The sequence below is a fragment of the Sphingobacterium sp. UBA6645 genome (genome assembly GCF_002455685.1).
In the GTDB taxonomy this organism is placed as follows: domain Bacteria; phylum Bacteroidota; class Bacteroidia; order Sphingobacteriales; family Sphingobacteriaceae; genus Sphingobacterium; species Sphingobacterium hotanense.
On sequence record NZ_DKLH01000048.1, the window covers coordinates 1 to 57,250 of the forward strand.

The following is a 57,250-nucleotide window of genomic DNA, read 5'->3' on the forward strand; positions in this document are numbered from 1 at the left end:
AGAATTCAGCTTGATCCGAAAAAATGGTTGTGGGCAAATCCTAACATAGCAAAAAAGCTCCAATCTTTCGATTGAAGCTTTTTGTGCGGAGAGTGAGGGATTCGAACCCCCGAACCTGTGACAGTTAACGGTTTTCAAGACCGCCGCATTCGACCACTCTGCCAACTCTCCGCGACAAAAGTACAAATTCTGATCTGTTCTCCAAATAAAAAGTGAAAATAATATCCTCAAAAATGCCCTTAGAGTGCTAATAACACTGATATTTAAGCGGTTATTGTTAAAAAAATATTTTAACCTTAATCTCATCAATTCTATAATATACTTTGAAAGATCATTTTTAATAATAATTGCACTGAAGGAGTCTTAAAGGCATTTTTTGAACATTTGGGGCATGGATCGTAAATTATGTTGTTGGAAAGCAATCACTTATTACCTCTTGTATAAAATTTATGTGAAAAATTTTGCTTTTTACCCTCAAATAGCTACTTTTGCTTCACAAAATAAAAGCGCCAATAGCTCAGCTGGATAGAGCAACGGTTTTCTAAACCGTAGGTCTTAGGTTCGAACCCTAATTGGCGTACTTCTTATTTAAAGCCTTTCAAATCATTGAAAGGCTTTTTTTATTAAAGCGCATATTAATAGTTCTTTAATCCTTCGGAATTTTTGATGTCCATTAATAATCCGAGTTAAACCTCAAGCAACTGTATTCACATTATAAAAAAACGCGCCTCTATCGGCTTGTTGAATCCATTCTAACTGAACATCCAACACACTTAATGAAATTTCAAAGTTCTTCATGTCCTCGCTACTTACGCCTTCTAGGAATGCCTGTTTTATCTTTTCATTCCAATTCGAAAAGCTTGTTGAATTCTGTAGAAGGTGAGTATTATAGATTTCTAACAGATACTTTTCGTATAAATGCAGTAACTCTTTGCTGTCATTCGATTTTCGGAATTCAACTAATATTTGGACAACTTCACGAACACTTGGATACAAGGTTTTATTGACGTATTGAAATAGATGGGCTTTTTGTGATTGATCGATCGGTCTTTGATCTAGAAACTCGATAAAGATCCAAAGTCTATCCGAGTAGCAGGAAATTAGTTTGTTGAGATCGGATAAATTGGTGAGAAAGTCTTCCTTAGTTTTTGCAAACACAAGATAGCGACGGTAGTCATTGAGATCAACTTTCGTCTCGACTAAATCTAAGGGGCGAATATTATTAACTATATCCATGGTTCGTTCAAGTTCCAACTGATATTTCCAATCTCTATCCTTCCTTTTGTGGACAATGGTGAAGCCAACCAGTTTAAATGCGGTTAATAGGGCCATGCCTAACATGAGGATGTGCAAGAAGATTCCCAATAGTTGAAAACCATTGGGATTGAACGAATAAAATAAGGACGTTAGCGTCAGTATTATAGAAACAAGGATCACACAAATCAACAGGGATTTGGAATAATAGGGTATAAGGTTGACATTCATGATATTGAGAGGTTTAAGTTTTTGTCTAAATTAATATGTTAATATTAATAGAAAAATAATTTAGTTTTAAGGAGTGGTTATATTTCTTAAGAACATGCGAGGGTTGGCTCATCTAAATATTAGGTAAAGATAAATTTGTTAGGCGAAACATAATCAACGATTCTATATGGCAGTTGTTCTTTAATTATGAAGATTCCAAAATTCAGAAAGCGGCAATACTGGTATTTCAGGTGGTTTTTCCTCTATCCATTCCTTATTTATATCCTGGGGCGAATAATCATGCTAATATTTCTGCTCATGGATTCTCCTGAGTAAAAACATTTTTTCAAAAAAAAAACTAACTGTTCAACTTTTATGATGGAGGACAAAAATTTTATCGGCACGCTGATATGGATCATCATCATCGTTTTAGGGATTGTACTTGTATATATCGTTTATAATCTCTTTTGGGCGACTGTAGAGGAGGTAGAGGAGGGTATTAGTTTAATTGGATAAACCAAAATGCCATGAAAACAAACACAAGATTAAGGTCTACGATTATTTGGTTAACCATCGTAATCCTACTTATCATTGCTTTATATTATGCGTGGTATTACTTCTACTCTGGAATCCCCGAATCTCAACGCTTTCCAGAATAGTTTCGGCACGTTATAAACTATCCAAATATTTTAGGTCTTCATCTTTAATAGAGGGAAGAATAAATTCCTGCTGGACGCCAGATTCTTTAGCTTCCTTATCCCATTTTAAAAGGACTGCATTGGTTTCATCTAAGTTCTTTTTATAGAGCTTAAAATTGCCTCATAGTAATTGGAATTACATTATTACTAAATATACTCTATTTCTTTTCTTAAAAGAAAGATTAGCAGGATTAAAAAAAATCTAACTGTAATGAAAACAAATTGCTACTTTTAAGTCTATTGTGATGCTTAAACTGTAATGATCCATTTAAGCTTCAAAATCCATTTAATTATTAACCCATTTCGATGAAAAAAATCTTGCAAGACAAGAGTTTCAGATTATCTGCTTTACTGACGAGCATCTTTATTGGAACTGGAATCGTCTTTCTTTTCCTTGGACTAACAGATTATAGCTATGTTCTGTTTGTATTGCTTCCCATCGTATTGGGAATTGCGATAGGCTCCATGAAATTTAGGAAATACGCCTTGATTAGTGCTATTGTCACGACTATTTTGTTGTTGATTTTAATTTATATCCCCGGCTTGTCTGGAGTTATTTGTATCGTGATGGCTATGGCACTTGTCGCTCCGCTTATTGCATTAGGCTATGTGATTATGCGATTAATTAAGCGATATAGCCAAATAAAGGATACGAATAAACTATCTGTACTTTTAGTTCCTTTAATTCCCTTTCTAGTTGCAGCACCGGTCGAGCATTTTTTCAAAGTCAACAAAGAAGAGATTATTGAGGTCAGCTCCAGTCGAATATACGACTATACACCAGAGCAAGTTTTCGAAGCCATCAAATCGGTCGATACCCTAGATGCGCCGAAGCCCTTTTTGTTAAAGCTGGATCTTCCGATTCCTATCAAATGTATACTGGAAAAAGAAGAAGTTGGAGCAAAGCGAATATGCTATTTTAAAGGAGGACGTTTAAGTAACGCTGACTTTGGGGGCGGAACGATAACCGAGCGTGTAACCGCTTATGAGCCAGGTAAGCTTTTGAAAATGGATGTTATTGATTATACGCTTGTCGGACGAAATTGGTTGGGATTCAGGGAAGCAATCTATTACTTCGAAGCAGTCGAAGGGGGAAAATGTAAAATGACCCGCGTTACTACCTATACATCGATTCTTTCGCCACGCTTTTACTGGGAACCGATGGAACGATTGGGCGTAGAGCAAGAACATGAATATGTATTGACTAACCTTCAACTTGATTTAGAGAGAAAATTTAAGCTGTAATAGCTATTTGCGTTATCACTCTGAATTTTATCTGAATGCGGTGTAATATCCGCATTTCTTATTTACGCTGTCTTAATCTATCTCGCGGCACAATGTTCCATTTTTTTAAGTTTCAATTGGGGATCCGTGAGCTCTTTATCCAAACTTGCTCGGCATACTTCCCTTTCAAAGCCCTTTCAGACCCAATGCATAACCCTATCAAAGCCCTTTCGGAGCGGGTTTGATAGGGTTGCACATTGGGTTTGGTTAGGATGTCAGTTATCGCAGCTGTCTTTTTGGAAGCTTTTGTCTTTGTATACTAGGATTTCCTTATTTTTACCTGACACACCTAATACATGAAATTTATGCATCCAGTTTTAAGGAATATTCTAGCCATTGTGCTTGGTTTGGTCGCGGGTAGCTTGGTTAATGGGGGAATTATTCAGATAAGTTCTTCCGTAATCGCTCCACCAGAAGGGGTGGATGTGATGACGGCGGAAGGATTAAAGGCTGGTTTACATTTGTTCGAGCCTAAACATTTTTTAATGCCATTTTTGGCGCATGCCCTAGGAACATTGTTTGGAGCTTTTGTCGCTGCTAAGATCTGTGCAGGACCAAAATTGCTTTATGCGATGATTATTGGTTTTTTCTTCCTTTTTGGCGGTATTTCGATGATCTTTATGGTTCCATCGCCTCTGTGGTTTAGCATTGTTGATTTAACACTTGCTTACCTTCCGATGGCTTTTCTGGGTGCACGATTAGCGAAATAGCCGTTCCTGTCGATTAATGTGAATAGCAATTTTGAAGTTATTTATTGAAGAAATAATATTTCCATAATCGATTGTTGATATTATTTTTCTATTTTCAGGAAATTATTTTTAACAAGGGTCGATGGTTTTAGTTTGTTTCATTTAACATCTTTGCTTTTTTATATGCGGATGTTTTTCCTTTCAGCACTAATAGTGCTCTTATCTACTTCCTGTGCAAGTATTTTCAACGGTCCTTACAAAAAAGTTCAGGTTCATACCACCCAGGCTGCTACCGTTTATTATAATGAAGGTTCAGTAAAAACGGTCGATAATATTGCTTCATTTGAGGTTAAGCGTAAAAAAGATACGATGCAGTTTTCGGTCTTGCAGGACACGAGCATGCGCACATACGCTGTCAATAAAAAGCATTCCTTTGCTTTTTGGAGCAATATCCCCTTGAAGTTTGGGGTTGGCATGTTGGTGGATTTTACGAATCCTAAGCCCTTCACCTATCCATCGCATATTTATTTAGATTCCAGCAATACGAACAAAGGATATTATACCTTTGAAAAAAAACTGCCGAAGGGTAGATGGGAATTTCAAGTGGACATGCCGTTCGTGAATTTATTTCATCGCGAGGATCCCTACGGATACCGAGAATTGCAAGAAGGATTTTTTGGTGTCGGCCTAGGCATCAATCACTTCTACCGAAATAATACTTACCTTAATTTCTCGGCCCATTCTTTTTTACTATCCAATTATCCGCTGCCGCCTCCGTTTATTGTTTTCGAACAAAAAACAAATAAGGAATTCAGCTATCAACTGACGCTGTCCAATAACCATAGAATTCAAAAGTTTAATCTAGGCTATGGCTTAGCTTATGTTTTCAATCGTAAAGGTTATACGGTTCGTCTTCCGGACCCAATGGAGCCGCAAACGCTTAATCTGCTAGCCTCTACGAGACCTCTCCCGAAAGAGGATGTGACGAAGATGGCAAAGAGTATCGAGCCGGGTATATTTGAACAGCATTGGAGGAATATCCAGTCTTTTGGTCTGTGGTTTCCGATATCCTACGAATTAACAAAGGGAATTAGTGCCTCGTTTCAGTATAGACCGACTTTTTATAGAGATAAGAGTAAGATGGAGTCTAAGTTTGAGAATTTATATTCTTTTGGATTGATTTATAGAATGAAGCTTTAGGCGATTTCCATTCTTATTTTCCACGAATAATTAATAAATTGAAATGCTCATTAGGAATTAATCTATTGCGCATTTTTTTTCGTTCTCATGAGTTTAGAAATCGACAAACTTCGTTACCCCATCGGGAAATTTATTCGGCCGACACAAATTGATCAACAAACCCTAACACTTTGGATCGAAAGCATTCGAAAGTTTCCGGAACGATTACGTAATGAAATCGCTACACTCTCGAAAAAGGATTTTAATAAAACCGATAGACCAAATGGCTGGACGATTACTCAATTGATCAATCATTGTGCAGATAGCCATATCAATAGTTTTGTTCGATTTAAACTGGCTTTAACTGAAGACACCCCCACAATTAAAACCTATCAGGAAGATCGATGGGCAGCTTTGGCAGATTCTAAGGATTTTCCTGTCGAAAGCTCATTAAAGATAATGGATGGCATTCACGAACGCTGGTCGCATCTTTTGGCAAGCTTGAGCAATGAAGATCTTAATCGATGTTTCAAGCATCCGGAGACAGGTGAATTGATCGATCTCCGCACGAATATTGGGATTTATGCATGGCACTGTAATCATCATCTTGCACACATCATTAACGCGAAGTCGGGCAAATACTAGATGCTTCCGACGCTGAGCATTTTGCTTTTCATTAGTGCTAAAGGCATATATTGCCTATCTTTGTTGTTTATTTATAGGAAATGAGTGAACAAAAGACGAATATTGGTGTAATTGGTAGTGGAAGTTGGGCGACCGCCATGATCAAGATGCTAACGGACAACCCTAAAGATAAGCAAGTAAACTGGTGGGTCCGCAAGCAAGAAGACATCAATTATATAAAATCCTATCAACATAATCCTTCCTATTTAAGCGCAGTTGAAATTAAGCTACCTGAAAGCAGATTATTTATCGACGCCAAAAAAGTGATTCAAGAATCTGATATCATCATCCTAAACACACCTGCAGCATATCTGGAAGATGCTTTGGCCGATGTTACGGTAGAAGATATGCAGGGTAAGATCATTGTATCGGCAATTAAAGGAATCATTCCTTCTTTAAAAGAGATTGTAGGCGAATATCTTGTATATCGTTATTCGGTTTCGGCAGACGATATTATTGTCGTCGGTGGGCCTTGCCATGCGGAGGAGGTTTCATTAGAGAAACTTTCTTATTTAACCTTTGCATCGAAGAATACAGCAAATGCGGCATTTGTTGCGCAGTATTTTCAAACGCATTATATCAAGACCGTTATTTCGAATGACGCTACTGGTGTAGAATATGGTGCAGTCTTAAAGAATATTTACGCCTTAGCGGGTGGTATTTGCCATGGGTTGGGATATGGCGATAATTTCCAGGCGGTATTGATTTCCAACGCTATCCGCGAGATGGAGTATTTTGTAGATGCGATAGAGCCGCAAGATCGTGAGATCAATAATTCGGGCTATCTAGGCGACCTTTTGGTGACAGCCTATTCACAATTTAGCCGTAACCGGACCTTCGGGACGATGATCGGCAAGGGCTATAGTGTCAAGTCTGCGCAACTGGAAATGAATATGGTTGCCGAAGGGTATTTTGCTTCAGATTGCATTCAGGATATTATCAACAGACACCATTTGCAAATGCCTATTTGTAATACGGTGTACGATATCTTATATAAGAATAAGTCAGCAATTTTAGCCGTTAGAGAGTTAGCAGATAAATTATCATAGATGATTACAAAAGAGCAGATTGCTGAAAAATATAAAGAAATACAGCACGAGATTACGCAGGCTTTAGAAAAGTTGGACGGGGTTTCGGTTTTTGTAGAAGAGAATTGGGAACGTGATGGCGGCGGCGGCGGTCGCACGCGTGTGATCCAACATGGTGATATTTTGGAAAAAGGAGGAGTCAATTTCTCCGCAGTACATGGCGAATTGCCTGCACAGATCAAGAAGGCCTTTGGGGTCGAAGAAGATCAGTTTTTTGCGACAGGCGTTTCTATTGTTATCCATCCGAATAATCCATGGGTTCCTATCATCCATATGAATATCCGCTACTTTGAGCTCAATGATCAAATTCGTTGGTTCGGCGGAGGTATCGATTTGACACCACACTATGTTGTCGAAGAAGATGCGCAATATTTTCATGAGCAATTAAAATCCGTATGCGATAAATACAGTCCAAATTTTTATCCGGAGTTTAAAACTTGGGCTGACAATTATTTCTATATCAAGCATCGTGAAGAAACGAGGGGAGTGGGCGGTATCTTTTATGATAAGCTGACTTCGGAGAAAGCAGGAATTTCTGAGGAAGATATATTTGCTTTTTCATGTGATTTGGGGCGCTTATTTCCGAACGTCTACACTGAAATCGTCAATAGACATCGCCATCAGGAATATACAGATCGTGAAAAGAACTGGCAGTTACTGCGTCGCGGTCGTTACGTAGAGTTCAATCTGGTTTATGATGCGGGTACGAAGTTTGGTTTAGAAACGAATGGACGGATCGAGTCCATCTTAATGAGTTTGCCGGAGCAAGCCAACTGGTTTTATAATTTCAAAACTGAGGCTGGTTCCTTGGAGGAAAAAACACTTTCTCTATTGAAGAAAGACATTTCCTGGGTAAAATAATACTTAAAGCAGATTTCATGGTATCTTTTGAAAGATTCATTTTAAAAAATGGGTTGCGTGTACTCGTACATGAAGACCCACATAGTCCAATGGCGTGCGTTAATATTTTATATGACGTGGGCGCTAGAGACGAACAGCCCGATAAAACGGGCTTTGCACATTTATTTGAGCATTTGATGTTTAGCGGATCAGTACATATTCCTAGTTTCGATCAGGCTTTACAGCGAGTGGGAGGCGAGAACAATGCCTTTACTTCAAATGATATCACCAACTACTATATCACGCTGCCGGCTTCTAACCTAGAAACTGCTTTTTGGTTGGAAAGCGATCGTATGCTGAGCCTGGCATTCAACGAGCAAGGTCTGGAAGTGCAACGATCGGTGGTGATTGAAGAATTCAAGCAACGCTATCTAAATCAGCCTTATGGGGATGTTTGGTTGAAGCTGCGTCCGATGGCTTATAAGGAACATCCATATCGTTGGGCGACCATTGGGAAGGAAATCAAACATATTGAAGAGGCTACACTTGCCGACGTAAAGAGTTTCTTTAGTAAATATTACTTGCCAAGTAATGCAATTATGGTAGTTACTGGAGATGTGAAGACTGAGGAGGTGAAGTTACTTGCTGAAAAATGGTTTGGGGATATACCGGGAGGTCAGAAACCTATACGTAAGTTGCCTGCTGAGCCATTACAGCTCGCCGCGCGCAAGGAAGAGGTCTTTGCCGAAGTGCCTGTGGACAGTCTTTATATGGCGTTTCACACGGTCGACAGACTGCATAAGGATTACCAAACGGCTGATTTAATCACCGATATTCTGTCGAGAGGTAGCTCGTCGCGTTTGTATCGAAGTTTGGTTAAAGAGAGACATTTGTTCTCAGAAATCAATTGCTATATTCTTGGCAGTATCGATTCGAACCTGTTGATGTTGGAAGGAAAGCCATCCGAAGGGGTAAGCCTGGAGGAAGCAGAGCGTGCGATATGGGAAGAGTTGAATAGGCTTAAAAATGAGTTGGTTACGGATCATGAGCTAAACAAAGTAAAGAACAAGATTGAGTCAACTTTGGTGTTTGCTGAATTATCCATTTTAGATAAGGCTATGAACTTGGCATTTTACGAGCTATTGGGTGATGCCAACAATTATAATAAAGAAATAGCGAAGTATATTGCTGTTGATGCAGCGGATATACAGCGCGTAGCAAAGGAGATATTTAGGGCAGAGAATTCATCTGTATTATTTTACCATGCACAAAAGTCGGCATAATATGATCAATAGAGAACTTGCACCGGCATTGCATGCCATCGATGAGATTACCCTTCAGCAGCCAGAGCAATACGACTTTGCGAACGGACTGAAGGTATTCGTATTTCCTGCTCCTGAACAAGAGCTGATCAAAGCGGAATTTGTATTCCGAAATGTATTTGAAGGCAATGAGAATCCTGTTGCCAATGTGGCATTGGGTAATCTGTTGAAAGAGGGGACTTCAAAATTGTCTAGCGCCCGCATCGCTGAAGAAATTGATTATTACGGCGCCTATCTGGTTCCTGAATACAGTTTTGATCACAATGCTCTAACTCTGTATACCCTTCGGAAGCATGTTGATGCGATCCTACCTATTGTGCACGAGGTCTTGACGGACGCTATTTTTCCGGAAAAGGAACTGAATACCTATATCCGAAATAATAAGCAGAATCTGCAGATATCGATGGAAAAGTCGGATTTCTTAGCTCGAAGACGTTTCTACCATGAATTATTTCCAAACACACGCTATGGGATATCCCTAACGAAAGAGTCGCTCGGTGCCCTCGATCGCGAACAGGTTATCGCACTTTATAAAAAGCAGATTCAGCCTAGCAATGCTACTTTGTTCTTGTCAGGTAACATTACGGCTGATGTGTTGGCTCATTTTAAATTGTATTTCGAGCAACAATGGACAAATCGCGAAATGGTTCAGGAACATGGATTTCCTGTATTAGAGCCTATTTTGCCGGTTTATAGTTTCATTGATAAGCCATCCGCTTTACAGTCTGCTATACGCCTTGGAAAGCGCAGCATTCAACGTTCTCATCCGGATTATCCGGCATTGCAATTTACGAATACCTTATTGGGCGGCTACTTCGGTTCTCGCTTGATGAGCAATATCCGAGAAGAGAAAGGTTATACTTATAGTATCGGATCCGCGGTGGCGAATTTAAATCATGCGGGTTTTTTCACGATTGCCACTGAAGTAGGCGTAGAATACACCGCGAATACTCTGACAGAGATAGAGAAAGAAATGGATCGTTTGCAGCAAGAGCTGGTTCCTGAGCAGGAGATGGAGCTTGTCAGAAACTACATGCTCGGGAGTATGTTGGGCAGCCTGGAGTCGGTATTCTCCCATGTAGATAAGTTTAAATCTGTTTATTTCTCGGGCTTGACTTTGGATTACTATCATTATTACACAGACGTCATTCAGCAAATAAGCGCAGAAGAAGTGCGAGACATAGCGGCACAATACCTGCGATATGAGGATATGTTAAAGATTGTGGTAGGGAAGGAGTTTGAATAAGTTAAAAAACCCTGATTTCAGGGATAAAATATCCCTATGATTAACTGTAGCTTTGTTATACCGTAAGATACTTGATCGTATCGATAAGGTGCAAAATTTACAAAATTAAAATATCGCTAATCATGGAGAAGAATGATTTAAAAGTTAACACAGCAGGCTTACAAGACAACAAAACTATTGCTATTATTGCTTACATTACTTGGATTGGGCTTTTAGTAGCCTTTATCATGAATAAAGACAAGCAAGACCCTTTCGTAAAATTTCATATACGTCAAAATTTGGGACTCTTTGTGATCGGGATTCTTAGCGGATTATTGAACTTTATTCCATCGGTAGGTGCGATGATCATCTATGTAGTTTTTGCCATACTTTTCGTGCTGTGGATCATCGGACTTCTAGGTGCTTTTAGTGGGAAGACTAATCCTATACCAGTTGTTGGACCTATGTTTCAGGATTGGTTCAAAGGAATTTAATACGACTAATTTTATACTCTTTATATTGTTGTTATTAGCTCTCTAATTGATTAGAGAGCTTTTTCTTTTCTTTGCATTCGCAACGATGCTTTGGCGGCAAATGAAGTTTAAAGAAATGGAATTGGAGGAAGGATGTATGTTTGGGTTATAAAAATTTAAATGATATTTAACATATTTTTGGTTTTATGGTAGTTGTATTGTCTTTATATTAGAATAACTATTAAGGGGTTGAGTTTTTATAGCCTAAAGCAATCGACGAATATGAATTATTTAAAGTTTTTTTCTATAGCAATCGCGTGTGCTATGTGTCTACCGGCGTTCGCCGCAGAATTTATAGTCAAAGGAAAAATAAAACACTCGGAGGGGCGCTCGAAAATTTGTTTGGGCTATCCTGGGGATGACGGAAATTATTTGAGTGACACGGCCAATATTGTTGATGGTAATTTTACGATCAAAGGCCAAGTGTCCAGTGTACAGAAAGCCACGCTACAATTCATCTCCGATGATAAGGCTCAGCGCTATGTCTACTTAGAGTTTTACTTGGAGCCGGGAAACGCCTTGATTGAAATCGATGAGGATATTCGGGAAGCGCAGGTGACTGCCGGTACTGAACACGCTTTGGCAGTCCAATTAAAAGGACAAATCGGCGGTCTTCGCAAAGAATTGGATTCAGTCTTTTCTACCTATCGGTCTGTTCTGGCGAATAAAGATAGTGTATTAATGAAAGACTATTTAGCTACAGTTGCAAAGCTGAGTTCGGCGATTAATTTAGCCGAATTGGATTTTGTGAAGCGCAATCCTGAGTCCATAGTGGCGTTTGACGTGGTAAAAGCGCGTTCTTACATTATTGACGTAAAACAATTTTCTCCATTTTTAGCGGCCCTTGGTCAAAAGGCAAAGGATTCAGAAGAAGGTCGCGAAATGTCCAATAGATTGGAGATTGCGAAAAAAACGAGGGTTGGAAAGCCTATGATCGAAGTCAATCTTGCAGATAGTACCGGCAATTTGATGAAGCTTTCTGAAGTTAAAGGGAAGTATGTGTTACTGGAGTTTTGGTCGTCTTGGTGTGGGCCTTGTCGAGCAGAGCATCCAAACCTTAAGAAAGCATATGCTGAATTTAAGGATAAGGGTTTCGAGATCTACGCAGTTTCATTGGATAGTAGGAAAGCAGATTGGTTGAAGGCTATTAAAGATGATGATCTACCGTGGATACATGTTTCGGACTTGAAAGGATTACAGTGCGCCGCTGCAGTTGATTATGGCATCATTGCAATTCCACAAAATGTGTTGATTGATGATAAAGGAACAATTGTAGAGAAAAACCTCCGTGGAGATTCTTTACAAATCACACTTTCAAAATTATTGAACTAGATTATCATTCGGAAAAATAGAAATCTGAATACCATCCTCACCATATTTGCGGAGGGCATTAGCTTCTGCAGGGTTTCCTATATCCATTTTTGAAATGAAACACATTCAATACAATGATTCATTCGCCTTCATCAAAGGCGAATAATAATTAAATTGAAGAATGAAGTTTATGGTATGAGTGGTGCGTTTTTACCCTTTCGACCACATTTAGAACAGTAGCGAACGGTTTTGCCTTTGCTATCGATGCGGCTTGTCCATACATGAAAGCATATAATTTTTGTTTTGAATAGTACGTATAGAACTAAAATTACAACGGAAATAATAGATATCGTGATCATCTGCATTAATTAAAATATGTACAGGCATCTTCAAAGATGCTTTATCAGCTCTTTCTTAGATACCCGTAACAGCGCGTTACTCATTAGTTGTAGGGGAAGTCTTCAAATCTTGCAGCAATCGATTGAATACAAAGTAAAAGTAGTACAAAATGTTTAATTAAGCAATAATTTATTGTTATTATTATAATTCGTAGATAATATTGAATTAATATAGAAAGACTATTTGTTTTATCGTTAAAATTAGTCGATTAATAGCCATAAATGCTCAAGATTGTTCAATACGGTGCTCGGTCTAGCTTTGTTATTCAATAGGTCGGTGTCACTGCCCTCTAAATGCCAATTTAAGTCCTCGTCAGCAACTTTTAACATCTTAAAGATTGAATCCTCATCTTTGGCACTAAAATCCGCTTGTAACAGATTGATGCCTCTCTCGCGAAAGATATCTTCCGCCTCTTCTTTAGTTACCCGACGAAGTTTAGGAAGGATCTCATCAAAACGCTTAAGTTCCGCTGCCATTTCGTTTGGAAAGTGGTCGGCTAAGTAAGCAGTGTATAAATCTCTATTTTTCGTTCTTAACGCTTCATTTCTATATGCTATTCTTCCTGGAGAAAGATTAAAATCAAAGTCTTCCGGATTAGCAATAAATCCAAATTGTCTGTCTAAATTATCTATACGTTCTTCTAAGGTCATGTTCGCCAATTTTTTAAATCAAGTTGATAGTTTTTAAACGTGAGTTTTTGGAAAATGTTTTATCGTATCAGCAGTAGATTTTTTATAAAGAGTTGAAATATATTACAAAAGTGTTTTTTCTATTCAATTATATTCATAATTTAGTTTTATAAACTTTAATAAGCTTAAATAATGTTTTTCAAGCCAATAAGAAAATAAAACTATATTATGCTAAAATCACCATTTAAAACCTTTGGAACTAACGGATTATGGAAAGTTATGGCGACAGCGTTGTTGTTGTGTACCATGGGATGTGAAAAAAACACAGTCCAACCTAAGAAAGAGGTAGAGACACCAACGACTCCTGAAGAGCCTAATGTGATTAATCCAAATCCTTTAGTGTTAGAAGAGTCATTTACTGTAATGTCTTTTAACCTAAGGAATCCAACAAACTCAGATCCTTTTACGCAGCTACAGCGGATGAGCAAACTGACAACTCTAATGAATGATAACGAGGTGGACATCCTAGGGGTACAGGAATTGGCGAACAACGATGTGGAGGAGTATGTAAACTCTGCAATGGATCAAGCGGGTTACGCGGTTTATAAAACGGGAGCTGCAAACGGATCGCCAAAATCCATATTCTATAAGAAATCGAGATTTACCTTAGTTAATGCCGGCCATTTGATTAAGGAATTCGTAGCAGGAACTGTTATCTCTAGCGCGAAGTGGGTAATTCTAAAGGATGTGAAAAATAATAATGAATACTTTGTTATCAACTCGCATTGGTATCACACTGCTGATGCTGGTGAATATCGTAAAGAGTTTGCTCAGATTTTATTAGATTGTATTAAAGCAAACCACGGTGGCCGTCCTGTTATCTGTTTGGGTGATTTTAACGCTATCCCAGGCACAACCGAGATAAATACGATCAAAAACGCGGATGGCTTCAATATGGTCGATGCGCTAATGGAATCGCAAGGAGATCCAACCTTCCATAACTGGACAGGAATAGGAACAAAGAAGATTGACTACGTCATGAGTACGCGCGATTTAGCTTTCCGCAGTTACAAGATCGTTAAAGACAAATATACCGTGGACGGCAAAACAATGTGGCCATCAGACCATTTTCCAGTGTTCGCGCGATATATTCCAGCAATTTTTGGAGCGGCTAAGCAAGATGCTTCTCCAGCGTCGACCGATGCTAAAAATCAATACTATTTTGCTGACGTCAATGGCGATGGAAAAAAAGATAAAATCAGTTGGAATGCAGGTGCTAATGGGGGCAAGGTTTCGGTTTATTTAGCAAATGGTAGCGGCGGATTCCAGAGCACAGCGATCGTTCATGACGCATCTGCAATTACATCGGCCGATTCATACTATTATTTCGCTGACGTGAATGGCGACAAAAAAGCTGATTTAATTCGTTGGAATAAGGGCTTGGTTTCAGGTAAAACGCAGGTTTACTTAGCATCTAGCAACGGCAGTTTTTCTGCAACGGCCATCGACAATCCAGAAGGTACATCTGCTGGAACAACGACGAAGTTTTACTTTTCCGATGTCAATGGCGATGGAATGGCTGATAAGATCTATTGGAATTCTACGCATGATGGTGGAAATATTCGCGTTTATTTAGCTACCGGAGATGGTAATTTCTCAGGTTCTGTGAAAAGCTCTTCCAATGTGGGCAGCACTACAGCTAGAACTAACTATTACTTTGCTGATATTAATGGGGATGGTAAGAATGATTTAGTTCGTTGGCAAGCAAGTTTAGATAGCGGAAAGGCTATGGTATTCCTTTCCAATGGCGACGGAACGTTCACCAAATCTGTTGATCACTCTAACGCAGGAGCAACGAGCGGTTTGGAAAGTACTAAATTCTACTTTGCTGATGTGAACGGCGATGGTAAAGCCGATAAGATCTATTGGAATGCTTCAAACAACTTAGGAGAGCCGAACATTTACTTAGGCACGAGTACAACATTTGAAAGTCCGGTTTATTCTTTGCGCGGAACCTCGCAGAAAGAGACTACGAATTATTATTTCGAGGATATTAATGGAGATGGCAAAGCTGATCAGATTCGTTGGAATCCAACTGAGAATAACGGAGCTATTAAGACTTATTCTGTTCGATAATTTCGGAAGATCTTTCCATAGTATAAACAAAAAGCCACTAGCAAAAACTAGTGGCTTTATTGTTTTATCGTTTATCCCACCAAACTTTCGAAAGGAAGGAATCACCATTGCTCATTCGTCCGACCGCTTCGTCATAGTTTGCTTTGTTCAATTCTGACTCATCGCTGGAATAGATGGCACGACGCGGAATTTGTCCGTTTGTCGAACCTGGATTTGGACCAGCCGTTAGGCGAGGGTATCCTGTTCGTCGCCACTCGGAGAATGCCTCCATATTACGGCCAAATAGATGAATCCATTTTTGAGTGGCTATTTTCTCCATCTTTTGATCGTTTGATAGTCCTGTCAAAGCTAGGACGTTCTGCTCGTAAGACGCAGGAAGAGTGGAAAGGTTATAAGGTGGCAATGCTGCCGCCGCTTTCACTCCGTTTAAGAAATTGCTCTCTACATCCCCCGCGCTCAATCCCCATCCTAGGATAGCGGCTTCTGCTTTATAGAAACAAACGTCCGAATAAGTTAAAGCATATACAGGAATTGGTGTGAAGCTTTGACTGAAATAGGTAGCTCTATTCGGTGTGGAGTAGTTCGCACGAATCAACTGTGATAGCTGATTGTCTGTCAATGCAACGCCGATCCCTTGATAGGTTGTGTTTCCATTGATCGTAACGGGCTCTGCCAGTAAAGGAAGGCGAGGGTCGTTATACTCTTTTAATTTATCGACTAAGGTATTAGCGAGGTACCTTAAATCGGCACTACCTGTTGTCAACTGTCTTAAAATAGGATTTTGATTCTCAGCTTGTGCATTGTTGAAAGTTGCAACAGCGGCGTTATCTGCGTTGCTGCTTAATAAGCCGTAGCTAGAACCTATCGCTTCCGTTACTGTTTGCTGTGCTAAGCTCGCGTTAGCATAACGGATGCGCATTCCCAAGCGAAGCTTTAGGGAGTTTCCAAATTTCTTCCATTTGTCGATGTTTCCAGCATAGAAGAAATCAGAAGTGCCGTAGCTGGCGTCGCCTGTCGTTAATTTGCCCAATGCTGCATTTAACTTCTGAATTAAAGCCGGATAGATGTCCTCTTGTTTGTCGAACTTTGGAGTTCTGTTAATTTCGGTGCTCGACTTTGTAATTTCCGAGAAAGGGATATCTCCAAAAAGATCCGTTAGACGTTGGAAAAGGAATACCTCATAAATTTCCGCGATAGCCAGTTTACTTCTCCCTGCGGGATCATTTTCCAGACCTTTGAGCTCTTCGCGAATTTGTGCAATATTTCTAAATAACTGATAATGCTGCGACCAGATTAGGTTTTCAGGACCTTCAAAATATCTTGAAACAGGGACAACCGGACCGCCTGCCCAATGTTGGATCCATGAACCAAATTTAGTGTTTGGGAGCTCACCAGATTCTTGAAAAGTACCATCACGTAATACGCGGGCCATTAGGAGTGCGGGGTCGACTTCGGTAACCGAAGTCGGAGGGGTGTTTATTCTTTCGAAATCCTTAGTACATGACGCCGATGTCATCAATAGGGCGCCGATGCTTATATAGGTGATATATTTTAGAGTTTTCATTGTTTTTGTTGATTTACAGGCCCATTGATAAATTAATTCCAAAGTTTCGCATCATTGGAAGAGATGTGGACTCAATACCAATCGATGAGTTATGCACGTTAAACGATGCCGATTCAGGTGAGAATCCATCTGTTTTTCGTTGGAAATAGAATAGGTTTCTTCCGTAAACTCCAAGCTTTAAGTTCTTCACTGCCTTATGCGGAAGGAAGCTCTTCGGAAGGTTGTAGGATAGGCTGATTTCACGCATCGCGATATAGCTCATATCGTTGATCATCTCTTCAGATACCATGACTTCCTTATCGCTGGCGACCATGTTCCAGTAATCCTGTGCATTTACCTGTTTCCTGTTTTCTACTCCGGTGCTTACCCACTGGCCGTTTCCGTTCTGAGAAGCCACCATCCCTGAAGCCACATAAGTTCCATCACGACCCTCCAAAGTTTTCTTTGAAGTACCATAGATAAACTGCTCGCGATTAGATTGTGAGAAGATAATGCCACCCTGGCGAATATCCACCAATGCATGTAATGCAAATCCTTTATAACGTAAGTTATTGGAAAATCCGCCAATCCAATCCGGTTGAGCATTGCCTAAATCCGTTTCCACGCGGCCGGATGTGCGAAGTGGTAAACCTGTATTTGGATCGATCAATCTATTGCCAGCGTCATCTTTTATCCATGCGAATTGCGTACCGATCAATTGCCCGAAAGGTTTTCCAACTTCGGCTACGACGTTAATACCTCTGTCCGTTGCTAATAAGAAAGTTTCTACCCCCGGATAAAGCGATTCTACTTTATTGCGGTTTCTGTTAAAGTTAAATTGACTGGTCCATTCGAAGTTTTCCGTTTTTACAGGAGTACCCGATACGACAAATTCAAAGCCTTTATTGGAGATTTCACCTGCATTGATTCTGTTCTTAACATACAAGCTTGATGGCGAAATAGGAACATCTAAGATTTGGTTTTTCGTACGTGCTTCATAGTAAGTAAAGGATAGCGACAATCTGCTTGATAGGAACCTAAAGTCCGCACCGGCCTCAATAGAGGTGGTCAACTCATTCTTTAGGTCCGGATCAGGAATGATCTCTGTATAAGACGCCATCGGAATACTGCCATGGGTGTACTGATTCAGACTATAGGCACCAGTCAACTGATACGGATTCCCTGAACTACCGGCTTGCGCCCAAGACGCTCTGATTTTAGCATAAGGCATAGTCGAAGATTTCCAGTTGAAAGCATCACTTAATACCAAACTACTACTTACAGAAGGGTAGAAGAAGGAATTGTTCTTTTTGGACAGGGTAGAAGACCAGTCGTTACGTGCGGAGAAATCTACAAACCAATAATCGCGGAACGCAAATTGTCCCGACATATAAGCGGAGTTGATTTGTGACTCAATCAGATCAAAAAGATACGTGTTAGTCGTTGTATTGTTGATAACGTAAAGGTTCGGAACAATAAACTGATTTCCCGTATTACCTGTTAAACGGAGATAGCGGCTTAAATGACTCGCTCCTAAGTTGAAACTTAGATTGATATCATCGTTTGCTGCAAAATTAGAGCTTGCTAAGAAGTCGTAATTATCTTCTCTGCTACGAATCACTTCTTCACGGATGTCACCTTTTCTATTTAAACTTTGATAGGTGTTAATCGGACGATATCTAAAACGCTGATCTGTATAGAAGTCCGTGCCGCCTGTAGCCGATAATTTTAACCATGGCATAACATCGTAGGATAGTCTCAACATCCCGATCAATCTATCGCGACGATCTTCATTGTGATTTTCATTGATTGTCCAGAAGGGGTTAGCCGTCGAACTATTCGTTGCATAGGTTTTTTCCAATCCTTCAAAAACGCCGGAAAAGCCCAGTTGTTTTTTTACCTCATCGGCTGTCCACTTGTAGCTGGAAGCGATACTATTGCTTAAACTTCTAGGCTGACTGATGAATAAGTATGCAGGGTTATCCGCTGCATCTGAAACCGTCGGTCGATTCTCTGCTTGTTGGATTATGTAATTTGCTTTAACGTCAATATGTAGCTTATCGGTAATCTTTGCTTGCGAGCGAAGACCGAAGTTATTACGGTTTAACGTATTTGTAGGGATATATCCGTCGACATTCGTATTCGCATAAGAGAAACGGTAGTTAACTTTTTCATTTCCACCATCCACACTTAAATTATTGACCCATTGTTTTTCGGTTTGGAAGAAACTTTTATATGTATCTGCTGCGGGATTAAGAGCTAAGACATTTCCATACATATCTTCATATTGCTGCCCTTCCATACGCGCTCCCCAGCTTGCACGCGTTGTTCTGTCGCGGCCGCCGGACATTTTAGGAATACCAGCGTAGTTGTTCGCCAATGCTTCCGCCATCGACACGATAGTGCCATCGTCCTTACGGAAGTGGGTAAATGTTCCGTTCAAACCCTGCCCATATTCATTTTGAAAATCCGGTAATACCAGTCCTGTACCGATCGAGTAATCAGAATTGAAGTTAAAGTTTGTTTTACCGGCTTTTCCTGATTTCGTGGTAATCAGGATAACACCATTACTACCGCGTTGACCATAAAGTGCCGCAGCGTTAGGTCCTTTTAATACCGACATGCTTTCGATGTCATCCGGGTTTATATTTCCAATACCATCGCCATAATCGGTTCCTCCCCATTGAGAAGGGGCAGATAGGTTCTGATTGTCGATCGGAACACCATCCACCACATACAGCGGCTGGCTATTCCCGATCAGCGAGTTATTCCCGCGGATGACAACCTTGGCAGAACCACCAGCACCCGAAGCGGCACGGCTTACTTGTACACCAGCAACTTTACCGGATAGGGCATTCGCAACGTTCGCTTCTTTGCCGTTGGTCAGCTCGTCGCCTTTAAGCTCCGCAACGGTATAACCCAGGGCTTTTTTGTCGCGCTTGATACCCAAAGCCGTTACTACAACCTCTTCCAGGTTCTCAGCACTCGACTCTAATGTCACCGATAGCGATACTTTGTCGTTGCCCTTGATGTTATAGTCGCTTAATGTCTTCGAGCTATAGCCTAGGGAATTGAAGGTAAAGCTATAGCCCCGTCCATCTGGAATCTGACTGAAGCTAAACGTTCCTGCAGCATTAGTCACGGTAGTCTGTCTAAACGACTGTGATTTGTTTTCAATTATAACTGTCACGCCTTCTACCGTGTTTCCATTGCCATCTCTCACGACGCCATTTACGCTAGCAGTGCTTTGTGCCATTCCGACCTGAACACTCATGCTCATTGCGCCGCAAAGTGCCATGTGCAAGGCCCATGTGCTCTTAGGCCGAGAAAAGTGGAGCAGGAATGCTGTCAGCACTCCTTTTTTCTTGTGTAAATAATTACTCATAATCAATTAATATTTGTTTGTACTTAGTTTTTCAATGCGACGATGTCCGTTTTGTGCAAATAGTTGATTTCTTTGATGATATCTACATAGGCATCTGGGGTATCCTTGAACGTCCCACTGAAATAGAAATTGGGCGCAAGGTAGGATGTTGTTTTTAATTTAATATTAAAGTTATGCTGTAAAATGTTTAATAAATCTTTTATTGGAATATTTTTAATGATAAGTCTCCTGCGTTCTTGCTTGTAAAAACCTTCTCGATCATATTCATTGTTCACGGTTTTTACCTCGGAGACAATTTTCTGTTGCAGATGATCAACGACGATTTCTCCGGATTTTTCAAAAAGCTTTTGGATGGGCTTTTCACTTTTTAAATCCCTGTCTATTATATCAATTTTACCTTCGATCAGTTGAACGCGCGTCGATTTTCCATAAATTTCATCGACGATAAAGGTGGTGCCGAGAGCCGTAGTGATCAGTTTGTCGGAGAAAACTCGAAATGGACGGTTTTTATCTTTTCGTACTTCGAAAGTCGCTTTACCTTTCAGTTCTATTTTACGCTCCTTTAAACTGGCAAAGTCTTCCGCAAACCGTATTTCAGATCCCTTTGCTAGCAAAATTCTGGAGCTGTCACTGCAATAAATTTCCATGTCATCATTGCTCGAGTTGATATAGAAGAGGTTTCCAACGGGCATTGTCGTTGATTCAGCTTTCGGAGATTTTTCCTGCGCAAGTGGGAGAGTAGGCTCCTTTTCTTTTTGGAGATGAACGACTATGCCAATAGCTAACAACACAGTAGCGGCGATAGCCGCATTAGTCATTACTAGTGAGCGTTTATTTGATTTGCGCTGAGAATCGATTCTTGAAATAACTTGGACTTTCAATTTATCCTCTTCTGCATATCTTAAATCGCTTGTCAGATCCCAGTCGTTGGAGGAAAGGAATTCATCAAGATCGGAATCGTTCTCTTCCAAGAAGCATTCAATCGCAGCCGATTCTTCCTTGTTACATTTGCCTTGGAGGTATTTTTCAAATTGGTCTCGTGTCATCACTATAATGAATACGACGGAAACTTCAGGTACCCCTAATGTCAGTTAATTTTTATTCAACTTTATTATTCGCTATAGGAACTTCAAAAAGAACAGTAGCGCGAGAAAGTTAGAAAAAGATTTACGGATGGTTTTTAAGGCGAGTGCAATATGGTTTTCTACGGTGCGAGGTGAAATATTAAGTCGTGCGGCTATCTCCTTGTAATTAAGATGCTCAAATCGACTTAATTTAAATACACGCTTCCGCATGGGCGGTAGTTGATCGATCAGCCGCTCAACCTTTCCTTCAGTTTCTTTCCATTCGAGTTGGGCTAAACTATTCGGGGCATAGCTTGGCTTTGGAAGGCTCTCCATAGCATGCTTTCGTCGATACTCTTCTTTAACGATGTCCAGCAAGATGCTACGGGTGATGGTGAATATCTGAGCGTCTATAGAGCTAGCGATGTTTTTTTGCGTTATGTTTTGCCATAATTTGATGAATACCCGTTGCACCGTTTCCTCGGCAATATAGGTCGATTTGGTTTTCGATAAAGCGTAATTATATACCTTTCTATTCCATTGCTGAAATAGAGTTTCAAACTCACGAGAGTCAAAATGTTGGGTACTGGACATAATTAGGCATGGTAAACTGTACCCTAATGTAGTTATTTTTCATTATATTAGAATAATCGTAAACCTTTTCCTATGAACAATTTAATTCTCAATCGTCGCGATTTCATTGTTGCTGGTTCTGCCCTGTTTAGTCTTTCTGCATTACCCGGCTTGTTGAAGGCAAATACATTCAAAGGGGTGAGTAAAGTCGGTCTAATCGGTGCGGGATGGTATGGAAAGAGTGATTTGTTCCGTCTTTTACAAGTTCGAGACGTCGAAGTATTAGCGGTATGTGATGTAGATAGCAAACATTTGGAAGAGGCAGCGCGGCTAATCAGCGAACGACAGAAATCAAAACAAGTACCTAAAACTTATTCTGATTATCGAGAGATGCTTTCTGCACATCAGTTCGACTTGATTCTGATTGGAACTCCCGACCATTGGCATGCACTGCAGGCTATCGCGGCAATGGAAGCCGGTGCTCATGTTTATTTACAAAAACCCATCTCTGTTGATGTGTTAGAAGGTGAAGCCATCTTAGCGACAGCGCGCCGCTTAAATCGAAAGGTCCAAATCGGGACGCAGCGGCGAAGTACAGAACATATGATAGAGGCAAAGGAGCAAATTGTTGATAAGGGGCTATTGGGGAATATCTCGCATGTCGAGATGTGTTGCTATTATCATATGCGGAATAATTCGAATCCCGAAGTGAAACCCGTTCCTGAATTTCTCGATTACGAGTTATGGACGGGACCTGCACCCTTACGGCCTTATGATAACCTCCCGCATGGCGGTTGGTGGCGATCGTTTATGGAATATGGAAATGGCATAACCGGCGACATGTGTGTGCATATGTTTGATACTGTCCGTTGGATGCTTGGTTTAAGTTGGCCAAAGCGAATAAATGCCAATGGCGGTATCTATGTGCAGAAAGAAGGGAAAGCCAATATAGCGGATACTCAAACCGCAATTTTCGAATATGATAATCTGAATTGTGTCTGGCAGCATAGGACCTGGGGACGGCCCACTGACCCTGAATTTCCTTGGGCATTTATCCTCTACGGCGATAAGGGGACTTTGAAGGGGAGCACCCTGAAATATGAGTTTACACCGATGAAAGGGGAGAAGATTGCAAAAGATGTTGTTTTGGAGAAAGAGGCATTTCCAGAAGATTTGAAAGAGCCGCGAATAGAGTTGAACTCGGCGCCGGCGACCAGACAACATATGAAAAATCTCTTGTCGGCTATCGAGAAAGATCACTTACCGGTTGCCGATATAGAGCAGGGGCATATTTCCACAGCCTCTTGCATCCTCGCTAACATCTCGATGAAACTAGGAAGAGCAGTTCAATATGATCCAGTACAAAAAGTATGCATAGATGATGCGGAGGCAACAAATCTGTTAAAAAGAGCGTATAGACCCAATTGGGCACATCCATATCGCTAAGCGATTGTAAACTAATCGCAATTGCTGTTTTTATACAGGAGTGGGAGAATTTCTTGCTAATGAACAACACGATGTTATAATTTTCTCTGTAAAAGTTGCGCTTTTTTAAAATATAAATGTACAACTTGTTGTAATATTAAATCCTAATAGGAATAAATATTTTCCATAATAGATATCATAGTTTCCTATGTAACGAATTTTTGAATCGAATTCGGTATTATTTGTCTAAAATGCACCTTATGAAGCTATTTATAAGGTTTTTGTTGGATGCTGTACTAATTCTGGTAGATTGCTATAAAACTTAGGTACTAATGAAAATTCAAACATAATGCTAAATATATTGTAATAATTTAAAATATACCCTAATATTTAAAATAAACTATCGAAAACAGGTAATTATTTGTTTTTATTTCGCATTTATGACTAATGTCATTCTCTTAATATTAAAATAATGTAACATTTTTGTAAAGCAATTGATGTGTATTATTACATATCTTGAAAGGTCTATTTATAAGGTATGAAAAATAAAAAAGAACTGTTGGATCTCGGCACAGAAGCGGAAGCAAAAGCCGGTTTCAACTACAATGAAGGCTTATTAAGCCAATTTTTTGAAGGCACAGTACTTGAAAAAAGAACGCAACAGTATGTCGCTCCAAAAATATCGCTAGTGGTATTGGCGATGGAGGAAGGTATAGCTGCAGGTTCTGCGGTTGCTGTTCCGAACGACTCGAACGGACAAGTGATGCAAGAGTGGGAAGTAGAAAACATTGACAAAACAATTTTGTGGTAATATCTGAGCATAAAAATCCTGTTATTCTCTCTTCCTAAAACAACGATTAACGACATAGGATTTTAATGGCCACGATCAAACTTGCCCTAGTTTGTTGTGGCCATTTTTTTTCAAGCACTATCAAGAATTTTCACCATTTTGCTGTTTTGACCATCTCTTCGTGGTCGGTTCTGACCTCCGTCGACAGCTTCCCGAATCATACCCCATATATACCCTAATCAAAGCTCTTCCAGAACGGGTTTGATTGGGTTATACATTGGTTTTAAAAGGGCTTTGAAAGGGAAGTGGACAGAAGAAGGTCAGGCTGGTATAGGAGCCAGTTTTTTGAAAGATAAAATGCAGGTAAAAACCTATCGTCAATTAGCCGATAGGAAAGCCATTAAAGAAAAACACCCGCAAGGGCATTGATAAAGCCTCTGCGGGTGATTTTTATGAACGTGTCTATTTTCAAAAGTCATCAAGCAACGAATACCTGTTCTTTTTTCAATAGATGTGGCTAAGTGTTATTTTCAATCGATGCGCAGTTGCTCGATGTTTCCATTGCTCCCTGCCAAATAAATATGTTTTCCTGATTTAGACTTGGCGACAACATTGAAACTTGCTTCCGATATATTTCGCCAGCTTTGTCCGCCGTCGGTAGATAGATCTGTTCCGGATGTGCCGGTTGCTACTAGGACATTTTTGTTTATATATTTTACACTAGAGCGATAACCAGCAACTGGACTGGAAGGCTTCGTCCATGAGCGTCCAGCATTCGTAGTCAACAAGATATTGTTTCTATTGTCCTTCTCCATACTGTAGTTGCCACCTACCAGCACTCCAGTATTCTGATCCCAGAAGTCTAGCGAGAAAACGCCGGTTGTCGCGTCGCCAGACCATATCGGAACATCAACCACATCCAGGCTGTTTTCTTTTTCATTGCGTTTGTAAAATGAACTGTATCTTCCGCCAGAGGCGAGATACACTAAGTTGTGAAAGACTTGAATTCCTGAACCACTTGCGGCAAAGCCAGCTTCGCCTTCTTCCGCTAACAAAAAAATATGATTGCTAACGTCTTTCCATGTTTTCCCTTTGTTTGTGGACTTTAATAGCTGAAAAGATCCATCGATAGGGTCGCCATATATAAATCCGGTCTTGCCGTTAAAATCAATGCCATCTAAGAAAATCTCAGCGCGGTCGTCTCTATACACTTCTTTCCAAGTCTTTCCGCCATCCGTAGTTCGTAATACGACTGCCGGACTACCTGCACTGACAATGATGGCTTCCTTGGCGGAAAAAACTTCGATATCTCGAAAGTCCATATTTTCATAGCCTTTCGGACTCACCCAAGACCATGTCTTGCCTGCGTCGGTGGATTTGCCCACGGTACCTTTGCTGCCACTTACCCATACTACATTTTCCTTATAGGTTTCCAGGCCTCTAAAACTCGAAGGAATGTCTTTCACGAGATTCTGGAAATGTTGTGCCTGAGCGCTTAGGAGGCTAGTTGCAAAAAGTGCAGTAAAAAGAAGCTTTTTCATCATCAGCTTAAGTTAGTTCTTCCATTAATTTATCGAATGCTGCTTGCAATTTGCTGAGTTGGTCCTCTAAAGATTCAACGCGTTCTTCCAAAGCTGCAATCTTACTGGTCGCGGCGGGCGAGTCGCTTGTGCTGGATGTATCTTCAAACCTTGCTTCGTCAAATGGACTGAATAAATGTACATAGCGCGCTTCCTTTTGTCCTGGACGTTTTGATAATTGCTGGATATATTTAGGCTCTTCTTCAGCAAGTTTATTCAATAGCTCTTGAACATCTTCCAATGATTCAAAATCATAAAGCCTGCCTGAATTGCTGTTAATCTCTCCACCCGTCAACGGACCGCGTAAAAAGAGTAAACATAAAACCGCAACTTCCTGTGGCAGTAATGGAAATTGAATGGCTAAGTTATGTTTGTATTTGGTTACACGGCTGCCACCACCAACGACGGTAGAAATCAAGCCTTTTCTTTTCAAGCTATCAAGAGCTGAAATAACGGTGCTTTCATCGTATTGTACTACCGGCTTTCTAGATGTCTTTTGATTGCAGGCTGTCTGCAATGCATTAAGCGTCATCGGATAATATTCTGGAGTTGTCTTAGATTTTTCCATTAAAGAACCTAAAACTCTAATTTCTTCTGCTGTTAATTCTGGGATTTGTTTAATCTCTTCCATTTTCGAAAATTTTCTTAGGATTCTAAATATACAGTTTTCTGCGAATTCACGAAATTTCGAAGGATATGGTTGCTAAAAAAGAAGATGCCTAGGCTTTGAGAACCTGGGCAATCTTAAGCGATTATTACATTATGAAGTCTATGAGCATTTTAGGGTTTTGGATAGCCAGATCCAATCAATATATCGCCAGTTTTTGCACTATGCATTTTTATACGTGGGTATTCCTCACCTGCCGCTGGAGGCAAGAAATTCATGTGGATAACGGCCTCGTCAAATGGTGCTAAGAAATCCACAAAATCAGGCCAGATATTCTTAAGCCTAGGCGATAGTTTGTTTGCTGCAGGCATGGTAATTTTCTCAGACTTCGGATTGATAAATCCGATAACATTCGTGCTGTTGAGGAAGTTGAGCGCCAGTAGGTTACTTGCATAGCTGATTGAGTCTACTTGCTCACCATTGCGCAACTCAAACTTGTATTGATTAGCAATTCCAATATGCGTATCCAATACAAAACCACCCAAATCAGCAAAACTATGTATTGCTTTAATATCGAAGGAACTCACTTTCATTGGCGCATTTTGTTGATTGATCTTGTCGACTAATGCCAGCAACTTAGTTTTCATCCTCGGCGTCCAATCTTTGCTGTATGATGGATCATTGGCCAATCGAGTAAGGTCTATCTTCATGTTTTGAGGGATCTTAAGCTTGGAAACAACCTCGTATATCAATTTCATTTTAGCATCTGCTTCTTCTAGGTAAAACTTGCGCGTCATGAACTCCGAGGTTATAAATGCGCCAATTTCGGTATAACTATAGAATGGATATTTTGATAATTGGAGGTTTTCGTTTCTCGTCGCATTTCCTTCCGAAACCCATGCGGTGTATTGCGTTCTTTCTTTGTTCCAAATAAGTCCTTTAACTTTCAGTTTCTCGACTAAGGTGATTTCGCGATTGAAAATCAAAGTGTCGCCCAAGGCAGAGGTACTGTATAGTACGCCTTCAGAACCCATAGGTTGATATATCGGTGAATTCGTTACGTAATCAAAGATGTCTCTGTATTGCGAATGAAATATCCATACCGATGAGTTAAATGGATCTACAACCATCTGCACCGGCGTCCCTGCATAGGTAAAAGCCATAAAAGGTTGCTTATAATAAAAGTTCTCTTGATCTTGATAATCTTTGAGGATTCCATTGTTCAATATATGCTGTGCCTCAGCAGAGCCCATGTCAATAATCCGAGCTGTCAAATGGTCGCCGTATTGAATACCTTCCAACTGGAATTTTCCATTTTCAAAACCTACGAAAGCATAGGAGTGATCGGCGCCTCGTGTCAATTCTTCGCCCATGTCACTAATAAAGGCAGGAAATAGAGCCGCTTCGGTAAAATCGATCGTCGCTGAAACCTTATTGGTGCCAAACTTAATTTCTAATTCTGCGGGGTTGGCATACTGTCTCGACTTGCCTAGCATCGCATACTGCCCATCTTTGTACGTCAGATAGTAGGTCTGAAATGACTCGTGCTGTTTCGGCTTGACAATGAGTTCAATTACCTGACCTTTTTGAAATGGGTCCAGATACTTAGCCTTCAATGTACTGTCGGTAACCACATGACTCTTCTCGATTTCGTAATTCTCAAATTCATTCTTTGGCAACCCGTAATCGCCAAGAAAACGAGTAGTGCTATATATGTAAGCTGTTTCATTTTATATCTGTTGAATGGTTAATATGGAATGCCCTCGAAAAGCACCTTATAAGTTCGTTTGTCATAAAATGCGATCAGTAATTGTTTGCTTGTTTTGGTGTATTTTAAAGAATAACGACCGTCGATCAGTGATTCCTTGAAAGCGTTCTTTAGATTCGGAAACTGCGCTGCATATACAAACTGAGGGCCTTCATAATAAATCGTGAATACCTCATCCTCGTCGTAGGTATAGCGATATTGATAAGGAAATGTAAACTTATTATAGAATTCATCTGGCGTTGATTTTTCGGCTCCTGGCGCGTTCGGACGGTCCTGATCGTAGAAGCCAAAATTAACGTTCAACAAGAATCTTTTTTGCGCTGGCTTAAACTGTACCTTTACATCGTAGAATCGTACCGATGCCGTGATTACGCCTAAAGAGATTCCCAAATCTGCGCCAGCTGTATTCCCTAAGAATAATTGCACTTCTCGGCGATGCGGCCAATCCAGCGTTTCAGCCTGATAACCGGTGATCCAACGTGTATTGTCGTAAGGAATTCGGATAGTTGTATAAGCGCCTGTTCGGAACATCTTGAATGCAGCGATCGATGGAAACTCTTGTTCGACTACTTCGACCGTTTTTCCCTGAATATCTTTTGCTTCCAGCTTCCCATTGTTTAAGATTAGTTCATTAACCTTAATTCCATCGCTCTCAAATGGCTGATTCAAGCGGATGCTATTTACCCCGTTGTATGCGATTCCTGTACGATGGATGAAGACGGAGTCTGCCGATATATCCTTCGCGAATACTACTTGGCGTTGTTCCAACGAAAGGGTCATGACGTTAAGGTTATTCCCAGTCTTTACGTGCAAGCCTACTTTTCCGGCAATTGCCTGTGCGAAGCGAGCCTTCGTATCCTCATATTTAAAATCGGTCATAAAAGCTTTACTTTCATCTGCCGTTGCGCGCACCATGATGGCGTCGGTTTTTTGTAGATTCCCTTTTAAATAGATGGTATCTTGATTAGGGCTTGATTTGAGGATGGAATACTCAAAGTCTAAGCGATGTCCCCAACCGATTTTTTCGCCACCGTTCATCATGGTATTCGGGTCGGCAAGAAAGTGTATATAAGAATAGGTCGCGAACGATAGTGTAGAAAGCGAAGTAAACTTGATACTGTATTTGCTCTCGCTAATCTTTGTTCCCATTTCTGAATTAAAATCGCTGACCATCGTCACGCGCTGATCTTTTTCATTGAATTTCATGAAAAATGAAAATCCGCCTTTGTTGGAAGGATAATCCTTGATATTCGGATATGCTAAGAATTTCCACCCGTTCGGGCTAGTGGTCAGCAATGAGTCGTAATTAGTAAAATTAGCGTCGATCTTCTCCGTCGCGTAGTTTCTAAGGGTGCTTTCTTTTTCGCAGCCCCAGGTCAATAGCGCGGCGGAAAGCAATGCAAAAATATATCTTGTAAATATTGGTTTCTTTTTCATAACTGTAGGGATTAGCTTTGGTTACCTGCGATATAGCCATTAATTCCTTCTTGAACATCGACTTGTAGTTGGCGGAAATCCATATTCCATTTGTCTTTAAAATATTCCACGACCAGTTGTTCTTTGATCTTCAGTCTATTTTTACCGGCAGGGGTAGACTTGTTCGCGAGATCATCGTATGCTTTCTGACCATAAACCAGTAAATAGGCAATAGTCTCCACAAAATCTTCCTCCGCCGATGCCATTGCATAGTTTCTTACAAAACCTAGATCAAAGGCGTCTTTATCCGGGTAGTTGTGCCAAGTAGTGGTATAGAACTCAGGATTCACGTATTTAAACTGTGGCGAGAATATCTGGGTCTGATGAAGGATATGAGCAGTCTCGTGCTGAACGGTGTAGTTGGACGACTGTACAAACTGTCTGGATTTATCGTATTTATTGACATCCATTAAGGTGATCTTGTTCGCGCCTTCAGCCTGCCCCAATACCACGGTTCCATTGTCATTATATTGCCCGCTGCCGATCAACACCCAAAGCTTAGGGATGATTCTCTTCACAAATGCACTGTCGCTATTTTTTAAGTATGGGTGGACCATACATTGCTTTACTAATTCCATTGTAGGAATAACATATTCTTCCTTCGCGGGTGTCGTGTTTTTCATGAAGTCAACTTCAAATGGATCGTATTGATATTTGACCGCCACGTTGAATGGATCCGTAAGATTCTTTTTGATCCACGCGTCTATTGTTGGGTTTCCTGCAGGCTTATAACCTCCTAGATTTGGAATGGACTCCGATGATACCGAATCATTTTCCTTGCACGACTGTATTCCTACAAATAAGAGGCAAAGGATAAATAAACTCCAACCCGTTCTACGAATGTCTATCTTGTTTATCATAGTCTTTTTCATAATGTCTTCACTTTTTTACTTATCTCGGATTTCTTTCAATTCCACTCATCTGAACTTCTAACGGAATCTGAAGAATCCTTCGTGGATCATTTGCTCCAACCGTAATTCCTTCAGGATTTTCCACTACATTGTGATGAACCGGAATGCGGTGTCGAATCATATCTAACCAGCGCATGCCTTCAAATGCAAACTCACGACGTTTGAAATCTAAAAGTCCTGTGATATAATAATCGCGCTTGTTCGGGTTAGTAAGCGTAGAGAAATTACGTTGCATCAATAAATCCGATATTTTACCGCCGCCGATTACTTTCTTATCTAGATAGATCTGGAAAAGTTGTAATGCACGGTCATAATCGCCTATTTCGATACTCGCTTCGGCCCAATTGAACAAAACTTCATCTGCTGTCAATAATATTGCGATGTTATATGTTTGCAATTGGTAATCGTAAGGGCGAAACTTAGGGATGTTATAAACGTTCTCTTGACCGTATAAATTCCAGGCATAATCACCCGCGATAGGTGGGGTTTTCCACATGAAGGCCGTTGCGAACGCGCCATTGGCACTATACTGCATCGTAGCATACTCATGTACTTGCGAAGGTGCTGTAGCCATTAGCAGGTTGGTAGGTTGTGTTCTTGAAGACCAGGTTTCTGCTAAGACATAGTAAGGTAAAGGCTTGTAAGAGATCACATCGCGAATACTTGAACTAATCAATACATCATTTGGAAAAGCAAGCTTCGCGTATTTAACAACGCTTTCGAAATCTTTTTTGAATAGGTAAAATCGTGTCGCAAATGCATACGCAGAACGTTTATTGAAGTGATAAGCATTTGCTTCAGAATTTGCACTGTTCTGATCGCCAATTAGTTTAATGCCTTCTTCAATATCCGCCTGAATATTGTCGTACATTGATTTTACCGTACCGCGACTATATTTCTTAATTACAACATCTTCCACTTCCTTCACATAAGGAATTCCAGGATTTGTTTCAGGACTCGGATCTTGATAAGAGCGAGCAAAGAATACACTCAACATAAAGTGAGCATAGGTTCGACATAATAGAGCTTCGCCTTTGTAGGTAAGCAGTTCAGCTTTATTCCCTTCGCTTTCAATATAAGCCAAGGTCTGATTTGCTGCTGCTATTGCTTTGTAGCAAGCGGCCCAATAGAATTCCGGCGTATCAGGACCATTACTTAATACGTTTTCGATAAATAAATACACATCGCGGTTAGCAGGTATGACTAAGGAACCACCGAAAGGTCGTTTGTCTGAAAAGTTATCACTTAAGCTCTCTGACATGATAACATAGGACGCTTGAGGATAGGCCGTAGCAAGCAATTCACGAGCGGCATTTGCCGAATTTAACTGTGCGCGATTATCCGGATCTACCTCAAGATATTTATCACAGCTTGCCAGGAAGAATAGCGAAATAAAGCCTAGTTTATATATGTTCTTGAATTTCATGTTGTCGATTGATTTTAGAATCCTAATTTTAATGAAAAAGTATAATCTCTAGAAAGTGGTAGGGCAACACCACCCGACGCGAAAAACTCAGGGTCTTGTCCGTTCAAGCGATCATCCGCATAGATTAGCCAAATATTATTTCCTACTAAGCTCACCGACGCCGATTGGAACTTAATTCCACTGACCCATTTCTTCGGAAGATTATAGCTTAATCTAACTTGCTTTAAGCGAATAAAACCGCCGTCTGCAACGCGAGGATCCGAGAAGTTATAGGCACTGTTTGGATATTGTCCAGCCAATAACTGCGCTTCTCGCTTACCTAGAATAGAAGGTACTTCATTATCGGAATTAAGTACCCAACGGTTTACGAAATCCCAGGATAGTGCATTCAAATCTGTGTAAGTATCAAAGAATGCGGGGTTCATCCGTATTTTGTTGCCCATAGATCCGGTAATCAACAGGTTAAGCTGTAGATTCTTATACGATAGGATATGGTTGAAACCACCTGAAAGAGTCGGGTCGATTGGGCCGTCATATATGAGATTGTTGACGAATGGCGAATTCATATATACATTGTTGCCCACGATACCGTCTTGGTTGACGAACAATGGTGCACCATTCACAGGGTTAAGACCAACGTATTTCACTGAGAATAATCCGCGCTGTGGGAAGCGTTGCAATGGCCCACCGTTCGGCGATGACAAGGTGTTGATCGTTGGATTACCACGTAGATCTTTAATATCCGACTGGTTATATCCAAAGTTTAAGGAAGTATGGTATCTCCAATCGTCATTTTTCACGATGGATGCCCCTACGGTTACTTCTAGGCCCTTTGCCGTTATGTTAGCGTAGTTTGCTGTTTTAATGGTTTCTCCACCGATTGAAGAAGTGCGAAGATCGCCAATAAGGTCAAAACTCTTATGGTCGTAATAATCGACCGTCAAGGTGTAGCGACCATTAAGGAAAGCCATATCAGTTCCCAGGTTCCACTTATACATTTTCTCCCAGGTCAGCTCAGTATTTGCTAGGCGCTCGATATTCATGATAGGCTCGTTCTCAACAATATCCGGACGAGGGGATAGGGAGTTGCGAAGTACCAATCCTGAGTTCTTGGCAATACCTATACTAGCTACTAGACCATAACTTGAGCGCAGTTTCATGCTGGAAAGTACTTCCTGGTTATCAAACCAAGGCTCGCCATCGACGTTCCAAGATGCAGAGACGTTCCAAGTCGGTAACCAACGGCCAATCTTACTTTTACCCATCGCGTTCGTACCATCGTAGCGAATTGTTCCACCGATGTTGATTTTATCTCTGAAAGAGTATGTTCCGGTTCCGGCAAAGGCTAAATAGCGCTCGCGCGTAGGTTGAACGTCATAATATGCTTCACCACGCATGGCATAGTACAAGAAGATATTTGGATCGATGTTAGGCACACCTCCGCGATCATATTGATAGCCGACGCCCTTGTACTCCGTGTTATTCCGTTCGATATAACGTAGTTCTTGGAAGGTGAATAAGTCGAGGCGATGGTCTTCACCAAATTTCTTGTTGTAGTTTAGGGAATTACGGAACGTGTAATTATCCATATCTACTGTACCGCGATTTCTGAAACCGCCATATGACAATACAGAAACTGGCTGTGCTTCGGCATTGTTATAGATTCGTAGCAAATAAGGGTTGATGGCAGCAATAGTAGAGTTCTCGCCGTCAACATCATAGATAGTTCCGGCGCGAAATGCTTTCGGCATATTCGAATTCTCTTGGATCATATGATCCTGTGATGTTTTTACATAGCGATAAGCGGCATCTAAGGAATAAGTCAGTTCTGGAAGAATTTTATATTTCAGTTCTCCCTGCAACTTAAAATCTGTAGACTTGATATCGAGATAGTTGTTTTCTAGTTCTTCTAAGATATTGAAAGGAGCAAAGTTATTTCTTACATAGAAGTAACTGCCATCCTCGTTGTAGATAGGCGTAGAACGGCTGGTATTTAACGCGTAGTTGAATGGATTGATATCGAATTCTCTGTTGAAACCACCTTGGTTGCTTGTGGATCTCTGCAGGGTACCTGGGGCATTCTGATCGCGGATATAGGCGTTTGCCAAAAAGCCGTAACTTAATTTATCATTGGGAGTAAAAGTGGTGCGAAGATTTGCCGTTAATCGACGTGCTTCATTTCCTTTTGCCCATCCCTGATCCTGCAACATACTTGCCGAAGCGTAGGTCTGTATCTTTTCACTACCACCACTTAGCGACAGCGCATGCTCCTGACGTAAGGAGTTGTTGAATAAGGCATCAAACCAGTTGGTGTTGATTCGAGCAAAACGATCTAGGTATTGGGCTTTTGCTTCAGGATCATTGACTACGTTGAAATCGCCTGTAGCAGGGTTATAACCAAGCTCTTTAGCCATCGTACCATATACGCCATATCTTGATTGCTGTAGAACGTTCGTATAAGTCAACCATCCCTTCATTTCCATCTCGTTAAAGATTTTCATCTGGTTGTATGAGTCCAAAATTTCAAAGGAAGAGTAGCTAGGTTTTAAGGATGTCGTGAAATTACCCGTGTAGGAGGTGATTAATTTTCCAGCTTTACATTTTTTAGTTGTAATCACGACTACACCGTTCATTGCGCGCGCACCGTATAAGGACGTTGCGGCAGCATCTTTCAAAATTTCGAAGGTTTCTATATCGTCAGGATTGATACCAGCAACGGCAGAGCCTAATAGTGTACTAGGGTCGCCCGTAGATAACTGTTCGTTCGATACATTGACAACATCTTCTAATACAATTCCATCAACAACCCATAATGGTTTATTCTCGCCGGTAATAGAAGTCGCTCCGCGAACGCGAATCTTTGGCGCCGCGCCGAATGTGCCCGACACGTTTTGAACAGTAACCCCCGCTACTTGTCCTTCCAACATTCTACTTACATCGGCTACACCATCGCGACGGATATCTTCGGCTTTCAATGTTGTAGATGCCCCGGTGAAGCTTCGCTTCCGGATCGTCTGATATCCTGTAATGACGACAGCATCAATATTTTAATCGGTACTCGTTAAACTAACATTTAATGGCGTACCACGATAAGCAACCTCACGTGATTCATAGCCGATGATTCTGAATTGCAATACCGCAGTAGAAGATTGCAAACGTAAGCTAAATTGCCCATTAGCATTTGTCGAAGTCACGTTGTTCGTTCCTTTTTCGCGAACAGTTACGCCTTCTAATCCGGCATTGCCGCTACCACGAACTGTTCCGGTCGCAGTGGCCTGTGCTGCACTACGGTCGTTACTATTCGTTTTTAGATGACTTAGCGTAATGATGTTGTTCTCGATAGAATAAGCTAGCGGTTGGTTTTTGAAAACTTCGTTCAATGCTTTTGAAAGACTTACATTACGAAGGTCCACCGTAACGGTTTTAGCAATTCTAAAAAAGGATTCGTTGGCCAAGATATTGCAGTCGGATTGCTTTTGGATCTCGTCCAATACCGACTTTAAGCTGGCGTTTCGAACCGACAGGGTAATTTCTTGCGCATAGGTCAATGCAAATGCTTGCAAGTTGCTTAATATCAGCGACAGCAAAATGAACTTCAGGCGTAGAAATCTCACTAATCCTTTCTTTTGGGAATGATGAGAAGCCTGACATGCAAATTGACCAGAATCAATTCTTGTTGGCATCATAGTTTTAAATTTGGCTAGATAGCTCTTAGCACAACGCAGTAGAGATACGACGTTCTAGTCGCTATATTGGTTATCAGTTAGGGTTATTTCGGTAATTAATTATCGAGCTTGTTCTTGTAAAGATTAAGGGTTCACATAAACTCTCCTTTCTTTACTTGTAAATTTTAAAGTCGTATTCTTCGATAAAACATCTAATAATTCGTTTAAAGGAACATTTCTTGAGACATTTCCATAGATAAACTGATTTTGCATGCTTGTCATACCGAAAACAAATTCGACTCCATACCAACGTTCTATATCTTTTAAAACCGTGTAAATATTGGTGTTTTTATAGATGAAGCGATTGGATTTCCAACCGGTTATCACATCAGTTTCTACCTTACGCTTGATGAGCTCATTGTTTGATAGATAAGCCTGTTCTCCTGGATTTAGGATGAGACCCTGCTCATTACCTGATGCTTTAGCATCTGTGACTTTTACTTTACCTTCAATCAAAGTTGTCAGTTGTTGACTTTCATCAGGGTATACGCGGATATTAAAATGTGTGCCGAGTACTTCGACAACTTGCTTATCGGTTATTACTTGAAAAGGTGCATTCGGTCTTTTTTGGACTTCAAAATACGCTTCACCGCTTAAGGTAACTTGGCGGCTATCTCCCTCGAAATTTACTGGGAACTTTAAGGAAGACCGGCTGCTGAGATAAACTTTAGAACCATCGGGGAGGAGGAAAGAAGTGAATCCGCCCGTTGAAGTTTGGACCGTGTTATATGCAACTTCTGTTTTCGGTAATCCAGCATCTGAATTGGTTTCGAATAATAGCTCATTACGATCATTCTTAACGACCTTGTATGCATCGTCTTTAAATAATACACCTGAAGCATCCTCCCGTATGATGATCTCTTTCCCATTCGGCAAAGTGATGATAGACTCGTTTTCTGCAGGAACAATAGATTGTTGAACGGCTAAAGTGTGCTGAGCAACTTGCTTATCCGTTTGGAGCTTCCATATTATACCGAGTCCAAGGAATAGAACTACCGCCGCAGCAATCCATTTCCACGGATTGATTGAACGTTTTTCAGTTAGAAGCGGAATTACGTTCGCATCATTCTCATTCGCACATTCCTTAGCTATATCTCCCCAAATTCTTGTGATCTCCGAATCTAAATCTCGACCGTTTGAATGGCCCAACTTGGCATCTACATATAAATCAAAAGGGCGAAGGTCGAGTCCAGCGAATGCAGCTTCTAATTCAGAAGTAGACAATTCGTTGACCAACAAAAAGAACTGCTGAAACTCGTCCTTATTGAGGCTATTGTTGACATATTTTTTAAGTAATTCTGCAAAAACTGGAGAACTTGACATAATCTAGTGATCGGTTATTTAATGTTATTACGTTAACCAAATCAAAAAGACACTAGTGGAAAATGAAAAAAAAAATTAGAAATTAAATCAATTCATTGATAATGAATAAGATAAAATAAAAATGATTCTTGTTGTTCATTAATAATTCGCGAACTGATTTAACAGCAGCCGTTAGATGATTGGACACCGTTGATGCGGATACCTGCAATATAGCGGCCGCTTCGGCATAAGAATAGCCTTCTAATTTGCAAAGTCTGAATACACGTTGCTGTTGCAAGGGGAGTTGTTCGATAACTTGATCTATAATCTTATTTTTCTCTTTTATTAGATATTCCTCTTCTACAGAAAGGCCATAAATCATGCTGTTGTTCCAGATTTCTTCTTGCTTCCTGAGATTTTTTGCGACTTGACGCAGATAATCGATGGATAAATTATTAGCGATATGGTATAGGTAGGATTGAAAGGATTTTTCCAAATTGATTTGCTCACGACCATTCCAAACCTTAATAAAGGTCATCTGAAGAATATCAAATGATTGTTCCTCATTTTTAGTGATTGATTGGATGTAGCGGTAAAGTGGTTTTGAATATTTTAAATAAACGGCTTCAAACGCTTTTACATCTCCTTCGACAATCCCTTTTATTATTTGATCCAACGGCCTTAAATCGGATGGCATTTTTGTATTTAGTGCTTTTGAAATGAAGTTGAAATTATATAAATTTTCTATGACAACATACAAGAAAGTTGAAAATATTCAAATTGTCAAGCAAAGTTTTGATAAATCCTTCTTTTTGAACCACAAAGGAGCATAAAAATTTATACTGTTATTTTAAATTTTATCGTATGCCTAGAACAACATATAGTTCATGAAAATAAAAATCTGCCAGAGATTGTTGAGGATTGTGGGAAGAGATGAATGTTTTAATTGGGAGACAAAAAAGAAAAACTTGTCTCTAGGAAAGTATGTTATTTATTTTCTTAGGGACAAGCTTTTTGATAGGAATATCTGCCTAAAGCAGAATTACTTTTGGATTTTCTTATCTCTTCACTTTCGCTTTTTCCAGAACCCAATTCAATATTTTATCTTGTTGTTCTTGAAAAGTCCAGTGTCCGGTTTCTTGTACCAGATAAAGGTCTGTCGGTGCGTTGATTAAGTTATAAGCTGCGTAATAGGAGGTAGGTGGGCAAGTTTCATCATTATATCCCCAGGTATAGAATCCGGGAACTTTGACTTGCCTTGCGAAGTTTACCACATCATAATAAGCAGAGTTTTTAATCTTTGCATCTGTAGCCATAAATGGTGCATTTTGCTTATTAAACATGTGTGGCCATCCACCCGCACGATTGTGCAAATAGCCCGTTACATCGCTTAGTGCCGGGTACAAGGCAACTAGATGTTTGATGCGCTTGTCCAATCCTGCAGTAATAATCGATAAGGCACCACCTTGACTACCGCCCCATACAGTTAGGTTGTTTTTATCCACCTCTTCTAATTGCGTTAAGAAATCGACAGCGCGAATACAGCCTAAGTAAACTCGCTTATAATAATACTGATCTTTATCGTCTAAATTGAAGAAAGGATAGCTTCTTAACGCTCCGGCAGACAGGGAGTTGTATAGTTCTGCTTCATGTGTTACAGGAATACCGTGGATACCGATCTGAAGCGTGACTAAACCTTTCTCCGCAACAGATACCATACCCGCATAGGGACGAATGCCGGCACCTGGCACTTGTAGTACCGCTGGGTATTTACCGGCTTTCTTTGGCTTGGATAAGATGCCATAAACCCGGCTATTATTGATGTTTGAAAAGTTTACATGATAAACATCAACCGTTGCTGTTGAAAGCTCAGGAAGCAATGTCATCTTCGGATCTAGAGCAATATTCTTTAATGCATCGATTTCTTTATTCCAGAACGACATGAAATCATTTGGAAGAGTCTGCGTTGGCTGTATTTTATCGGGGCTGATTGCTGCAGTCGCAATTCCTCTATACTCTTGACCATCGTATTTGTATTTTACCTCGCAGCGAATAAAGCCGGGCTCTTCGCCTTTTAATGGTTTTCCGACTTGAACCTCAGATCCGTTGACTCTAAGATTTCCGGATTGCAAAGGTTCCATTTTCTCCCAGCCGATGGTGTAACTTACGTCAGCATCCTGAATGGGCACCTGATGTTTGACAATCGATACTTTAAAGCTTATTTCTTCATTGTTGGTATAGGTCCAATCCGCCTTATTGGGCGTTACTAATACCTGAATTAGTTGGTTGCTTCTTGATTGTGCAAAACTGAAGTTCCAGAGGGACACAAGCACAAGTAAGGACAGTAGAAATCTCATTCCTGAATTAATGTACATGGTTTAGAGTTTAAGGTTTTATAAATGTTGCTGCAATTTAATGAAAATTCAAATAACAAAGATTAGAATATGCGTTCTAAAAGGTTTTCATCCGGCATCTCATGGCCACCTTCGAATATGATGACCTCGACTTTATTCTCATACTGTTTTCTATAGATAATGTCTCTTCCCATAAAGGCTTTCGATTCCACTTGGAAGTTTGGACTAGTCCGTCGTTTCAATAAGGTATAGCTATCCTCTAAAGGGATCAGTTGATTGTTTGCGCCTTTATCGAAATCCGTTACGACTTTGTTATATAATTCCAGACTATGTGAAATAGGAACCGAACCGGTATAACCATCGTTGATCCCCGCATAAATGTGTAATGTCGCGTCTTTTCGTTGTTTTACTGGAGTTTGCATCAAGAGGACCGAACGCTTTCTAGCCTCCTCGAAATTTGGCTTATCGTTCTGACCTCCCGTAATGCGAACAATATCCTTTGCATATCCATTTTTGCGACCCAGCGATTCATAATACCAATCCTCCAAGTTGTATATCCCCACGAAAGCGTGAAACGACTTTATCGGATGTTTGCTCCGCATATACGTTAATCCACATGCGAAGCCGCCTCCGCTGACGCCTACTACATGAATATTGTGACGATCAACTTGAAGAGAATCTAAAGCCCATTGAATAGCATCGTCAATGTCTTGTATTACTAGCTCGCTACCTGCAGCCTCCGGTCTTTTATTCGGACCACGAAAATCCGGATGTAAATAATTGACGTCGGCCTGCATACAGTATTTCAGTAATGGATCTCTTTGAGTGAAGTTGCCGCCCCAGGTATGCAAACTGATAATCAATGGTCGTTTTTCCTTGCTCTTACTTTGATATAGATAAGATTGCTGAATACTAGCATCCTTTGTTGATTTAATTCCAATTTGTCGTGTTTCAATGGGCCATGTTCCGCTAGCCTTATCATCCCAATTGACCTTGGTTTGCGCATTTAAACATACTATGGGTAGTTTTATTGCAAAGCAAACCATCAGCATGCCAACCTTGAGGAAATTGGTATAAGTTTTTTTCATAATAGAGGCTGTTTTAACACAAGTTACTTCATTTTCCGATGATTTATTTTAAAAATCGTCGGAAACGCTGTCGGTAATATTTCTGTGATAATTCAATTATTGAAAGAAGTTTCTTTTTATCATTGTGTACGGACACAATAGCTATATTCGATCCTATAACCTTTACTAAAAAACTGAATTATGAGAAAAGACTACTTGTTTTTCTTGGCAGTATCCGCGGCACTCAGCCCAACGCTTCTGCACGCAAAAATTCCGATCAAAACTTATCATGAGTTTAAGCTTCAACAGGCGCAAACCTTTGAGGTTCGTGGGCAAGTTGTATCCTCGGAAAGCAACGAACCACTCGCAGGTGTAACCATATCTGTGGCAGGCTCTACAAAAAAGACAGCAACTGATGAACAAGGTAATTTCACAATCGAAGTGAAACAAGGGGATAAACTATCCTTCAATATGTTGAACTTCAGTACTTATGAATATACCGTCACACGAGCTGAAAGCAATTTACAAATTAAGCTTCAAAGTACTACTGCTGACTTAGATGAAGTTGTGGTCATTGGATACGGTACGGCGAAGAAGAGCGATCTGACGGGTTCCATAACCCGAGTGGATGCAAACCAATTTAAAAATCAACCGACAACACAGTTGACAGAGATGCTAAATGGTACAGTTGCGGGTTTTATTTCCAACCAGAGTACTCGCGCTTCCGGCGAAAGCGATATGGAAGTACGCGGGCCGAAATCATTGAATGCATCCACTAGCCCAATGATCGTATTGGATGGAGTGATTTTCAATGGAAGTATTGCGGATATCAATCCTTCAGATATTGAAACGATGGATATCTTGAAAGATGCGAGTTCAACGGCGGTTTATGGTGCGCGAGCAGCAGCAGGTGTTATTCAAGTAACGACTAAAAAAGGCGTTACAGGGACTCCGCGAATCACAATGGAGGCTAATTTTGGTGTGGCGAATTTAATGCACGCATTCAAGCCGTACGATGGGCCAGGATACATTCAGTTCAGAACCGACGTTATGCGCGGCTACAATCCAACTAAGCCTAATTTCTACTATAATAATCCAAACAACCTACCTGACGGTGTAACGCTCGAGCAATGGAGAACGGCTAGTAATAATCCGCAAGCAGATAATACCCGCGAATGGTTAAGCCGATTGAATTTCTATGATATAGAAGTGGATAATTATATGGCTGGAAATGAGATTTATTGGCTGGATGAGGTTTTCAGACAAGGTCTTAAACAGAATTATAACTTGAATATATCAGGGGGGGCGGAGAAGGTAAAATACTATTGGTCTCTCGGTTATCAAGATAATGAAGGGATCATGCTAGGTGATGATTTTAATACGATTCGAAGCCGTATCAATACCGATTTTACCATCACAAACTGGTTATCTGCGGGTATCAACGCGCAGTTTGCGGATAAGAATCAAACGCAAATTATCCCGAGTATCAATGCCATGTTCAACATGAGTCCTTACGGAAGTATGTATGATGAAGATGGAAATTTGGTGTGGTATCCGAACAGTTTTGCTGTGGCTACGCCATTGATCAATAACCTCGGTGGTCAGGACCAGAAAAATAAGATCAACAGTTTATTTTCATCTGTCTATATGAATATTAAACTACCGTTTGATATCAATTATAAAGTTTCCTTCCAGCCACGATATGAGTTTGCAAAACTCTATGATTTCTATCCTTCAACTACCGTTACTGGAGGATCGACTTATAAGGATGGGTATGCAAAGCGCGAAGAGGAATCGAGCTTTGAATGGATGCTAGATCATTTAGTTCATTGGAACAAGAAGTTTGGAATGCATCAGCTTGACGTGACGTTGTTATACAGTGCGGAGAAGATCGATAGTTGGCATTCGATTTTAACGAATCAGAGCTTTAGTCCGAATCAATGGCTTGGATATCATGGTATTCAATTTGGATCGGATCATAAAGTAGCGTCAGAAGATAAAAGAGCCACTGGCGATGCAGCAATGGCACGTTTGAATTATACGCTAAACGATAAATACTTATTCACAGCATCTGTCCGTCGTGACGGTTATTCGGCATTTGGGAAAAAGAATCCAAGAGCGGTATTTCCCGCTTTTGCCTTCGCATGGAGACTATCTCAAGAATCTTTCTTCAATGTTGATCAAATCAATGATTTAAAAATACGTGCTTCATGGGGTAGAAATGGTAACCGCTCTATCGGAGAATATGCAGCTTTAGCAACGGTCAATTCAAACCGATATTATAATGGAGTGACGACACAGATTGGGGTTTTCAATAATACGCTTTCGAACTATGATTTAAAGTGGGAGCAAACTGAATCTTACAATTTAGGAATTGACTTAGCCATGTTCAAGAATAGATTAAGTATTACGGCTGATGTTTATGACATGACGACAGTCGATTTGTTGATGAACAGAAAACTGCCCGAGATTACCGGTTATACCAGTATTGTATCCAATCTTGGTAAACTGAGCAACAAGGGTTGGGAACTATCAATCAATACGGTTAACATCGATAGAGAAAACTTAAGATGGAATAGCAGTTTCGTTTATTCAGGAAATAGAAACAAAATTGAAGAACTTTTTGGCGACTTCGGCGAAACGACCATTAGTGGAGTAACGGGTTATCAAGAATTGCCAGACTATACCAACGAATGGTTTCCTGGTCAATCAATCGACGCAATCTGGACCTATAAGATAAATGGAATATGGCAAGCCGAAGAAGCCGAAGAAGCAGCGAAATATGGCTTGAAACCAGGAGATTTTAAAGTGCAAGATCTCGATGGAAACTTCAAATATGATGCGTTAATTGACAAGCAGTTTATTGGATATGAACGTCCTCGTCATCGACTAGGTTTAAGAAACTCGATCGATTTCTTGAAAAACTTTAACGTTACTTTCTTTTTAAGAGCGGAACTAGGTCATCTGGGCAATCTGCAGGAAGCGCAGCGCGCAGGAGGTACCGATACGTATGACAAACGCAGTACCTATGATCTTCCATATTGGACAGCAGAAAACAGAAATAACGATTATCCAAGACTGAATGCTCTAACAACGGTTTTTGGTGGCGGTATACGCACATATAAATCTGCAGCTTTCTTGCGCTTGCAAGATTTATCTTTCTCTTATACCGTTCCTTCAAACACGTTGGAACGTCTTAAAGTTAAGAATTTACGAATTTTCCTAGCGGCGCGAAACGTCTTTACGATAGACAAATGGCCGGGCTGGGATCCAGAAACAGCCTATCCAGGAGCAGATCCGACGACGACATATACCAATGCGTTGAATGCGATGCCTATGCCACGTACATTTTCTGCCGGCGTAAATTTCTCACTATAATTTAAACTGAAATATCATGAAAAAACTAAATATAATCATAGCGGGATTCTTTCTGACGATCATAACGCTCTCTTGTAGCAAATCCTGGCTAGATCCAGAGCCGCTTTCATTTTACACGCCCGAAAATGTTTATCAGGATCCACAAGGCTTAGCTTCTCTCGCTGTCACGTTGAAGAGAGATTTGAAGCAAGAGACGCACAATATGAACAAAGGATTACATAATCTAATTATGGAGTTCGCTGCTTCTGATTTGGGATCCCCTTGGTCACAACTTGATTTTTACAAATTGACTCCGAACAATGATGTGTATTACAACTTCCTGAAAATGTTTGTTTTAATGTTTGAAAATGTGAAGAATTGTAATGTTTTGATTTCAAAATGCGAGACCGTTCAATTTAAAGACGATAATGAAAAGAACGCAATGTTGGCACAGGGGCTATTCTATCGTTCCTATTGGTATTATCGTCTGGTTCATAGTTATGGCGATGTCCCATTTATTGGTGAGGAAATCGAAGGAGCCAAATTAGATTTTCAATCGCATAGTCGCACAGCAATTTTGAAGAAAATTCAAGCAGATTTAGAATTTGCTGCACAATGGCTTCCAGTTTCGGCAGCGGCAGGCGAACTGACCAAAGGAGCTGCTAATCACTTATTGACCAAAGTATATCTCGCGAACTTGGAATTTGATAAGGCTATCGCTACAGCAAGTGCTGTCATCAATGGGCCCTATGCTTTAATGACGGAGCGCTTTGGTAAAGATGCGGCGAACACGTACAGAAACGTAATGTGGGATTTGCATAGGCCTGAGAACGTGTCGCTGGCAAACAATAAGGAAACTATTTTGGCAACAATAGACCGCTTTGAAGCGCCTGCTGATGCTCGTTCTGCCGGCTTGTTCACTATGCGCTACTACGGATGTTCATGGTTTCAGGCACCAGTGCGCGATAGCGAGGGAAAAGCAGGCATGGTTGCGTCAGGGCCTATGTACGACTCATTGGGAAGAGGGAATGCGAATGTGCGCTTGACTGGATTCTACCAATACGATACTTGGTCGTATAAAGGCGCGACATGGAAAACAACGACCGATTTAAGAAGAGCTGATGCGAACTGGGTGGATAATCACGAGTATAAATACAACAATCCGAATTCTAAAGACTTTGGAAAGCCGGTGAACCCTGCGTATTTTGCCGATCCACTAGATACCTTCCGTAGTATTTATGCGATTCCGCATTATAAATTATATGTTCCGGAACAAAATAAAGCGGCCACTCCACAAGGAGGAAATGGCGACTTCTATGTATTTAGATTGGCAGAGACCTATCTGTTGCGTGCTGAAGCTTATTTCTGGAAAGGGCAATTGGATTTGGCAGCTGAGGATATCAATAAAGTTAGAACCCGTGCGAAGGCCTTACCAATGACGGCTGCGGAAGTAACGGTAGATTTTATTATGGATGAGCGTGCAAGAGAGTTGTTTACCGAGGAGCCACGGCATTCAGAAATGGTCAGGATTTCGTTCATCTTAGCGGCGAAGAACCTACAGGGCTATTCCTTAGCGAATTTCTCGGAGAAGAATTATTACTTCGATCGCGTGAAGCGGAAGAATCCTACCTACGATCAGAAAATCTCGATGTTAGGAAACGTGGCTAATATTGCTCCATTCCATGTGCTTTGGCCAATTCCTTCTACAGTGATTACTGCCAATACAAAAGGTGTGATCAATCAGAACAAGGGCTATGATGGAGCTGAAAGAAATGTGCCACCAATTGAAACAATCCCTTAATCGATCAGCTATGAAAATAATCAGTGCAATCCTATTAGGGCTACATTTATCTGCTTCGCCAAATATTGAAACTCCGAAAGTATCGAGCATCGTTGAAATGTGGCAATCCAAAGGCCAGTGGGAAACCCTATTCGATGGAAAAGATGCTTCCAAACATTGGACTAGTGTCAAGGGCGGAGGCTTTCCAACGCAAGGTTGGAAGGTCGAAGATGGGGTTTTGAAACTCGTTCCTGGTCAAAAAGGAGGCGACATCATCAGCAAAAAGGTTTACAGCGATTTCATTCTAGAAATGGAGTTCAAATTGGATAAAAACACCAACTCTGGTGTGAAGTATCTGGTGAGCCCTTTGCAAACGAAGGCTGGAAAGGTTGAACTAAACGGCCCGGAATATCAGATGATCGATGATTTTAACCATGAATCAGTCAAAGGTGGCATCAGTCCAAAGACGGAAACCGGATCAGCCTATTTGCTCTATGCGCCCAATAAGAACAAAGGGCTTAAGCCACACGGACAGTGGAACAAGGCGCGTATCGTTGTCAAAGGCAATTTAGTTGAGCATTGGCTGAATGGTAAGAAGATCTTGAGTTATGAACGCGGTACGGATGAGTTTCGTGCCTTGGTCGCAGGAACAAAGTTTGAAATGTATAGCTCGCGTTATGGAGAAGCAGTTTCAGGACATATTATGCTGACGGATCATCAGGATGCTTCTAGCTTTCGAAATATTCGGATTAAAAGAATTTAAACTATGAAAGATAACCATATTTCCAGAAGGAAGTTTATTGAAAATAGCAGTATTGCCCTCTCGGGGATAGCCGTATTACCGGGTAACCTAAGTCTCTTTGGATTATCAAATGCAGCGAAGAGATTACGGATAGGGGTCATCGGCGTAGGAAGTCGTGGCAGAGGCTTATTAAGCTTACTTAAAGATATCAAAGACGTGGAGGTTGCTGCAATATGCGACCTCCGCGAAGACAATATCCTTGCGGCAAAGAAAATGATAGCCCCCTCTGCAAAAGTCTATAAGGACTATAAAGAGTTAGTAAATGATAAAAAGGTTGATGCCGTTATTATTGCGACGCCTTTGTATCTGCATTATCCGATGGCAGTGGATGCCTTGCAAAATAAAAAACACGTCTACTTGGAAAAGGCTATCTCCTATGATATTCCGCAAGCGATTGATTTAGTGAAGCAAGTGGAACGGTCGGGGATGGTCTTTCAGGTGGGACATCAATACCGATACTACGGATTGTACAAACGCATCAAAGAGATTATCGACAAAGGCTGGCTAGGAAAGGTGCTGCATTATGAATGTCAGTATCATCGTAATTCAAACTGGCGTTTTCCAGTTCCCGCGGGGATGGATGAGCGCTTCGTGAATTGGCGGATGTACAAAGCGTCGAGCGGTGGATTAATGACGGAGCTATGCGGTCACCCTATCGATGTGGTGAACTGGATGGTTGGTGCTGCGCCCTTGCGAGTAACCGGTATTGGGGGAATCGATTATTGGAAAGATGGTCGAGAGAACTATGACAACGTCCGAGTGGTTTATGAATATCCTAATGGCGTAAAGTCTAGCGTTTCTTCCATCTTGTCGAATGCCTATAAGGGTTATGGTATTCGTATACTTGGCGATAAAGGATCAATTATAGTGACGCAAGATCAAGCCCGTTTATTTTCGGAGAACGTGAAAAGAGAAATAGGGACCGTCGATGGCGTGACGGGTGCGACGAAGGCTGTGCATTACGGCGACGGCGAAATAGTAGACTTTTCAGATTTAGATCCATTGAAAAAAGACCCTACTTACTACGCTTTAGTCGATTTTTTCGAATGTATTCGGACAGGGAAGAAGCCTGCTGCGGATGTTTACACAGGCAGAGATGTTGCCATTGCGAGCCACATGGCGAATATTGCGATGGAAACGCATCAGGAACAAGTGTGGAAGCCGGAGTATAGTGTTTAGGTCGTAATTCAATCAACAGTTCAACCTATACAATGCGTCGGAGCATGGAGCAGTATGAAGCCTTGATAAACCCTTTCAAAGCCCAATCAATCCCAACTCGCAATGGTTATGATTGGGGTTTGTATTGGGTTTGAAAGGGCTTTGAAAGGGTTTAAAGCAAATCCAGTTACGACGCCTGCAGGAAGATGCGGTAAACAGTGTTGAACCTTTTTGTGCAGCTACTAAAACATTTTATAAAAAACAATTACCGATAACGGTGCCGTAGATTAGGATAGAAGAGGCTTGGATATCGTCTACAATTCCCGTTTCTTTAATTAAATATCCTACTAACCAAAACTTAATATTATGTCAACAGATAGAAGATCATTTCTTAAGTTATCTGGACTTGCCGGTCTAGGTATTCTTTCCAACAAAGTCTCTGCGAGTCCGTTGGAGGAGCAAAGTAACTATCATCAAATTCTTCGAGAGTCTCAGCAAAGCTATAAGCCAATATTCAATATGTCGGGTTATGCTGCACCAGCCTTATCCACGGTACGTACCGGTTTTGTGGGCGTTGGAAATCGTGGTTCGGCAGCGGTTTACCGTTTGAGTATGATTGAAGGAGTATCCATCAAGGGGATTTGTGATATCCGTGATGAGAAAGCACAAGCGGCAAAAAAGCGTATTGTGACTTCCGGTCATGAAGCAAAGATATATAGCGGTAAGGCGGAGTCGTGGAAGGAGATGTGTCGTCGCGACGATATCGATTTTGTTTATATCGCTACCAACTGGGCACTGCATGCGGAGATGGCTATCTATGCGATGGAACAAGGGAAGCACGTTGCGGTTGAGATTCCAGCGGCAGTGACGATTGAGGAATGCTGGCAATTGGTCATAACTTCAGAACGCACTAAGAAACATTGTGTTATTCTGGAAAATTGCTGTTATGATTTCTTTGAGATGCTAACGTTGAATTTGGCTAGACAAGGCTTTTTCGGTGATATTGTTCACTGTGAAGGCGCTTATATCCACGATATCTTGGAGAGTCTGTTCAAAGACGAGGCGCGATTTGAGAAATGGCGCTTGATGGAGAATGCAAAGCGCAACGGAAACCTATATCCAACACATGGTTTAGGCCCGATTGCTCAGGTTCTGAAAATCAACCGTGGCAATAAGATGGAATTCATGACTTCGATGGCTTCAAATGATTTCTCCCTTCGACCAAAGACCGAAGAGTTGGCAAAAACCAATAAGGAATTTGAGAAGTATCTTAAATATCCGTTTCGTGGCAACATGAATACATCAACGATTAAGAATAATGACGGCAGTACCATTATGCTTCAGCATGATGTAAGTACACCAAGACCTTATTCGCGCATACATTTAATTTCAGGAACAAAGGCTTTTGCGCAGAAATACCCATTGCCTGCGAAATTGGCTATTGGTCATGAAAAATTCATGGATGATGATGAGTTCAAAAAAATTGAGGCGGAGAACACGCCGAAGATCATCAGTCAGATTGGTGAGATGGCGAAAGAAGTAGGGGGTCATGGAGGCATGGACTTTATCATGGACTGGCGCCTGATCGACTGTCTGCGCAATGGCTTACCTGTTGATATGGATGTTTATGATGCGGCTTCTTGGTCGTCTATTGCACCGCTGAGCGAATGGTCGGTAGCGAACGGTTCAAAACCTATTGCTATTCCTGACTTTACGATGGGCCGTTGGAAAGCCAATAAAGTCCACAATATCCATTTGGAAACAGGGGGCAATACCAAAGTATTAAAATCGAATAAATAACTTAAAGCTTAGAGAATATGAATGTAGAAATTTTCCCGGATCGGGAATCTTTAGGGGCTCATGCTGGAGCAAAGGGAGCGGAACTGATTAAAGAAGTTATCCGTGAGAAAGGCGAAGCTAATATCATTTTGGCTACCGGACAAAGTCAGTTTGAGACATTGGAGACTTTGATAGCAGATCAGGAAATAGATTGGTCTAAAATCCGTATGTTTCATTTGGATGAATATATCGGTATGCCGATTACGCACAAAGCAAGCTTTAGGAAATATTTGAACGAGCGGTTTGTTGATAAGGTCGGAACCTTGAAAGAGGTGGTGCTTATTAATGGAGAAGGTGATGCACAAGAAGAGTGCAACCGCTTAGGAGATATTATTATAAATTACCCTATTGATGTGGCCTTCGTTGGAATAGGTGAGAATGGTCACTTAGCATTCAATGACCCTCCAGCAGATTTTGATGTCGAAGATTCTTACCTTGTTGTCGACTTGGATGCTATTTGCAGACAGCAGCAAATGGGCGAGGGATGGTTTAATAGCATCGATGAAGTGCCATTGCAAGCAATTTCGATGTCTATCAAGCAGATCATGAAGTCGAAAAAAATAATCTGTGCTGTACCCGATGAGCGGAAGGCGCTTGCGGTGAAGAACTGTTTGACGAAAGAAGTTTCCAATTTATATCCGGCGAGTATTTTGCAAAATCATCCTGCTTGCTATTGTTATTTAGACAAAGGATCAGCTTCTTTGCTATAATCTTTAAACCTTTAACCTAACTTATGAACGCACAAGTTTTAGATAGACGCACTACCTTAATTTCCATAGGCATCATTGGGACGATGTTCTTTGTCTTCGGGTTTGTATCCTGGGTCAATGCCATTTTAATCCCATATTTTAAGATTGCCTGTGAGCTGACGAATTTTCAATCTTATTTAGTTGCCTTTGCTTTCTATATTTCCTATTTGGTTATGTCTATGCCGTCGTCTTATCTACTCAAGCGCGTTGGTTATAAAAGGGGGATTACGATTGGTTTCTGGATCATGGCTGTGGGCGCTTTATTGTTCGTGCCGGCGGCTTACGGCAGAACATATGCGATATTTTTGCTTGGCTTGTTCACGCTGGGCTCTGGCCTTGCGGTATTGCAGACTGTAGCGAATTTATATATCACGATGATCGGTGAGAAGGAGCGTGCAGCACAGCGTATTAGTATAATGGGGATATGCAACAAAGGGGCCGGGATTCTGGCTCCCCTTGCGTTCTCTTGGGCTATTCTGCGTCCGACAGATAATGAGTTGTTCAAACAGATTCCTTTAATGGATGAAGTGACGAGAGCACAAACGCTCGACGAGCTTATTTTGCGTGTCGTAGTGCCTTATATAGTCGTTGCTGCGGTATTATTTCTGATAGGGCTTTTCGTGAAATATTCACCATTGCCTGAAATTGAGAATCGGGAGGAAGACAAAGATGCCGAGTCGAAGTCTGGCGTTTTTCAGTTTCCCAACTTAGTATTAGGCGCTGTCGCAATCTTTCTGCATGTCGGGACACAAGTTATCGCTATTGATACCATCATTAATTATGCGGGTGCAATGGGGCTTTCCTTGTTAGAAGCTAAGGCATTACCGTCTTATGTATTGACGGCAACGATAATTGGTTATCTTTTGGGTATCACTTTGATACCTGCACTGATATCACAAAAGCGCATGCTTCAAATTTGTTCAATCGTTGGGCTAATCTTATCTTTATTAGTTTGCTTAGTGAGCTATCAAGTGAATTGGCTCGGCCATCATTTGGATGTGTCCATTTGGTTTTTGGCGATGATCGGAGTTCCTAATGCTTTGATATGGGCCGGTATTTGGCCATTGGCATTAGATGGACTTGGCAAATACGCAAAACAGGGTTCCGCTCTCTTAATTATGGGGCTATGTGGGAACGCGATATTGCCGATGATCTACGGATTGGTTGCAGATTCTCACGATGTAAAAACGGCTTATTGGGTATTAGTTCCATGTTTTTTGTATATTGTGTTCTATGCCTTCATCGGGCATCGTTTTAAATCTTGGAAATAATCAACCTAACGATGATCAGTATAATTAATGCAAAAATTATTACCCCTTTTCGAGTTATTGAGAAGGGTTATGTGAGTATTGAAAATGGCCGGATAGTGGCTGTTGAGGAATCAACAGATTGGCCGAAAGCGAGTAGTAATCACGAAATTGTCGATGCGCAGGGGCATTACTTGTCGCCAGGCTTTATCGATATTCATATCCACGGTGGTGGCGGTTCGGACTTTATGGATAACGACATTGATGCCTATCTTAACATTGCAGAAACGCATGCGCGTTTTGGTACGACGGCTATGTTGCCTACCACCCTGACCAGCGAACAAGATTTACTCTTGGAAACGTTTGAGGTTTATGCCAAATCGTTGGAGAAGAATGAAAAAGGAGCGAGGTTCTACGGTTTGCACTTGGAAGGGCCATACTTTGCGATGGAACAACGCGGTGCTCAGGATCCTCGGTATATTCGGAACCCAAAGCCTGAGGAATATGAACCAATTTTATCGAAATACAAGCATTTGATAGCTCGATGGAGCGCAGCTCCGGAATTGCAAGGAGCGTTGACCTTTGGGCAACGGGTCTGCGAAGAGGGGATTTTATTGGCTTTAGCACATACGGATGCGGTTTATGATGAGGTGGTAAAAGGAGTGGAGGCTGGTTATAAATTAGCGACACATCTTTACTCCGGCATGTCGGGGATGACGCGACGGAATGCGTACCGCTATGCAGGTGCGATTGAATCCTGCTTATTGATCGATGATATTGATGTAGAAATTATTGCCGATGGAACGCACTTGCCGGAGCCATTCTTGAAGTTGATTACCAAGGTTAAGGCGAAGAATCAGATTATTTTGATTACCGATGCGATGCGTGCAGCAGGAACTGATGTGACAGAAAGTATCTTGGGTAGTAAAGAAAATGGTCTTGCTGTGGTGGTGGAAGATGGGGTTGCTAAACTTCCGGATCGTAAATCCTTTGCGGGAAGCGTAGCGACTGCGGATCGCCTGATCCGCACGATGACAAAGATAGCCGGGTTGGAACTTAAAGATGCGGTTCATATGCTTACCGTTAATCCTGCGAGAATATTAGGTTTGCAGCATCAGATTGGAGCGATCAGCAAGGGCTTACAAGCTGATTTGATATTGTTTGATGAAAATATTCAGGTTCAAAAAACGATGATAGAAGGTCGCTTCGTTTACGAGAAGTAATAGACGTGGGTTTATTGATTAATTAACATATAGTTGGTAGCCACTTCGAAGGAAGTGGCTATTTTTTTTTGAACGCTAAGTAGAATCTCTTGCAATGAGTCTGCATGGGATAAGTACCGAGCGCGGTTCGAACTGTTTATTTTTGATATGCTTGATCAATAGTTCACAACTTTGCTCGCCAATCTGAAAGGCAGGTTCTTCTACGGTGGTCAAATTGGGCTCTATTACGGTGCACATGGGGTCGTTTGTAAATCCAATAACGCCGACTTCCTCTCCGACACGTTTTTTAGCGTCTTTCAGTGCTTGAATTGCGCCAATTGCCTTGCGGTCGTTGACAGCGAATATCGCATCAGGAAGTTCTTCTAATGCCAGCAATTGCTGAGTGTCGGCATAGCCATGCTGAGGAGAGAATCCGGAATGGATGATGTACTCTTCATAGACGGGAATTTGAGCTTGTTTCAAAGCACTTAAATATCCTCTTAATCTTTCTTGTGTGAATTTGAGGCTTTCCGGCCCCGCTAAGTGAGCGATGCGCTTGTATCCTTTTCGAATCAGATGGCTTGTCGCCAGGAACGCTCCTTCAAAGTCGCTTTGCATCACTTTTGATGCATTGATTTCATTCGGAACGCGATCAAAGAATACTAAGGGGAGGCCTTCCTTTATTAGTGATTCGAAGTGCTCTATGTTGCTGGAATTTGAGGATAAAGATATCAAAAGACCATCAAGGCTTGCGAGGTCCAGGTTTTCGATGAGCTGTTTTTCGCGCTCTTCTTCATCATTGGTCACAAATAGAATGATATTGTAGCCGAGTTGATAGGCTGCTTCCTGTATTCCGGATATGACCGTGCTGAAATAATAGTTCGTAATAAACGGAATGATAACGCCTATGTTTTTGGTGCTTCCGGAGGCTAGTGCGGCTGCATTTTTATTGGGTTTGAAATTGAGTTCTTTGGCCAGCTTGAGTACTTTTTCTTTGGTTTCCGGGTTGATGTCATGCGCATCGCGCAATGCCCTGGATACCGTAGAAACAGAGATGCCCAGCATTTCGGCAATATTCTTGATTCCAAATCCTTTCTTGATCATAAATAGCTTTTAGGTTTTGCCGTAAGATAGCTAACCTGAAGGAAGATTACAAGAGTTGAGGGAGAGGATGGATTCGTTTGAATGGCGATTTTGGGGGAGGATGTATAGCTTTTATATCTAACGAGCGATAAAATATACCCCAGAAATGATTAATGTAATGCCAATTACTTTTGATAGGGTGATAGGCTCATGAAGAAAAAAATATCCGAGGATCAGCGATGCGATGTAACCTAAACTCACGAGGGGGTATGCTCGACTTAGTTCTAATTTGGAGAGTACATCTAGCCAGAATACCAAGCTTAAACTATAACAGAGCAAACCGCCCCATAAAAAAGGAGTGGCACTCAACTGTTTAAACTTATCTATTGCTTGCGTAGCAATGCCTAATAATGCGGCTTTCTTGAGGAGGAGCTGAGCTATCGAACCGAGAGAGATACTAAGGATCAGGCTGATTAAGTATGTTTTCATTTGAAATAGTTATAATGTCCTTTATCAGCATAATTTATCATTGCCTTATCTCCGCTAGTGTCTCCAAAAGCTGTGATCTGATAGGAAGATCTGTCGTTTATTAAATTTTTTATTCTCAGGACCTTTTCGTCGCCATGACAGTTGTTGGATGAAAAATTCCCCGTAAGTTTTCCGTATTCGTCGATTTCTATCTCAGTAGCTAGTATAGTTTCAATATTTAATCGCTCTGCGAAGCATTTCACCCAATTTTGAATGCTTGCCGATACGATGACTTTCTCTGCTTCGGACTGTTCCAAATAGGTCATGGCTGAGGGTCGCATAATTTTCATAAATCGGCTATCACAGTAGGATTTGCAGAGTTTGTTGAAAGTCTGGATATCCATTCCTTTGAAAAAGTGTTTGAAGATCTTCTGTTTAGTTTTGGCATTGGAATAAAGCTTCACTTTCATCAAGAACAGATGGGGTAAATACATTCCAAAGCCTAGCAATAACTTTGCGATTCCAAACTGGAACTTGATCAGATCGACGAAGGTATCCTTGCGGGTTAATGTTCCGTCAAAGTCAAATAACTCGAGATGCTTTTTATTCATTTAAATAGATGATTAGGTAGAAGGATAGGATCCAGAGTAGGAGGCCTGATTGGATAAAGCGATCTTTGAGGAGTATTTCTGTAGGGCTTCCGGTTCTTTCATAAACAAGTGCTAATTGTAAATATCGAACGATTCCGCCTAAAACAAAGATAGTGGTCAAATAGATATGCGGTGAGTTAAAGCGTTCAATTACTTCAGGGGATACGGTGTACATGATATAGCAAACAATGGTTATTCCTCCAAGTAAGCACAATACTTGGTTGATAAACTCTAGGTTATATCGATTAGTATTCTTTCGGAGGACTGTGCCGTTATTTTTTTGTATTACCAAATCGTCGCGACGTTTTGCAAAGCCAATGAAGAGTGTAAGCAAAAAGGTCATGATGATAATCCAATGTGTCAATTCAATATTTGTTGCCGATCCGCCCATTAATATTCTTAAGACGAATCCTTTTGCAATTATCATCACGTCGATAATAGCGATCATTTTTAGAAGGAAACAGTATAAAATATTTAATACGAAGTAACATACAAGTATGAATATTTGTTGCCACATGTTGGTCTGCGACAACAAATAGATTATTGAAAATGCCAAAACAACTAAAACCACGCAGATAATGATTGCTGTTCGGATGGAGACCGCGCCTGAGGCGATTGGTCGATATCGTTTTTTCGGATGTTTACTATCTTCTTCGATCTCCAAGATATCGTTAATACAGTAAATAGCGCTTGCTACGAAGCTAAAAGCGACGAACGCTAAGAGGCAATTCGCTAGTAAATCCTTGTTTCCAAGCTCGCCGGCGAAGAAAAGCGGCAAGAACACAAATAGGTTCTTGGTCCAATGTTTAGGCCTTATTAGTGCGAATAAATTTCCCATGCTCTTATTGCTTTTTGATAGAATCTGCCAGCGATCGAGACCTTAAAGGCTTCGTCTAATTTTATCCCTGCGGGTGAGTAAGTGAGAAAAAAGAAGATGGTAAATATGTATATTCCTTTATGGAAGATCCATTTATACCGTGGATTATACACTGTGGCTGAAATACGATTAGAAAATGGTCTAAGCGCGTTTAACACTCCGGTGTTTTTTGCAATTATTCCTGAGAATTTATCGTATATAAATATGGTAGTTAAGTTCAGGTACGCAAATAGCCTTAAATAATCGCATGACAAGACCGTAAAGAGTGGCAACATCATCATGAAAACAGTTAACCAGATTGTTATAAAGATTTCAAAGTTTTCTTGCTGCGATAATTTAGGGTATTTAAAATTGCAGTTCGCAAATACATAGATTATTACGACGAATATGAGTAAGAAAAAGAAGATGCCCGGAATTCCAAAGTTGTCAGTGTTAAAGAAGTTCAAATCTAAGTGAAATTTGGCAGTTTCTAATGTGTCCCAACCTAGCGCCCTTATTGATAGCATTTTTTCAATGGAAACATCCGCCCCATATTGACTTTGCAAATAGGGGCGCCATGAGTCGAATATGCTATCGGCAATTGTCTTGTCGCCTTTATTTAAGAAATTGATTAAGTTGCTTCCCAACAAGGGTGTTAGTGATACGGATTTCTTAATCCAACCATTTTGAGCATTGATAGGATCCGTAAAAAAATATATTAACAGTTGTATTAGAGCTCCATAAAACAAGATGGCTTCATGTAGGAATATTCCCAGAATAAGTAATGCTTGCCAGTATAGGAGTGAAGAAAGCTTCTTGTTTTTTTGATAATTATATAAATGATAAATCGAGTAGTAAGCGATCAAAAGTAAGAGCGGATCTTTCCGTAATCCTGAGAAATGAGGATGGAAGTAGAAGATACTTACCCCGATAATGGGCAGAGCAGCATAGAATAACGGAATACCGACTCTTTTTAATGTCTTAAGAAATATTACGCTTAACCAAAGGATGCTAATCGTGGATATCGACTTGATAAGCATTTCTGGTCGAAGATCAAATGAAGAATTTATCTGAAAAAGGACTTCTCCAGCAAATCCTCTTCGAACAATACCAGCTTGGTAGTTAACAAGCCATTCCGATAGCGCATCAGTTCCCCACATCCCGTTTAACAGTTCAGTTTGCAGTACCTTAAGACCTAATACGCTGTATAAGATGATTATAAATATGAAAACAATTCGATTAAAGTTCATTGTTAAGAAATTAATCTATAGAAGATGTAAATATGATGTGATTGCAAATATAATATCTTTATTAATTAATTTATAAATTATTAGGTTATTTATGAAAGAGTATCGAAAATCGGCAATCTCTAGGTTTAGTTTGATAGAGAGTTTTCCTTTGATGTAATATGGAATGGATGGTAGTTGTAGATGGCAGAATCTTCGCGCAGGAGAATGAAATTTAGCGTTGGATTATTTTGGAAAACTTTCGGTATGATCCGTTTTTTAAAAATACTGCGCGCTGTTTCGCTGCAAAAAAAACCCTCAAAAACAAAAAAGCCCATCTTTCGATGAGCTTTTTT

At 40.7% G+C, this 57,250-nt stretch carries 45 protein-coding genes and 2 tRNA genes; 23 read left to right on the top strand and 24 right to left on the bottom strand.

Features of this window, described 5'->3' with window-relative positions:
* Window positions 1–86: 86 nt before the first annotated feature.
* A tRNA-Ser gene (locus B2400_RS09140) sits at window positions 87–171 on the bottom strand.
* A 335-nt stretch (window positions 172–506) separates the two neighbouring features.
* Here B2400_RS09140 and B2400_RS09145 point away from each other — a divergent pair.
* Window positions 507–580 (top strand) — tRNA-Arg (locus B2400_RS09145).
* Window positions 581–693: 113 nt separating this feature from the next.
* On the opposite strand, the gene B2400_RS09150 is transcribed toward B2400_RS09145, so the two are convergent.
* Entirely contained in the window at window positions 694–1,485 is a 792-nt protein-coding gene (locus B2400_RS09150; protein ID WP_293932833.1) for a hypothetical protein, read from the bottom strand.
* A gap of 354 nt (window positions 1,486–1,839) precedes the next feature.
* On the opposite strand from B2400_RS09150, the gene B2400_RS09155 reads away from it, so the two are divergent.
* The 11 genes from B2400_RS09155 to B2400_RS09205 all read left to right on the top strand — a co-directional run bounded on the left by B2400_RS09155 (window position 1,840) and on the right by B2400_RS09205 (window position 12,338).
* Window positions 1,840–1,980 carry a hypothetical protein gene (locus B2400_RS09155; protein ID WP_260040147.1) on the top strand — a complete coding sequence of 47 codons (141 nt, stop codon included), beginning with the start codon at window positions 1,840–1,842 and terminating at the stop codon, window positions 1,978–1,980.
* Between the two features lie 488 nt (window positions 1,981–2,468).
* Window positions 2,469–3,407, top strand: a complete 939-nt coding sequence (locus tag B2400_RS09160) for an SRPBCC family protein (RefSeq protein WP_293932835.1) — start codon at window positions 2,469–2,471, stop codon at window positions 3,405–3,407.
* Between the two features lie 344 nt (window positions 3,408–3,751).
* The gene (locus B2400_RS09165; RefSeq protein ID WP_293932837.1) at window positions 3,752–4,156 is read left to right on the top strand and encodes a hypothetical protein; all 405 of its coding nucleotides are present in this window, start codon (window positions 3,752–3,754) and stop codon (window positions 4,154–4,156) included.
* Window positions 4,157–4,348: 192 nt separating this feature from the next.
* Complete coding sequence (locus B2400_RS09170) at window positions 4,349–5,335, top strand: hypothetical protein (protein ID WP_293932839.1); 987 nt, start codon at window positions 4,349–4,351, stop codon at window positions 5,333–5,335.
* 87 nt (window positions 5,336–5,422) lie between these two features.
* A complete protein-coding gene (locus B2400_RS09175) occupies window positions 5,423–5,959 on the top strand; it encodes a YfiT family bacillithiol transferase (RefSeq protein ID WP_293932841.1) in 537 nt (178 codons plus the stop codon).
* Window positions 5,960–6,039: 80 nt separating this feature from the next.
* On the top strand, window positions 6,040–7,047 hold the full coding sequence (locus B2400_RS09180; protein ID WP_293932843.1) for an NAD(P)H-dependent glycerol-3-phosphate dehydrogenase: 1,008 nt from the start codon (window positions 6,040–6,042) through the stop codon (window positions 7,045–7,047).
* Window positions 7,048–7,947: an oxygen-dependent coproporphyrinogen oxidase gene (hemF, locus tag B2400_RS09185; protein WP_293932845.1), complete on the top strand. Its 900-nt coding sequence runs from the start codon at window positions 7,048–7,050 to the stop codon at window positions 7,945–7,947.
* Between the two features lie 17 nt (window positions 7,948–7,964).
* On the top strand, window positions 7,965–9,209 hold the full coding sequence (locus B2400_RS09190) for a M16 family metallopeptidase (RefSeq protein WP_293932847.1): 1,245 nt from the start codon (window positions 7,965–7,967) through the stop codon (window positions 9,207–9,209).
* Between the two features lies 1 nt (window position 9,210).
* Window positions 9,211–10,494 carry a M16 family metallopeptidase gene (locus B2400_RS09195; protein ID WP_286650478.1) on the top strand — a complete coding sequence of 428 codons (1,284 nt, stop codon included), beginning with the start codon at window positions 9,211–9,213 and terminating at the stop codon, window positions 10,492–10,494.
* A gap of 122 nt (window positions 10,495–10,616) precedes the next feature.
* Complete coding sequence (locus B2400_RS09200; RefSeq protein ID WP_286650477.1) at window positions 10,617–10,967, top strand: DUF4870 domain-containing protein; 351 nt, start codon at window positions 10,617–10,619, stop codon at window positions 10,965–10,967.
* Window positions 10,968–11,228: 261 nt separating this feature from the next.
* On the top strand, window positions 11,229–12,338 hold the full coding sequence (locus B2400_RS09205; protein ID WP_293932850.1) for a TlpA disulfide reductase family protein: 1,110 nt from the start codon (window positions 11,229–11,231) through the stop codon (window positions 12,336–12,338).
* A 578-nt stretch (window positions 12,339–12,916) separates the two neighbouring features.
* Here B2400_RS09205 and B2400_RS09210 read toward each other — a convergent pair.
* Window positions 12,917–13,366 carry a hypothetical protein gene (locus B2400_RS09210; protein WP_149525748.1) on the bottom strand — a complete coding sequence of 150 codons (450 nt, stop codon included), beginning with the start codon at window positions 13,364–13,366 and terminating at the stop codon, window positions 12,917–12,919.
* Window positions 13,367–13,573: 207 nt separating this feature from the next.
* On the opposite strand from B2400_RS09210, the gene B2400_RS09215 reads away from it, so the two are divergent.
* Window positions 13,574–15,481, top strand: a complete 1,908-nt coding sequence (locus B2400_RS09215) for an FG-GAP-like repeat-containing protein (RefSeq protein WP_293932853.1) — start codon at window positions 13,574–13,576, stop codon at window positions 15,479–15,481.
* A 64-nt stretch (window positions 15,482–15,545) separates the two neighbouring features.
* Here the strand turns inward: B2400_RS09215 and B2400_RS09220 are convergent, their stop codons facing one another.
* The 4 genes from B2400_RS09220 to B2400_RS09235 form a co-directional block, all read right to left on the bottom strand.
* Window positions 15,546–17,045, bottom strand: coding sequence for a SusD/RagB family nutrient-binding outer membrane lipoprotein (locus B2400_RS09220; protein WP_293932855.1), 1,500 nt, complete (start codon window positions 17,043–17,045; stop codon window positions 15,546–15,548).
* A gap of 13 nt (window positions 17,046–17,058) precedes the next feature.
* Window positions 17,059–20,409: a SusC/RagA family TonB-linked outer membrane protein gene (locus B2400_RS09225; RefSeq protein ID WP_293932857.1), complete on the bottom strand. Its 3,351-nt coding sequence runs from the start codon at window positions 20,407–20,409 to the stop codon at window positions 17,059–17,061.
* Window positions 20,410–20,432: 23 nt separating this feature from the next.
* Window positions 20,433–21,455 (bottom strand): FecR family protein, encoded by a 1,023-nt coding sequence (locus B2400_RS09230; protein WP_293932859.1) that lies wholly within the window; start codon window positions 21,453–21,455, stop codon window positions 20,433–20,435.
* Window positions 21,456–21,527: 72 nt separating this feature from the next.
* The gene (locus tag B2400_RS09235) at window positions 21,528–22,067 is read right to left on the bottom strand and encodes an RNA polymerase sigma-70 factor (RefSeq protein ID WP_293932861.1); all 540 of its coding nucleotides are present in this window, start codon (window positions 22,065–22,067) and stop codon (window positions 21,528–21,530) included.
* A 72-nt stretch (window positions 22,068–22,139) separates the two neighbouring features.
* On the opposite strand from B2400_RS09235, the gene B2400_RS09240 reads away from it, so the two are divergent.
* Both B2400_RS09240 and B2400_RS09245 read left to right on the top strand, forming a co-directional pair.
* The gene (locus B2400_RS09240; RefSeq protein ID WP_286650470.1) at window positions 22,140–23,492 is read left to right on the top strand and encodes a Gfo/Idh/MocA family protein; all 1,353 of its coding nucleotides are present in this window, start codon (window positions 22,140–22,142) and stop codon (window positions 23,490–23,492) included.
* A gap of 517 nt (window positions 23,493–24,009) precedes the next feature.
* Window positions 24,010–24,282 carry a hypothetical protein gene (locus B2400_RS09245; RefSeq protein ID WP_149525755.1) on the top strand — a complete coding sequence of 91 codons (273 nt, stop codon included), beginning with the start codon at window positions 24,010–24,012 and terminating at the stop codon, window positions 24,280–24,282.
* 509 nt (window positions 24,283–24,791) lie between these two features.
* Here B2400_RS09245 and B2400_RS09250 read toward each other — a convergent pair.
* The 12 genes from B2400_RS09250 to B2400_RS09305 form a co-directional block, all read right to left on the bottom strand.
* Window positions 24,792–25,805 carry a WD40/YVTN/BNR-like repeat-containing protein gene (locus B2400_RS09250; protein WP_293932864.1) on the bottom strand — a complete coding sequence of 338 codons (1,014 nt, stop codon included), beginning with the start codon at window positions 25,803–25,805 and terminating at the stop codon, window positions 24,792–24,794.
* A 4-nt stretch (window positions 25,806–25,809) separates the two neighbouring features.
* Window positions 25,810–26,472 (bottom strand): YceH family protein, encoded by a 663-nt coding sequence (locus B2400_RS09255; RefSeq protein ID WP_293932866.1) that lies wholly within the window; start codon window positions 26,470–26,472, stop codon window positions 25,810–25,812.
* A 149-nt stretch (window positions 26,473–26,621) separates the two neighbouring features.
* Window positions 26,622–28,127 carry a hypothetical protein gene (locus B2400_RS09260; RefSeq protein WP_293932868.1) on the bottom strand — a complete coding sequence of 502 codons (1,506 nt, stop codon included), beginning with the start codon at window positions 28,125–28,127 and terminating at the stop codon, window positions 26,622–26,624.
* 68 nt (window positions 28,128–28,195) lie between these two features.
* On the bottom strand, window positions 28,196–29,653 hold the full coding sequence (locus tag B2400_RS09265; RefSeq protein WP_293932870.1) for a DUF4302 domain-containing protein: 1,458 nt from the start codon (window positions 29,651–29,653) through the stop codon (window positions 28,196–28,198).
* An 11-nt stretch (window positions 29,654–29,664) separates the two neighbouring features.
* Entirely contained in the window at window positions 29,665–30,552 is an 888-nt protein-coding gene (locus B2400_RS09270; protein WP_293932872.1) for a substrate import-associated zinc metallohydrolase lipoprotein, read from the bottom strand.
* 31 nt (window positions 30,553–30,583) lie between these two features.
* Window positions 30,584–32,029 (bottom strand): RagB/SusD family nutrient uptake outer membrane protein, encoded by a 1,446-nt coding sequence (locus B2400_RS09275; protein ID WP_293932873.1) that lies wholly within the window; start codon window positions 32,027–32,029, stop codon window positions 30,584–30,586.
* Window positions 32,030–32,043: 14 nt separating this feature from the next.
* Window positions 32,044–35,073, bottom strand: a complete 3,030-nt coding sequence (locus tag B2400_RS09280; protein ID WP_293932899.1) for a SusC/RagA family TonB-linked outer membrane protein — start codon at window positions 35,071–35,073, stop codon at window positions 32,044–32,046.
* Between the two features lie 3 nt (window positions 35,074–35,076).
* Window positions 35,077–35,715 (bottom strand): STN and carboxypeptidase regulatory-like domain-containing protein, encoded by a 639-nt coding sequence (locus tag B2400_RS09285; protein WP_286650457.1) that lies wholly within the window; start codon window positions 35,713–35,715, stop codon window positions 35,077–35,079.
* 123 nt (window positions 35,716–35,838) lie between these two features.
* Window positions 35,839–37,077, bottom strand: a complete 1,239-nt coding sequence (locus tag B2400_RS09290) for a FecR family protein (RefSeq protein WP_293932876.1) — start codon at window positions 37,075–37,077, stop codon at window positions 35,839–35,841.
* A gap of 82 nt (window positions 37,078–37,159) precedes the next feature.
* Window positions 37,160–37,732, bottom strand: a complete 573-nt coding sequence (locus B2400_RS09295; protein ID WP_293932878.1) for an RNA polymerase sigma factor — start codon at window positions 37,730–37,732, stop codon at window positions 37,160–37,162.
* A 382-nt stretch (window positions 37,733–38,114) separates the two neighbouring features.
* Window positions 38,115–39,413 carry an acetylxylan esterase gene (locus B2400_RS09300; protein WP_293932880.1) on the bottom strand — a complete coding sequence of 433 codons (1,299 nt, stop codon included), beginning with the start codon at window positions 39,411–39,413 and terminating at the stop codon, window positions 38,115–38,117.
* 80 nt (window positions 39,414–39,493) lie between these two features.
* The gene (locus B2400_RS09305; RefSeq protein WP_286650453.1) at window positions 39,494–40,498 is read right to left on the bottom strand and encodes an alpha/beta hydrolase family protein; all 1,005 of its coding nucleotides are present in this window, start codon (window positions 40,496–40,498) and stop codon (window positions 39,494–39,496) included.
* Window positions 40,499–40,678: 180 nt separating this feature from the next.
* On the opposite strand from B2400_RS09305, the gene B2400_RS09310 reads away from it, so the two are divergent.
* The 8 genes from B2400_RS09310 (at window position 40,679) to nagA (ending at window position 52,632) form a co-directional block, all read left to right on the top strand.
* The gene (locus B2400_RS09310; protein WP_293932883.1) at window positions 40,679–43,855 is read left to right on the top strand and encodes a SusC/RagA family TonB-linked outer membrane protein; all 3,177 of its coding nucleotides are present in this window, start codon (window positions 40,679–40,681) and stop codon (window positions 43,853–43,855) included.
* Between the two features lie 16 nt (window positions 43,856–43,871).
* A complete protein-coding gene (locus B2400_RS09315; RefSeq protein ID WP_293932885.1) occupies window positions 43,872–45,635 on the top strand; it encodes a RagB/SusD family nutrient uptake outer membrane protein in 1,764 nt (587 codons plus the stop codon).
* 10 nt (window positions 45,636–45,645) lie between these two features.
* Entirely contained in the window at window positions 45,646–46,377 is a 732-nt protein-coding gene (locus B2400_RS09320) for a 3-keto-disaccharide hydrolase (RefSeq protein WP_293932887.1), read from the top strand.
* A gap of 3 nt (window positions 46,378–46,380) precedes the next feature.
* Window positions 46,381–47,595, top strand: coding sequence for a Gfo/Idh/MocA family protein (locus tag B2400_RS09325; RefSeq protein ID WP_286650449.1), 1,215 nt, complete (start codon window positions 46,381–46,383; stop codon window positions 47,593–47,595).
* 345 nt (window positions 47,596–47,940) lie between these two features.
* A complete protein-coding gene (locus B2400_RS09330) occupies window positions 47,941–49,374 on the top strand; it encodes a Gfo/Idh/MocA family protein (RefSeq protein WP_286650448.1) in 1,434 nt (477 codons plus the stop codon).
* 17 nt (window positions 49,375–49,391) lie between these two features.
* Window positions 49,392–50,123 (top strand): glucosamine-6-phosphate deaminase, encoded by a 732-nt coding sequence (locus B2400_RS09335; RefSeq protein WP_293932890.1) that lies wholly within the window; start codon window positions 49,392–49,394, stop codon window positions 50,121–50,123.
* 23 nt (window positions 50,124–50,146) lie between these two features.
* Window positions 50,147–51,433, top strand: a complete 1,287-nt coding sequence (locus tag B2400_RS09340) for a sugar MFS transporter (protein WP_149525772.1) — start codon at window positions 50,147–50,149, stop codon at window positions 51,431–51,433.
* 11 nt (window positions 51,434–51,444) lie between these two features.
* Window positions 51,445–52,632 carry an N-acetylglucosamine-6-phosphate deacetylase gene (gene nagA, locus B2400_RS09345; protein ID WP_293932892.1) on the top strand — a complete coding sequence of 396 codons (1,188 nt, stop codon included), beginning with the start codon at window positions 51,445–51,447 and terminating at the stop codon, window positions 52,630–52,632.
* Window positions 52,633–52,707: 75 nt separating this feature from the next.
* On the opposite strand, the gene B2400_RS09350 is transcribed toward nagA, so the two are convergent.
* The 5 genes from B2400_RS09350 to B2400_RS09370 all read right to left on the bottom strand — a co-directional run bounded on the left by B2400_RS09350 (window position 52,708) and on the right by B2400_RS09370 (window position 56,918).
* Window positions 52,708–53,715, bottom strand: coding sequence for a LacI family DNA-binding transcriptional regulator (locus B2400_RS09350; RefSeq protein WP_286650444.1), 1,008 nt, complete (start codon window positions 53,713–53,715; stop codon window positions 52,708–52,710).
* A gap of 117 nt (window positions 53,716–53,832) precedes the next feature.
* Window positions 53,833–54,183 carry an SMR family transporter gene (locus B2400_RS09355; protein ID WP_293932895.1) on the bottom strand — a complete coding sequence of 117 codons (351 nt, stop codon included), beginning with the start codon at window positions 54,181–54,183 and terminating at the stop codon, window positions 53,833–53,835.
* The gene (locus tag B2400_RS09360; protein ID WP_286650442.1) at window positions 54,180–54,773 is read right to left on the bottom strand and encodes an HAD-IB family hydrolase; all 594 of its coding nucleotides are present in this window, start codon (window positions 54,771–54,773) and stop codon (window positions 54,180–54,182) included. The genes B2400_RS09355 and B2400_RS09360 overlap by 4 nt, the downstream gene beginning before the upstream one ends.
* Window positions 54,766–55,650, bottom strand: coding sequence for a decaprenyl-phosphate phosphoribosyltransferase (locus B2400_RS09365; protein WP_293932897.1), 885 nt, complete (start codon window positions 55,648–55,650; stop codon window positions 54,766–54,768). The genes B2400_RS09360 and B2400_RS09365 overlap by 8 nt, the downstream gene beginning before the upstream one ends.
* Window positions 55,629–56,918: a hypothetical protein gene (locus tag B2400_RS09370; protein WP_286650440.1), complete on the bottom strand. Its 1,290-nt coding sequence runs from the start codon at window positions 56,916–56,918 to the stop codon at window positions 55,629–55,631. The genes B2400_RS09365 and B2400_RS09370 overlap by 22 nt, the downstream gene beginning before the upstream one ends.
* Window positions 56,919–57,250: the final 332 nt, after the last annotated feature.

Coding starts and splice junctions, on each gene's coding strand:
- B2400_RS09270 (WP_293932872.1), bottom strand. CDS start 30,552: ATGATAAACAAGATAGACATTCGTAGAACGGGTTGGAGTTTATTTATC.
- B2400_RS09330 (WP_286650448.1), top strand. CDS start 47,941: ATGTCAACAGATAGAAGATCATTTCTTAAGTTATCTGGACTTGCCGGT.
- B2400_RS09265 (WP_293932870.1), bottom strand. CDS start 29,653: ATGAAAAAGAAACCAATATTTACAAGATATATTTTTGCATTGCTTTCC.
- B2400_RS09340 (WP_149525772.1), top strand. CDS start 50,147: ATGAACGCACAAGTTTTAGATAGACGCACTACCTTAATTTCCATAGGC.
- B2400_RS09225 (WP_293932857.1), bottom strand. CDS start 20,409: ATGAGTAATTATTTACACAAGAAAAAAGGAGTGCTGACAGCATTCCTG.
- B2400_RS09200 (WP_286650477.1), top strand. CDS start 10,617: ATGGAGAAGAATGATTTAAAAGTTAACACAGCAGGCTTACAAGACAAC.
- B2400_RS09230 (WP_293932859.1), bottom strand. CDS start 21,455: ATGACACGAGACCAATTTGAAAAATACCTCCAAGGCAAATGTAACAAG.
- B2400_RS09305 (WP_286650453.1), bottom strand. CDS start 40,498: ATGAAAAAAACTTATACCAATTTCCTCAAGGTTGGCATGCTGATGGTT.
- B2400_RS09165 (WP_293932837.1), top strand. CDS start 3,752: ATGCATCCAGTTTTAAGGAATATTCTAGCCATTGTGCTTGGTTTGGTC.
- B2400_RS09275 (WP_293932873.1), bottom strand. CDS start 32,029: ATGAAATTCAAGAACATATATAAACTAGGCTTTATTTCGCTATTCTTC.
- B2400_RS09240 (WP_286650470.1), top strand. CDS start 22,140: ATGAACAATTTAATTCTCAATCGTCGCGATTTCATTGTTGCTGGTTCT.
- B2400_RS09160 (WP_293932835.1), top strand. CDS start 2,469: ATGAAAAAAATCTTGCAAGACAAGAGTTTCAGATTATCTGCTTTACTG.
- B2400_RS09300 (WP_293932880.1), bottom strand. CDS start 39,413: ATGAGATTTCTACTGTCCTTACTTGTGCTTGTGTCCCTCTGGAACTTC.
- B2400_RS09350 (WP_286650444.1), bottom strand. CDS start 53,715: ATGATCAAGAAAGGATTTGGAATCAAGAATATTGCCGAAATGCTGGGC.
- B2400_RS09205 (WP_293932850.1), top strand. CDS start 11,229: ATGAATTATTTAAAGTTTTTTTCTATAGCAATCGCGTGTGCTATGTGT.
- B2400_RS09370 (WP_286650440.1), bottom strand. CDS start 56,918: ATGAACTTTAATCGAATTGTTTTCATATTTATAATCATCTTATACAGC.
- B2400_RS09320 (WP_293932887.1), top strand. CDS start 45,646: ATGAAAATAATCAGTGCAATCCTATTAGGGCTACATTTATCTGCTTCG.
- B2400_RS09355 (WP_293932895.1), bottom strand. CDS start 54,183: ATGAAAACATACTTAATCAGCCTGATCCTTAGTATCTCTCTCGGTTCG.
- B2400_RS09175 (WP_293932841.1), top strand. CDS start 5,423: ATGAGTTTAGAAATCGACAAACTTCGTTACCCCATCGGGAAATTTATT.
- B2400_RS09250 (WP_293932864.1), bottom strand. CDS start 25,805: ATGATGAAAAAGCTTCTTTTTACTGCACTTTTTGCAACTAGCCTCCTA.
- B2400_RS09255 (WP_293932866.1), bottom strand. CDS start 26,472: ATGGAAGAGATTAAACAAATCCCAGAATTAACAGCAGAAGAAATTAGA.
- B2400_RS09335 (WP_293932890.1), top strand. CDS start 49,392: ATGAATGTAGAAATTTTCCCGGATCGGGAATCTTTAGGGGCTCATGCT.
- B2400_RS09315 (WP_293932885.1), top strand. CDS start 43,872: ATGAAAAAACTAAATATAATCATAGCGGGATTCTTTCTGACGATCATA.
- B2400_RS09190 (WP_293932847.1), top strand. CDS start 7,965: ATGGTATCTTTTGAAAGATTCATTTTAAAAAATGGGTTGCGTGTACTC.
- B2400_RS09235 (WP_293932861.1), bottom strand. CDS start 22,067: ATGTCCAGTACCCAACATTTTGACTCTCGTGAGTTTGAAACTCTATTT.
- nagA (WP_293932892.1), top strand. CDS start 51,445: ATGATCAGTATAATTAATGCAAAAATTATTACCCCTTTTCGAGTTATT.
- B2400_RS09325 (WP_286650449.1), top strand. CDS start 46,381: ATGAAAGATAACCATATTTCCAGAAGGAAGTTTATTGAAAATAGCAGT.
- B2400_RS09285 (WP_286650457.1), bottom strand. CDS start 35,715: ATGATGCCAACAAGAATTGATTCTGGTCAATTTGCATGTCAGGCTTCT.
- B2400_RS09360 (WP_286650442.1), bottom strand. CDS start 54,773: ATGAATAAAAAGCATCTCGAGTTATTTGACTTTGACGGAACATTAACC.
- B2400_RS09155 (WP_260040147.1), top strand. CDS start 1,840: ATGATGGAGGACAAAAATTTTATCGGCACGCTGATATGGATCATCATC.
- hemF (WP_293932845.1), top strand. CDS start 7,048: ATGATTACAAAAGAGCAGATTGCTGAAAAATATAAAGAAATACAGCAC.
- B2400_RS09150 (WP_293932833.1), bottom strand. CDS start 1,485: ATGAATGTCAACCTTATACCCTATTATTCCAAATCCCTGTTGATTTGT.
- B2400_RS09245 (WP_149525755.1), top strand. CDS start 24,010: ATGAAAAATAAAAAAGAACTGTTGGATCTCGGCACAGAAGCGGAAGCA.
- B2400_RS09215 (WP_293932853.1), top strand. CDS start 13,574: ATGCTAAAATCACCATTTAAAACCTTTGGAACTAACGGATTATGGAAA.
- B2400_RS09290 (WP_293932876.1), bottom strand. CDS start 37,077: ATGTCAAGTTCTCCAGTTTTTGCAGAATTACTTAAAAAATATGTCAAC.
- B2400_RS09180 (WP_293932843.1), top strand. CDS start 6,040: ATGAGTGAACAAAAGACGAATATTGGTGTAATTGGTAGTGGAAGTTGG.
- B2400_RS09220 (WP_293932855.1), bottom strand. CDS start 17,045: ATGAAAACTCTAAAATATATCACCTATATAAGCATCGGCGCCCTATTG.
- B2400_RS09365 (WP_293932897.1), bottom strand. CDS start 55,650: ATGGGAAATTTATTCGCACTAATAAGGCCTAAACATTGGACCAAGAAC.
- B2400_RS09210 (WP_149525748.1), bottom strand. CDS start 13,366: ATGACCTTAGAAGAACGTATAGATAATTTAGACAGACAATTTGGATTT.
- B2400_RS09310 (WP_293932883.1), top strand. CDS start 40,679: ATGAGAAAAGACTACTTGTTTTTCTTGGCAGTATCCGCGGCACTCAGC.
- B2400_RS09195 (WP_286650478.1), top strand. CDS start 9,211: ATGATCAATAGAGAACTTGCACCGGCATTGCATGCCATCGATGAGATT.